Genomic DNA, 57,671 nt, shown 5'->3' with positions numbered 1-57,671 from the left:
TACCAACCAAGCTGAGTTTGATGCCGCCATTGCACCAACCAAGCGCATGCAAGAGTTAGGCTGTGAGCGCCATATTATTGATATCAATAATGCCGTCAGCCTCGAGCCCGCGCTCTACCCTATTGCCCATAAGCTCAAAGGCGCAACTTATACCAGCCGTGATGAATCAGGTAATGCCCATTTATTTACCCAACGCTTAGCTCAGCGCTGCGTCGAAGTTGGCGTGCAGTTCTTATATGATACCGAGATTTTGGCGTTAAATGCGGACACCGACTCTACTAGCCCGCATATCCATAGTATTACTATTCGACCCAAGGGTGAAAACGCACAGACTTTTAGTGCGGACAGCCATGTACTAGCGCTCGGTAGCTATAGCGTAGCGCTGATGAAGCCACTGAATATGCATCTGCCTATTTTTCCCGCTAAAGGCTACTCGGCTACTTATCAAATCAATACCCGCGCGCCGCATCTGGCACCCTTCGTCAGTCTCATTGATGATGAGTTCAAATTGGTAACATCACGCCTTGGTGACAAATTACGGGTTGCGGGAACGGCAGAATTTAACGGCTATAATTTGGATTTAAATACCATACGCTGTGAAGCAATCACTCGCCGTGTGCAGCAATTATTTCCGAAAGGTATCATTGCTAATTCTGTCCAATATTGGACAGGGCTGCGACCGATGACCCCATCAAATGTTCCTTTAATAGGACGCGCGCATAGGGGTCAAGTCTGGCATGGTAGTCACAATATAGACGCTAGCTTCGATAATTTATGGCTCAATACTGGTCATGGCACACTTGGCTGGACCCATGCTTGCGGCTCGGCAAAGGCTATCAGCTCATTAATACAGGGCGAGACACCGCCAGTCGATTTTGATTTTGTTGGATTAGGAACGTAAAAAAAGGCGCTGATATAAGCACCTTTCTTCTTTATGTTAAAGACTTTTATTCTAGAGCTGTTTTACGCAGCGCTCCCTGATTCAATATCGGAATCAACGTCAGAATCGATGGTATCCAAATTAAGCTCTTTTGGCTCAATTGCTTCCAACCGCACAGGTACGCCATTGACCGCTGCATTGCCACTTAGCTGGTCAATTAACGTATCGTCCGTCAAATCGTTAACACTGACACCGGCATGCGCCTGCGCAATTTTTTGTTTCACGCCTTTACGGCCGTGTCCCCAGCCATGAGGAATACTTACCACTCTTGGCATCAGCTCGTTCGTGACTTCTGCAACTATCATTACACTACCAACGCGCGAGGTAACTTTTACGTTTTGACCATCCTCGATACCGTATTCTTTGGCCGTTTCAGGATGCAGCATTAGCGTGCAGCGCGGCTTGCCTTTTACCAACCGATAGCTATTGTGCAGCCACGAGTTATTACTGCGTACATGACGACGACCGATTAATAAAATCTGCTTGCTGTCATAGTCCTGCATCATCGCCTGTACGCGCTCTAAATCTGCTTGATAAAAATCAACGTTAAGATGAATCTGCTTGTCTTTATGCTTTAAAGCATGTGGCAACATCTTTTTGAGAGGTCCTAAACCAATACCATGCGGATTTTTCTTAAGTTTATTCAGCGTCATACCTGCATAAGGTCCGCGTTTTAAACCTTGATCAAGCAGAAATTTTGGTCCTAATGTCCTGACCAATCGGCGCTCTATTTTGGTTGCAAGTGGCGCTTTTTTATCCAGACGTTTTGCCAACTCTAAGTAGATTTGCCAATCATGTTTTGTATTTTTTTTCTTAGCAAACAATGCTTTTGAATATTTAGCGACATTATGCACGGCAAAGTTATTAAAGGTAACATCATAATGATCGCGCTCTAATGGCGAGACAGGTGGCAAAATGATATGGGCATGACGACTGGTTTCTGTAACGAAGTAATCAATAGCGACCATAAAGTCCAGGTTGGCAAACGCCTCATCTAACTTTTCACCATTGGGCGTACTGAGCACAGGATTGCCAGCGACAGTCATAAAGCCTTTTAATTGTCCCGCGCCCTCAACCAGCATCTCATCCGCCATCGCCACGACGGGATAATCACCATTAAAATCAGGCAAATTACTCACTCGGCTATGACGCTTACCTAAATAACCTGGACCCGAGTTATTGACCACATCGACTGCAGGATTGGGGAACATCAGACCACCCACTTCATCCAAGCGTCCCGTGACAATGTTAATCAGCATAATCAGATATTGACTCAGTAACCCAAACTCTTGTACCGAGACACCCATGCGCCCGTAACAGACCGCACTTTCCGCTTCACAAAACTCTTTGACCAGTCGTTTAATCTCGCTTGCCGCAATGCCAGTAATATCAGCAACAGACTCCGCACTATACTCTTTGGCAAAGTCGGCGATGCGCTCAATCTCTGGCGCTAGTGCCAATGCTTTGTTGTTTTTAGTACGTGCTTTGTCCGCATACCCTTGGAGATGAATCTCATTGAGCATAGCAAGCAGCAGTAAGACATCGGTCGCTGGACGAATAAAATGATGCTCGCTGGCAATGTCTGCGGTTTCGGTGCGCCTTGGATCAATCACCACCACTTTACCATCGCGGGCTTGGATATCTTTTAGTTTTTGACGCATATTTGGCGCGGTCATGATACTGCCATTAGACGCTAACGGATTGCCACCAATGATGAGCATATATTGGGTACGATTGACGTCAGGCACAGGAATGCGCAGCATATGCCCGAACAGATGCATGCTAACGATGTGATGCGGCAGTTGGTCAATGGAAGTCGCAGAAAAGCGACTGCGCGTCTTGATACTGGTTAATAAATGCTTAATGGTTAACATGCCGCCTAGATTATGGACATTAGGATTGCCTAGATAAATACCGAAGGCGTTTTGACCGTACTTTTTCTGTACCGACTGAATACCCGCTGCTACCTTATCCAAAGCATCAGCCCAGCTAATCTCTTTCCAACCGTTAGCGGTTCTCTCAACGGGATGACGCAGTCGATCGCTGTCTTCATGCAAGTCTTGCAAAGCAGTCGCTTTTGGGCAAATATAACCTTTAGAAAATGGATCGTCTTTATCGCCTTTGATCGATAACACCTTTTTACCATCATGCTTGATGACAATACCGCACATCGCTTCACATAAGTTGCAGGTTCTAAAATGTGTTTGTGCATCCGTGTTAATTTGTCCACTACTCATGGTCGCGCTCCCTGTTGTTTTTTTTACTATCGCTTTTACTATATAAATTCCGTTTTATGAGGTTAATAAATTTGCTAGTCTTAAAAAACTGACAATTAGCCAAAGCTAAACATTGATAAGCTGAGCAACTAGCCATTCACTCTATGCCTGTCTTTGGTGAAAAAGCTGTTAAAAAGTCCATCAAAGTTTTTGCACAATATCTCAATGGCCTGCTGCCGTGAATAACGCTGTTGATGACAACCTAATATCAACTCATGTACTTGGGCGGCAGCGATATCGACACAGAGATGAACGTCAGATTCCTCAAAAGCACACTTGGCTGACTGCAACCCCTGCATAAATATCTTGGTCCACTCCTCTCGTATTTCTATGATCAAGCTTCCCAAACCTTGACGTTCTATTTTTGAATCAAAGCGCAGACTGTCTTCGATTAAACGTTGAAATAAAGCGATATTTTGGAAGGCAATCTCGAAAATTAACGTTAGGCATTCCTGACAACGCTGATTGAACGCCTCTTTAGACAGCGTTGGATAGTCTTTAAGCATATCTACCCACGCCATACGCATCGGCGATAAATAGTTGTCTTTAAGCTGCTCGCTCAGCACCTGCTGCAACGTATCTAAACTGCCAAAGTGATTATAAAAACTTGGCTGGGCAATATTTGCACCTTTCGCGATTTTATTCATACTCATGCCACAGCTGCCCTCTAAGCTATACAACTGCAAGGCACTTTTTAGCAATTTATGACGGGTTTTCGCTTTTTCCTGCTCACGCTTCGATTCTGTTTTCGTATCATTTACTGTATTCAATGAATTCATTGTCAATTTGCCCTAGCTTGGTCATACCTATAAAACAACCGTTAGTTCAACTATAAGGCTATAGTCATTTAAACAGTAAGTCTATATTTAAATACTCAAACGATGGATTATTTATAGTCAATCTTTACGGATCATACTGAAAAAATGCCTAATCTCTTACACAACTATACTGCTCCTAACATAGACGCAGTTTTTATCATAATTGAGTAACACTACAAACATTGCCCCTACAGACAAGTATCGCAGAACTTCCTATATTGATAGAACAAGTTAGCCACTGGCTAGTTGTAAAGTACTAAAAAGTAGCACTGAACAAGCAATAAGAATCATAAATAATAACTTGCACATTAAAGCGTCGTATAAACAGTTGATGTAGTTTCTAATCACAGGGTTATAGAGGCGCAATAACGAGAATAAGGAATATCACAATGAACGAACATACCCTAAAAGGTGAGTGGAAACAGATGAAAGGCTCAGTAAAGCAAAAATGGGCTGATCTTACTGATGATGACTTACTACATATCGAAGGTAGCCGTGACAAGCTAGTTGGTAAAGTCCAAGAGCGTTATGGTCATAGTAAAGATGACGCTGAGCGCGAAGTTGATGCATGGCGTACTGAAAATAAATACTAATTCATAAAATTTCTTATAAAATCTTGTCATAAGATAAGTACACATTTTTATCAGTTATTTAGTAAATAAAAACCGCATCGATTGTAATGCGGTTTTTTTATTTGCCTTTTTCATGCTTCACTGATAATTACCGATTTACCTTGACGATCATCGTAATCAATATGTAGAAAGGTTGGGCTGGGAGAAATACCATTGATAGCTATTACAATAAATAGATACTGGGGAATATATGCAAAGGAATATCTAATACCCAGACACAATAAAACCGCATAACAATTAATTATTATGCGGTTTTATTGTCAACTATCCTTGTTACCCATCACCACTCTAATCACTGCATCCTTGCAGGATATTGAGTATGTTGTGATAGCTAGGCATCCTGCCCATTTCTTCACACTACTATTGGCATTATCTGCCAGCAACACGGGTCATGTATCCTTATTCCAATTGCTATTATCATCCTGATGCCAGCGATTGAACTATTATCCTTAATACGGTCAACTCAATCCTTGAGTCACATTCCCTTATGCCGTGTGTGTATAGTGTCAAATTATGAGGCACCTGGTAAGTCGCGTAAGCGTCATTGCGTGTAAGCATATGCTTACATAGTCTCTTGTTAAAACAGCCATGATTAAGCAAGTCATTGATAAAGCTATTATTATTGAAAACGAATGACTTCTAAAGCACTGTAGTATTTATTTAAACGCAAAAAGAGTTAGCGATGTTTAATAAGGTTAGCAACACCTTAGTCACCTAATGTGTCGAATGCTTACGCAACTATTTGCAAAATTTACAACTTCTTAACATCAAAGACATGTATTAATGATTTTTAAGTCTTACTATGTGTATGTAAGAAAATATTTCAAAATTAAAACACAAATATCGATTATTGATAATCATTACTTCATAATCTTCGGATTAGTAACCCTTTATAAAATATTTAACTCTTTATAACCAATCACTATTAAAAATTCAAATCTCATCAACAATAGCCCCTTATCCAGCTATGCCACACCAAAGGAGATTTTATCATGAAAATTCTACTTGCTTTCTCATTGAAGACAGCAATATCCGCTGGTCTGGCGCTAACTATGTTAGGGACAGTTACCGGTTGTGCCGTTGTCGGTCCAGGTTACGAAGACTACCCAATATATGGCGGCAACAGCGATTATAGTAATGCTGACTATAAGCGTGTGAGTCAAACTTTACGCAATAACCTGAGCCGCCAAGGCTATCAAGTGATGGAAATCCGCTCTGATAACTATCGTGGCAATCGAGCACTCACCGCCATTGCCAAAAAGAATAATCAAACTTATGAGCTCAAATATACCTCTCCTGATTTAAGACTCATTAGCTCAAAAAAAACAGCCTCTTCTAACATTTGGCAAGATGACAGATACGATAAAGACCGTTACGACAAAGACGATTATAAAAAAGATAAGTACAAGAATAATGGCAAATATAAAAACGATAAACGTTATAAAAATAATACTGAAGGCAGCATCAAGAGAGAATCGCGTTATCCAGCGATTAAGCAAGGTGCGGTCAACAAGGTAAGATCAATGGGTTACCAAGTTAAAGATATTGAGCTCGAAGAAAAGAATGGTCGCGGTGTGTTTGAAATTGAAGCAAAACGCGGCTCACAAGAATATGAGATTTTACTTGGCTATCCAAACCTAAATGTGATTAGGGTTGAGAAAGATTAATCCTTAACAAAAAATCTTTGCCCATAGTCATTTACATAGCATCTGAATGGGATTTTTGCGTCACTGGTAAGTTGACGCCTTTAGTCAGATAAGCTAGTTTGGGATAATTAATCTTTAAACAGTCCAGTTTTAGGTCGATTTAACATTTTTATGCGCTAGCTTTTCTTATGCAACGTTATTGTGGTCATGCAACATTAAGATCAGTAATCAAACACCAGTAATCGCCAAATTACTAATAAGATAGTAGGAATATTTATTATGAAGATATTAAGCTTCTCAACTTTAAAAACCGCCTTTTCTGCTGGTATTATGATTGCTTTGTTCGGCATCACCGTTGGGTGTACCGTCACGCCAAGTCATGATGGTCAAAGAGTTTATTACCCAAACGGTCAGCATCAGGGTAATGGCAAGTATAACAATAATGGTCGTTATAATAATGGCGGCTATAAAACCAATAATGCTCACCATGATACTAAAAAAGGTAAGCATAAGAATAAAAACGATCATCACAAGAATAAAAAAGCTAAACATAAAAAAGATAATGGCCGTTACAACAATAATGGTCGCTACAATAATAACCATTATCGCTATAAGTAAATCGACAGCCTTTAATAACTCATAAAAAAAGAGAGCTGCAGTTCATCGACTATGCGTGTAGATAGTAGCTATGGTTGTAATTTCTACTCACAGCATAATCCATTTAGTTATCTTAGAATTAATGAAACTTGCTCGTACTTAATATTTGCTTAAATTCCCTTTTAGTATGTACAGCTAAGCTTTTTGGCATCGTTGACTACTTGGTGCCTTTGGTCAAATAAGCCAGCCCTTGGTTTATTTGACCATTTTTTATAGCACGATTTTGTATGGCATAGTTGCCGATGCTTTTAACATCATAAGAGGATATTATGAAAAAACATACTTTCTTAAAGACCACCGCTGCGACCAGCGTCATTGCAACGTTACTGACCATAACGACTGGCTGTGTCACCGCACCTGGATATAATGCATACGGCGACCTTTACGAAGACATTTATAAAGATACTAAGGTCTACAAGAAACATAAGAAAACCGTTAAACCCATTGATAAACAGCTTTATCAGCCTGCTATCGAGCAACGAGCCGCTAATAAAGTCAGTAATATGGGTTACCGGGTCAAAGACGTCAAATATAAAAAAGGCGACAGCAAAATAAAAGTAAAAGCTACGCGCGGGGGTAAAGATTATAAAATCGAGCTTGGCTATCCAAGTTATAATGTGATTAAAATCAAAGAAGACTGATAGTTGGTCTTAAAAGTCTAGTACTTCGATAACATCGTAGGCAGGCGTTTCAAAAGGATGCGCCTGCTTTAACGCCTCGACAACCTCTTTAATATAAGTAGTAGCAACTACCATCTCTACCCGCCATTCATCAACAGTTTCAAGTTTATCATGCACCCCAATATTTGGATTACTCCCTACCAGCGGCATAAACTGCCCTATCCCCTGCACTTGCCAACAGCATTGTTCATAGTTGCCAATCTTTCCAGCTCCCGCCGCAAATAAAGCAGATTTTACCTGCTCTAACGCTGCATCTGGAATAAAAACGGTCAGTTTATACATCAATTGCTCCCTTCAAGCCTATCTAAAAAAATTGCTATAAAGTATAGATTTGCTATTTTTTGGATAACGAAGGGTGGTCGGTCCAGATATAGCGTAACAACCAATCTTTGGCTTCGTCCGCATAATCAATGCCAATACGCGGCCGTAGTGATACTGGCGGCTGACAGCCATCGTCTTCAATCCAAACTTCTGAAGCCTGAGTAATGGGCTTGGCATATAACGTTCGATCTATTTGCAAGTATTTGGTCAGCTTACCAGGACCTGCCAGCTGCTTAGGGTTATGCAGTTGTTTATCGTTGCTTAGCAACTGTTTGTCAATTAAGCGCTCACTATCCTCTGTTAAAAACCCTGCCCGTATTAATACCGCTTCGGGCGACTCTAACGGTCCACTCACTAAATTGAGCATATGATGAATACCGTATGTCAGATAAACATAAAATACGCCGCCTTGGCTGTACATAATCTCGGTACGAGCGGTACGGGTGCCCGCATGTGTATGACAGGCTCTATCTTCTTCTCCAATGTAGGCTTCGGTTTCTGAAATACGCATACGTAATATTTTTTGCTGACCATCATTATCAGTTAGCTGTCGACATAAGACCTTGCCAATCAGATCAGCACCGACCACGCAAGTTGGACGGGTAAACCAAGACGGCTCCAAAACTATTGAAGTAATTTTAGACAGTAACATCAGTCGTGACCTTTTTTATCAGGGTTTATATTTACATTCCACCATCACAGCAGCATCAACTTAACATAAAAAGCTATTAAAGGAGGTCTAAAGGCGAACATCATTACTTATTGCAACTGATGCTATACAGACACTTAACTCAATCACAGAGTAATCTTAATAGCAGACCTATCACACTAAAAAAGTATAATTAAAAGGATAAAACAATGAGTAACTCTAACGCCCAAAACAATAAACAGCATAATGACAGTGACAAAGCAGAAGATAAGAAGAACGATGTCAAAGATCAGAACGCTAACAAAGACTCTGACAATAAAGACAAGAGCTTAAACAATCAGTCAGGAAGCAAAGACAGCAAAGATGATAAAACGTCAGATAAGGATAGTCATAAAGACGATAAATCATCGGATAAAGACAATAGTAAAAATAGCGATACTTCTGATAAAGAAAATAAAGACAGTAAAAATGATAGCTCTAAAGGCGATAACGACGCCTCTTTAGCAGATACCGCGACGACTAAAGCAAAAGAAGTGGTCGGCTCATTAGCTGATAAAGCAGCAGATGCGATGGAATTTGCGGCTAAAAAAATTAAAGAAGCGCGTAAAGATAAGTAATATGTCTATCGACAATAAAAAACTGAGCCATGGGCTCAGTTTTTTATTGTATTAAATATTCGATATGTCTAGCTTAATGGCACACCAATACGTTTTGCCACTTCTTCATAGCCTTCAATCACGTCACCCAATGATTGACGGAAACGGTCTTTATCCAGTTTTTTCTTGGTAGCTTTGTCCCAAATACGGCAACCATCAGGCGAGAACTCATCACCTAAGACGATACGGTCATGGAATACGCCAAACTCAAGTTTGAAATCCACCAGTATTAAATCACCCACATCAAACAGTGTTTTTAACACTTCATTCACTTGATGGCTCAGCTCTTTCATTTTCGCCAATTGTGCTTCAGTTGCCCAATCGAGAGAGATAGAGATTGACTCATTAACCATTGGATCACCCAAAGCATCGTCTTTGTAGAACAGCTCATAGGTAGGCGGCATTAATGCTTGCCCCTCTTCTAAGCCTAGACGGCGCACCAAACTGCCAGCAGCAAAATTACGTACCACACATTCAACCGGAATCATCTCTAAGCGCTTAACCAACACTTCATCATCTGACAATTGCTTTTCGAAATGGGTTTCGATACCAGCGTCAGCCAGTTTTTGCATGATAAAGGCATTAAAGCGATTATTTACAACGCCTTTACGGGCGAGCTGCTCAATACGCTTGCCATCAAGCGCTGAGGTGTCGTCACGGAAGTGTAAAATCAGCAGATCATTGTCTTCTGTTTCATAAACAGATTTGGCTTTGCCTTTATACAGCAGTTCTTGCTTTTGCATTAGGGGAGTTCCTGTTCGTTCAAGCTTATGTGGTAAAAACGCGCAGCGACCGCGAAAAAATTTATATTAGGGTGTTAAAAAATAGACTTAACCATAATAAAAAACCAGCGGTACAGATAGGGATAAAAAAGGGTTTATTCTGCTGCTTGGGTGACCGCAACCGCACGCTGAGGTTTTGGCAATTGGTATTGCTTACCCGACTCGTTTTCTAACTTTAGGGTATTCGTACCTGCATTAGGTGTTGGATATAGCGGAACAAACGGCGCTGTTTCTTGCTCAGCAGGTAGCTGTAGCGGTGCCAGTTTTTTGCTTTGCTGATACTCAAGACTACCGTTATCACGCTTACCAAAAACACCTTTTGTCGCTTGGCAGCCGCTCAATACCAACGTACTACCCAAAACTACCGTTAGCAGCGTCGGGAATATTTTTGCAGGGCTCGATGATACTTTCATCATATTATCTCTCTGAGTTAGCAGTTATTGCTTATTTGGTACCTATTAATAAAGCAGTGCTTGTATAGCTTTATAATATCTCATAGCTTGTTGCTAAACCTTTGTTATTAACAGATGGCTTAGCAGCTATAATGCCTATACTTGTAAGCAATGTTTTTATAGTAATTTTGCCCGAATCAAGGCTTCATCAATCGTCGCATGGTGCTTTTCAGCCAACCATACTAATGGCAGACGAATGCCTTTGTCTATCATACCCATTTTATGCAACGCATATTTGGCAGGGATAGGACTTGACTCGATAAATAAATCACGGTGTAAGTGCTTTACGACATCATGGACTTTATGAGCCGCGTCAAAATCACCGCGTAAACCAGCAGTAAAGGTCTCGCTCATGGCTTTTGGGGCAACGTTGGCAGTGACCGAAATATTGCCTTTACCACCCAATCTCATTAATTCAAGGGCGGTACCATCATCACCAGATAGGACAACCATTCTGTCGCCGACGGCTTTGATGAGTTGCTCACCGCGAATCGTAGAACCGGTGGCGTCTTTAATGGCGACAATGTTATCAATATCCGCTAAACGCTCAACCGTTTCTTGGGCGATATCAACAACCGTACGTCCCGGCACGTTATAAAGCATCTGCGGTATTTTTACCGCTTCAGCGATGGCTTTATAATGCTGAAACAAGCCTTCTTGTGGTGGCTTATTATAATAAGGAGCCACCAATAGCGCACAGTCTGCACCCGCATCCGCCGCATCTTGTGTCAGCTTAATGGCTTCAGTGGTGTTATTGGCACCAGTACCCGCAATCACCGGTACGCGACCTTTGACATGCTGCACAAAATAGCGGATCACATCGCTATGCTCTTGCATCGACAAAGTCGCTGATTCACCAGTGGTACCGACAGCGACAAGGCAGTGCGTGCCCTGCTCAATCTGCCAATCTATGAGGTCTGCCAGACGTTTATAATCGACCGTGCCGTCAGGATGCATGGGCGTTACCAAGGCTACCATTGAGCCTTGAAGTCGGGTTTTAATCTCGTCGTATGCTGTGCTCATAACCGTGCCTTACTGTATTATCCTAGCTTTTATTAAAGCTATCACATGATAAGTCGTTTGCAAGTGCCTTTATAAAGATAACCGTCATAGATATAAACATACATTGATTCATATTTATTAGAAATAACGTTAAGGGCAATACCTTGCTTGATGTTGATACTGATTATTATGATAACGTCTTAAACGCTATTTTTGCCTACTGCCAATCTGATGAATAGTTGACCATAAAAACGCCTGTTAGTGTAGCATATTTTGGGTCTATCGCTATCAATCAATTAACCCCTAATCCTTCTATAAAGCAAAAAAACGCCTGTCGATTGGGATACTAAGCGCTACTATATTGAGCCTTAACACCTAGCCTGAAAGCTAAACAGTTAGTGTAGCGTAATTACTGATTGCGGATAAAAGCTTTTCAGGTATTTTAACGAATCGTCAACACATCGATGGTTGGACGATACAAGCGAAAAGGCAATCCTCGCGTGCCAATACCACTACTGACAAATATCTGCGTACTGCTATGCTGGTATAAACCACGCTGCTTGCCTATACGGCTATTCTCTAGAAAAGTCAGCTGATCACTATTGCGTTGAATACCTTGTTGCTTTTGTGCTAACCACATATTTTTCTGAATCACTTTTGCAGCGCCAGTGATTAATAACGGTCTTGGCTGTAGAGATTTTGGTAAGTCAGTAATACTGTCAAACCGTGAAGCCAAAATGATAACGGGATAGCGAGTATTAGCAATTTCAGTACTGAGTGTGGCTTTGTCAGCCGCGTTTGAGCTCTCGATATTTATAAGTTGTTCGGGTACATCTTGCCAGCCGCAAAGTACTGCAACCATATGCTCATCTTCTATAGTTTGCTGCCTAAGAATGGCTTTATTTTTTTTACGACTGCCTGATTCGTGCATCACTGGCTGATCATTATTAACACTAGCACATTTTAGCGGCAGCGAAGTACACTGTTGACCGATATAACTGATATCAAGCACATCAAAGGCACTAGCCAACGTATCTTCTAATAATGGTTGTCCTTGCTTGGTGGTATTAATTGATTGATAACGCAAATCGGAGGTACTCATCACCGTATAAACAGGCTTATTAAGCGCTTTAAACAACATCAGTTGTCCAACCAAGTCTGCACTTGGATAGTATAGCCAGTCGCCAGTAATTAAGACCGCATCTACAGATAATTCGTTGATGGTGGTAACCAGCTTACGAATATGACGTGGCTTGCCGCTATAGATTCCGATACGCAAATCCGCCAGTACGGCAACTGTCAGCGGTGCTTTTAAGTCTAAATCGACTGTGTGATGCTCGAGGCGTAAACGGTTTGGCTGTATAACCACCGTATAAAAGTAAGATACCATGGTCAATAAAGCCATCAGTACCAATGGCAACGATAGCGGCGCTAACATACCTTGCCACCAACCCACTATTAATAATGCTGCCCAAACTGGCATGGTATAAGCGGCATAATACAGCGAAAGCTTTAACCAAATACCCAGAAAACGTTTCGTAGGATTAACATTGAAGGTCTGTAACACTGACCACAGTGCGATATACGCTAGCAATGCTGCTGCCGTAGAGATACTTAGCGTATAAAATGTGTGGTCAGTCATAATTACCTGGCGGTTACGGGAGAGTATGAGCCTATCAAACGACTTACCCTATATTAGAGCGTATTGAGCAATCAATAAATAAATCACTCAAGGAATAAGTTAATAACAGTAGCTAAGCGTTTTCAGTCATCTGATAAAAAATCAGCCATTATAGAGGCCGAACTCTATGATAGACAAGTATAATTATCAATGAAGCTTTATAGGACGACAGGCGCTGTTTAATATAGGCTCTTATCAATAGTAGCTAATATCAACCTATTAACCTCTACTCAATCCGCAAACCAATAATACCTGGAATACCTTGACGCATCATCTCAAGCGTCACCACCCCTTTTTTGGGTAATAATGAAACGGCGCTAGAAAAATCATTGACCGTTTTGATAGGCTTTTGATGCAGGTTGGTGATAACGTCGCCCGCCAGTATGCCTGAACGTGCTGCCAATCCTGTCGGTTCAATTGCCGTGACCAGTACCCCAGTCTTATTATCGGACGCCAGCTCTCTTTGTTCCTCTGGCGTTAAGTTGCGTAGCGCCAATCCCAAGCTTAGGCCGTTACTCTGCTGAGTAGAAGTTTGTGATTGGATATCGTTAGAAGCATCACTGAGTTTGCCTGTTATGATAGATTGCTTGCCATCGCGCTGAATTTGTACGCGAAAGCCATCATTAGGTCGTGCCCGATTAATCAGGTTTAATAAGTCGGAAGCTTCCACAATTTGAATATCATTATATTTTAAAATAATGTCACCCGACTTTAACCCCGCTTTTTGTGCGGGCGAATTTGGTGACACGCGCGTTAATAATGCCCCTTGCGGACGCGCTAAGTTATAAGCTTCGGCTAAATTACGGTCAATATCTTGTGGATAAATGCCTAAATAGGCGCGCGCGACTTCACCATTGGTTTTTAGTTGCTCATAAATATCCATTGCCGCATCAATCGGAATGGAGAATGACAGTCCCATATAGCCGCCCGTGCCGCTAAAAATACGCGAGTTAATGCCGATGACTTCACCGCGCTGATTAAATAACGGACCCCCTGAGTTCCCAGGGTTTAACGCAACGTCAGTTTGGATAAAGGGTACGCTGGTTTCACGCGAAAAATTGCGTGACTTAGCACTGACAATGCCCGCCGAAGCCGAATAATCAAAGCCAAAGGGCGACCCAATCGCCAATACTGGCTCCCCTACTCTTAAAGCATTCGAATCACCGATTGGAAGCGCTGGGAACTGACGACCGGTTACTTTTAATACAGCCACATCCGAGCGCTCATCACTGCCTACTAACGTCGCGTCAAGCTCCGACCTGTCATTGAGCGTCACACTGATCTTGTCCGCCCCTGCCACCACATGGTGATTGGTGAGCATATAACCGTCAGCGGTGACAAAAAATGCGGTGCCATAAGCATGCTCAATCGCCGGCGTCGCTGCTTCATCAGGAATGCGTAAGCGATCTCCAAAGAATTTACGCAACAGCTCAGCGGTTTGGGCTTTGGCAAGCTCGGCCTCGCTGACAGTTTTAGTCACATTGACCCTTGCTACAGCAGGGGTAACTTGCTGAACCAGACCAGAAAAATCTGCTGTGGTAACGGCAGCTTCAGCATTCGTTACGGTAGCTATACTGATACCAGCCGCCATCGTAGTGGCGACGGCAAATGCTAAAGTGCTCTGTTGTAACCAACGTGTCAAATTGCGACTATTCGGTGCTTTAGACATATTGATAGGCATATTATCCTCCATATAATGGATCTTTATAGTTATTATAAACGGTTTAAACATAACCGTTATTAAGCATGATTTTGGCGTATTTCATCAATCTATTTTACTAATCAATTTATTCTACTAACTGTTGCCCAGCTTGCTGATTTGCTAAAATCTAAAGGAGTGGTCTTGAGTCTTTTAGGTTAAAGATTTACAGCATACTTTTATCACAGTCTTTTATCAGTAAGTACATGCTTGCAAAGAAGACTATTTGTTAGTTTACCGTCCATTTTAGACTTATGGTATAAAACTTTATCTTTTCTATCATAGGGACAGTTAATGTCATTATCTGACTGCCTTTATTGACGCCAAGAGGCTATTGTTTCAACTGGAGCTTAAATTTCTGCCATTAGAAAATAACGCTTATATGATGAATAAGTCAGCGCGCTTAACGTGCTAGTCAGCCTATGCTAGCAATGCTAAAAAATAACGCAAGCCCGCCTTATTTATAGCATACCTTTAGTAGCTGCTTTAACAAGCTTTATGATCAGATAGTAAAACGGAGCAATGAGACCGTCGAAATACATAAAATAAAACCATGTTATGATAACAAGCCAAATAATTTATATGACCAACCAAAGTTAATTTTTGTCGGTCATTATGTTATCAGATTGGCTATCACCACCTTATTTTTCGTCTTTTGCTTTTTTAAATTATGCTTATTAATCTAGGAAAGCCTTGTCTGTACTGCAATATAGTCGATTCATTTTAAATCCGCTACTGTGCTGTTGGGATATGTTTTTTGCCACCTCTGTCACGCTTGCGAACCGCACGCTAGAAAAATTCATACCAGTAGCACGTAGCTACTAACGTATCGATTTTATTTCAAACTGACCATATCGTATCTCGCTCATATTTTGATTGATGCTGTGATTGGTGTGATTGATTAATTACAGCGATGAATTTTATCGCATAGCGGTGATAGATATTTGCGACAGCTTATTAAGGCGAATGTTGCGACAGTTCATGACAGCAGCGCCTATCGCGCATCTTAATAGATATAAAATATGACAAGATTATAAAAGGATCAATTTATGGATACCGCCCTATTGTTATCCGGCGTGGTTGGGCTTGGCATTGCCGCCCAATGGTTGGCTTGGTATTTAAAGCAACCGTCCATTTTGTTTTTATTACTGATTGGTATTATTGTTGGACCAATATTAGGCGCTTTTGACCCCGACTTGGTATTGGGTGAGCTGATGTTTCCTTTTATCTCATTGGGCGTGGCGATTATTTTATTTGAAGGCTCACTGACCTTAGAGTTTGATGAGATTAAACAACATGGCTCTGTAGTACAGATGCTGGTATCGGTCGGTGTGCTTATCACGATTGCTATTGTGGCACTGTCGACGTATTTATTGTTCGATGTTGACCCATTGATTGCCTTGCTGTTTGGCGCCTTAGTCTGTGTAACTGGTCCAACGGTCATTATGCCGTTACTACGCAGTGTGCGCCCCAATAAAACCATCTCTAACATTTTAAAATGGGAAGGTATCATCATTGATCCTATCGGCGCGATTGCGGTGGTATTGGTCTATGAATATATAATTTCAGGCGGTGAAGCCAGCAGTATTTTGCTGTTTGCCAAAATTGTGATATTGGCAGTAGCGATGGGATTAGCTGGGGCGTGGACATTAGCGTTTTTAATGCGCCGTCATATGATTCCTGAATTTTTACGCAATGTTTTCACCCTTGCTTTCGTGCTACTGCTGTTTTCTATCTCCAACCACTTAGAACACGAGTCTGGCTTATTAACCGTTACCGTACTTGGAGTGGCGCTGGCTAACTGGCCAAAATTCCCGCGTGAGACAATTTTAGAGTTTAATGAATCACTGACCATTTTATTGGTATCGGTATTATTTATCATTCTTGCTGCCCGTGTTGAGCTTGAGAGCCTGCTGAGCGTTGGCTTTGCTGGACTGGTGCTATTGGCGATTGTGATGTTTGTCGCCCGTCCTTTGTCAGTGTGGGCATCATCTATTGGCTCAAACCTAAAAACCAATGAAAAGCTAATGATTAGCTGGATTGGACCGCGCGGTATCGTCGCCGCTGCTATCTCCTCACTATTTGCTATTCGCTTGCAAGAGTATGATATTCAAGGGGTCGAGCTGCTGGTACCTTTGGTATTCTTGGTCATTATTGGCACGGTAATGATTCAAGGCTTAGGCGCAAAAATGGTTGGTAATTTCTTGGGCGTCCGTGAGCCTGAAACCAACGGTATCTTAGTCGTTGGCTCCAATCCTATCGCTTTATTGGTCGCGACTTCTTTAAAAGACCAAGGTTTCGATGTCATCGTCGCCCACAATAACTACACCAATATTGCCCGCGCGCGCATGAGCGGTCTGCGCACCTACTTTGGTAATCCCATCTCTGACCATGCCGATCATCACTTAGACCTTATCGGTATCGGGCGACTGTTTGCCATGAGTATGGACAAAGAGATGAATACCTTGTCCGAGATTCATTATCGTCATGAGTTCGGCGAGCGCAAACTGTATCGCCTTAAATTCAGTGATGAGAAAGTCAGAAGCGAGCGCGATGATAAGCAAGGTAACTTCCATTCGCAGTGGTTATTTGGCAAAGACGTCACTTATACCAAGCTTGCCAGTATGCTGTCGAAAAAAGCGCGTATTAAAATCACCAATATCACTGACAGCTACAGCTTTGAGCAATATAAAGCCGATAATAAGCAATTTGTACCTCTTTATACGGTCGATAAAGAAGGTAAGTTGCATGTGATTACTGACAAATTCGATGGTACGGTGCCACGTGATCGCAAACTTGTCTCCTTAGTCGTCGATGATGACGTGCAACCAAAACCGGTCGATGTGACGCCGCAACAAGAACAAGCACGCGCAGCGGCAGATGCCAGCTTTGAGTCTAGCTCGAAAGCACCTGAAAAACGTCAAGTGATAGAGGGAACAGACGATAGTAATAAAATCAGTGGGACAAAACCTATAGTAGAGGCAGAGTCTACAAAAGGCACTGACATACCAGTTGAGCAAGACAATCTATCTATTACTGCGACTAAAACGTTAGATATTCATTCCGAAAAAGTAAACGCTCAAGCGATAGAGTCTAAAGAGAAATCTACTAGCGCTATTAATGTCCATAACGTTATTAATAAAGGGGTGATATCGGATAATTCGACAGCGACTTCGAAAACTAAGACCTCTAGCAATCATAACGGTAATGGCAGTGGTGGCGCGCCTAAAACCAAAGACGGCTCCCTTGATCCTAATCGCCTACCTGACTCAAGTGGCGACAATATAGCCAATGCTAACGATAGCGATAGCGATAGCGATAGCGATAAAGAATAACGGCTGCTTTTAAGCAACGAATCCGTAAAATATAAAAGCCCCAACTGCTGAGTTGGGGCTTTTTGCTTAGTGGCTTTAAGACGGAAATAACAGAGCTACACAAAACCAAACTTAATCTAGGTGAAATCTATCCTGAACTGTTTGCCAGATACGCGCGCCGACTTCATCGGCACTGCCTGAAGCATCAATACGCTGGATACGCTCAGGCTGCTCGCTGGCAAGGACACTAAACCCTTGATGAACTTTGGTAAAAAACTCGGTCGCTTGCTGCTCGAAACGGTCAGCGGCGCTGCGTTTATTGGCGCGTGCCATCCCCTCTAATACCGGTAAATCCAACCATAAGGTCAGCTCTGGTAATTGCACTACAAACTGCTCGATAAGCATGTCGATTTTACGACGTACAGTAGCGTCGCCATTCGCCCGTCCAAAGCCTTGATAAGCAACAGTCGAATCAGTAAAGCGGTCACATATTACCCAAGTACCGCGTTGTAACGCTGGTAAAATCACGTGCTGCATATGATCACAGCGCGCCGCAAACATTAATAACAGCTCCGTATCATCATTAATCGAGGTATTCGGGTCTAATAACATGGCGCGCAAACGCTCAGCAAATGGACTACCGCCCGGCTCACGAGTGCGTAAATAGTCAATACCACTTGCCTGCAAACGTGCACATAATTGCTCAATCGCCGTGGTTTTGCCGACGCCTTCAGTGCCTTCAAAACTAATAAAACGCCCTTGCTTGGGCGTCATAGTGGTTTGAGAAAACGGCGCTTGTATGGATGCTGACATGATATGACCTTGTGGCATTGAGAGGCGTTTACATTGAGGAGCATTATCATCAGGCATTGCCATTAACGACAACGTTCCTCAATGGCAATGCTCTTTAATGATATGTTGGTAGAAAAGTTTAAAGTGCAGCTTATGAAGGCGGTGTTTGGGATTTTTTCTCGCGCATAACGCTTAAATACTCTTTTACCGCTTGGTTATGGTCATTCAAACTACTGGTAAATTTGTGTCCGCCATTACCTGTCGCGACAAAATATAATGCTTCGCTATCGGCAGGATGCAAGGTCGCTTCGATAGAGGCTGCTGACGGCAAGGCTATAGGCGTCGGTGGTAAACCATCGATTTGATAAGTATTATAAGACGTCTTTTCATCGATGTCTTTACGGCGAATATTGCCTTCATAACGGCTGCCCATACCATAGATGATGGTCGGATCAGTTTGCAAACGCATACCCTTATTCAAGCGATTATTAAATACCGCAGATACCAAAGGACGCTCTTCTGCCACGCTGGTTTCTTTTTCGATAATTGACGCCATTACCAGCGCCTCATAAGGGGTCTTATAAGGCAAATTCGGGGCGCGATTCTCCCATGCTTTGGTTAACGCTTGCTGCTGGCGTTTATACAAGTCGGTTAGTACCTGTTTATCCGTGCTTCCTTCGCCATAATAATAGGTATCAGGCGCAAACCAGCCTTCAAGATTGTGATTGACGATAGCATCATTACTATTCACCACCGCATCCGGCAATATGCCAACCAAATCTAACGCTTGAGCGATACTGGCATTAGTACTGTCCGCGGTCAGCACTTCTTTCTTAATACCTTTATTATCACGTAATGCTTGATACAAATCTTTTGAGGTTTTACCTTCGATAATTTGTACCTTTACCATCGACGCTTTTACCCCTTGCCCGAGTATATGCAGCGTTTCAGCAAAGGTGGGGTTTTCTGGTAATTGGTAAATACCGGCGTGCAATGGACCCTCGACTTGCGTTTTCATATAAAGCTTGGCAATCGTGGCAGAAAACAGCGGTATTTGCTGTTGCCACTGCGGTAGCAAACCATAATAGGTCTGACCCGACTCTATCGTGACCATTTGCTTTGGCTGCTCAATCCGACCAAACAAGGTCTGATACACCATAACTAAGAAAAATGCAGCGATTAACCCAAGCACCAACAACACTTGATAACCGCGCTGCATAAAGAACGAGGGGTTATCGGCTTTATAGTGGCGCGGTTTATTGTTACCGTTAATGAGCGAGATATCAGTCGCCGGTACTTCCTCTGTAGGAACATCGTCAATAACGGGTTTTGTGTCCAACGGTGGCGTATCGACAGGCTGACCATCAGTACCATCATGGTTGTTTGATGGCGACTCATTAGGGCGTTCAGGTGGTATTTCAGGTGTTGGTGTGCTCATGTTCACTCGCGAGGGAGAAGTTTGCTAGAATTTAGCATTGAACTGGGCGATTTTCAATGGTATTTGCTTAGCTTATCGATTAACTTGATGGTTAGCTTAAGAGTTACGGCTTAATATCCATACTCTTTTAATGTTATTTTCGCACTTCATCATTGGTTACGAAAACTTGTTATGAATCTACATTTCAATCAAAGTCTTGCCAAAAACTATAAGTCACCAAGCCAAATCATTAGAGTACTAAGTGAGAATTGGGTTGCCAATCAAAGCTATTGCCCTAATTGTAATAATGCGCCATTGGCTGAATTCACTAACGGAAAACCTGTTGCTGATTTTTATTGCGCACATTGTAGCGAAGAATATGAGCTAAAAAGTAAGAAAGCGAAACTAAGCAACATTATCAATGATGGCGCTTATGACATTATGATTGAGCGCATCAACAGTGATAACAATCCAAACTTTTTCTTTTTAACCTACTCCCAAGCATTGAGCGTTAATAATTTTTTAATCATTCCCAAACAGTTCTTTAAACCGGACATGATCATAAAACGTAAGCCTTTATCAGTCACTGCTAAACGCGCCGGCTGGGTCGGCTGTAATATTGATTTGCGTAAAGTGCCCGAATCAGGAAAAGTATTTTTGGTCAAAAACCAGCAAGTAATACCACGCGAAAATGTCACCGAGCAATTTCAAAAAACCTTGTTTTTACGCACGCAATCTATCACTTCACGTGGTTGGACTCTAGATGTACTGCAATGTATCGATAGACTGGATACTAATTTCTCTCTCAATCAGGTTTATGCGTTTGCCGACTTATTAAAAATTACACATCCTGAAAACAACCACATTAAAGATAAAATTCGTCAGCAATTACAAGTGTTACGCGATAGAGGCATTATTGAATTTATCGGTCGTGGGCAATATCGCAAATTATATTAAGTGTTTTTATTATCCCAAAGAGGTAAATCTGCACTTGATACCAAAATCTCATAAAATCTATGAGGAACGTAGGTTTTACCTAACTCACCATGTAGTAAAAACATAGGATTTAAGTCATCTTCAAATGAGTTACTGACTTTATTCTGCACATATTTATTCCAGTCTGTCAGTAATCCTAATGGTGTACGAGCAGGTTTAGTAAAGGGCTGTCCTTTGACAGTAATGGCACACATTGGATAATCACTATGTATAGGTATAGGAATATCAAAATCATATTTAATACCTTCATCTAATATATACGAATATTCAAAAACTCCGCCGTAAGCTACATATTTTTTACTATCCTTAAAGTACATAACGCTAAATGCTAGTTGGGATTTAGTATTTAAATAGACATTTTCATGAGGGCATTTTTTTGCCTTAAGACAAATTTCACTAAATATTATTAATCGACCTACTTGTAGTGGAATTCGTTTATTTTCATAGATTGGGCGCATGAGATTTTATCCTTTTTCAAAAACAGGATCATTGATCGATTTTACTTAGCGCACAAGTCCACTTAACAAAAGACGATCACTTCTTTTAATCGCCTTTGCTAACCTAGCGGATATAAATCCTAAAGAAACTTTGATAGGTGTATATTGAGAATAGTGATGATAAAAATAGATAAGAAATTAGAGGGAGTCTTTCAGATAGAGATTGTCGAGACGCTAAGTAACATCGTGGAAGTGTTGGCAGAGAACGAGCAAGAAGCACTACTAAAAGCGCGAGATATTTATCGGTATGAAGACGTTATTTCATACCCAGCTGATTTTATTGACACCAAATTCAATGTTTTCAACTACGGTTAAACTGGTTAGAAATTCACCACCTCACCTGACAATAAAGTCAAACTGGTCATTGGCATAATACCGCGCAGTGCATTGCAAAAGAACAGCCGGCTTAAATGAGGTAAATCATCATCTTTTAATGACCGGATAATGACGGGGTTTTTGCTAGTCGATAACTCGTCGATAAGGACTTGTCGCATCACTCCATTGACGCCTGATTGTGCCATCGAAGGCGTGTACCATTGCCCTTGTGTCAAATAATTTGCCTTATCTTTATCAACGTTGCCTTTATCAGCCTTAAAGCTATCGTTTATGTCTGAGGACGATGCTCCCAATCGTGAATCCGATAGCTGATAGAACACATTACTCATCGTTCCCTCAATCCAGCGCCCGCTCATATCTCGTAACAGACCTTCGCTAAGGCTTAACGCTGCCTTAGATTCTGATGAATGAGATTCTAATAGGGCTGAATCTAACAACGTCGATGGTAATAATTTTGCTTTGATAGCGTGCAGCTCGCCACTTGCCAGCACATTATCCAGACGATTTAAGCTTTTCAGTCCAGCAAGCGGCGGCGGCAAGCAAGCGATTTGCGCGGATAAGCAAATGGCGCTAGCAGTAGCTTGTAGCGGGATTGATTGCCCATTAGCGAGAGGCAGCGATTGTGCGGCTGCAATGTTCATTCGCAAGGATTTTAGCCAAACCTCGCAAGCACTGCCAGACTCGCTTGGCATATAGCCATAGCCACGGATATCTTGGGCGGCGCGCATCACGATAAGTTTTAGCATACCTTGCTGTAGCTGCTTAGCATGCGTTTGTAATATCGCTAATAGTGAATCGCTGTCAAGCTTCAGTTGTAAGGCTTTTGCGTGGAAGATGAGGCGCTGATGATGATAATCCAACCACAATATCTGCCCGTTAATCACGCCCATGGTGGTAAAAAAACCATCGCCGTAAGCCAGTCCGCGATTGTCGAGTGAGACAGCTATCTGTGAATCATCAATCGTAGCATTTGGCGGGTTTAAGCATATCCAACTATTAGGCGACATCAAGGCTAGTCCCGCTTATTTGTCAGCGGTTTGAGAAGCAGATTTATTAATCACTAACATACAGCTATAAAACTCGCATTTTGCCAGCTCTACTTTTTGACCACCGATGGTTTTATTTTTAACGATTTGACCATTGAGCATATCAGCAACCAGCCGACCGCCTTCATCGCCCATCAATTGGCGCGCCAGCTGATAAGATTTTTTGGCATGGCTTTGACTCAGCTCTTTTTCTTTATCGGAGTCGGTCGGGTTGGCAAAATACCAACCAAGCTCAAGATATTTTTCAGAATCAATCAGGTCTAAATACGGCGCGTCGTTCTGCATAAAGCGATATTTGGATGCAGGATTACTGGCATAGTCTAAGCTGTTTTCATCGGTGCTGACCACTTTACCGAATGCTGACTTTATCGCGCTAAGCTCATCAATATTAAGGGCTTTAACTTTAGCAGTGCCCCACGAGGCGACATCATATTTTACTGGCGTACCTTGCTCGGCAGTTGCGCCATCGAGGTCAGCATTTGCCTTGGTATTGTCTGGTTTGGAGGCTTCAGCGATGGTCTGCTCGCTACTCTCAGCGCTGACGTCTTCAGCTGCTGTATCGCTTTCTTTATTGCTATTACAGGCGCTCAAAGACACGCCAACTGCCATTATCGTACCGACCATCAGGGTCTGTAGGCTATTCTTCAACATAGGCAATTTACTCACACTTTTATAAAGGTCTGAAAATAGTATCAACGAGCGGACAGCGATGCCGCTGATAATAAACAATGTTTGTTAATTTTTTATATTTATATACTGTGTTATCGACTGGTTTTTTTTATACTGTAGTAGTCAGTAAAACACAAAGCCAATAGAAATTTTGATGCTCCCTAGTTTACCCAACTGCTTAACACTTGACTAGCCTTTACGTTACGGATAACACTCCCACAGAGTACAGATTTGTTAAAGACCTCACGAGGTAGGAAATACCCTTTATTTCACGATTTATTGGCTCAGTACAAGTTTGTCAAATATAGGGTTATCCCTTATGATGAGTGGGATGAGTGAATTGACACTTTTTTATTCACGAATTTTTGCCTTTTAATTTTGCCACTTATAGGCAGCGGACTCTTTATGACCCAGCATTTTATCGTTATTGGCAATCCGATTGCCCACAGTAAATCCCCTGAAATTCATACACTATTTGCAGCGCAGTCGGGCATTGATATTAGCTATCAGCGCCAGTATTGTCCTGATGATGCAGCCAGTCTTAACGCTGTGATTGAGGCATTTTTTCAAGGTGGCGGCGTCGGTGCCAATGTGACCGTACCCTTTAAACAAGTTGCTTATGATTGCTGCGTGGCGCGTGGCGGTTTGTCTGAGCATGCCAAAGTCGCTGGCGCAGTTAATACATTGCTGCTCAATCAAGCGCTGTTAAAAAATGGCACGCCAATAGCTCAGGCCATATATGGTGATAATACGGATGGGCAAGGCTTGGTCAATCACATCACAAGCTTAGGCTGGCCACTTATGGGTGCACGCGTGGCGCTTATTGGCGCAGGTGGCGCGGCACGTGGGGTGATACTGCCATTAATTGAAGCCGGTATCGCAGAGCTAACCCTTGCCAATCGCACGTTAAATAAAGCAACTGCCCTTGTCACTGAACTTAGTGCTGCTAGTGCTACGATCAATAAACAGCAGATTAAAACTTGTACCACTGACGACTTAAAGGGTGATTTTGATACCATCATCAACGCCACCTCGATTGGTTTATCAGGCGATACGCTACCGCTTAGCGACGAGCTAAAGTGTCATTATGCTTACGATATGATGTATGGACGTGAGCTGCCATTTTTGCAGCATTTTGCCGTGTGCGGCGCCCAAACATCAGACGGTTACGGCATGCTTATCGGACAAGCGGCGCTAAGTTTTGAGCGCTGGACGGGGCATACGATTGATGTGGTACAAATCACTAAAGCTTTACAAGCGCATTGATTAAAAACTTTAACAGTATTGAACAGACTCAAAGTGGCAATTAAAAAAACCGTATGAATGTTGCTCATACGGTTTTTTATTTGCTGATGATTTATGTTTAATGAATTGTTAAAGGACATATTATCCAAATTCTTCCTTTATGCAAAACGCGCTAATAACCAACTTTCCAACCGGCGTAACGGCACACGTAAATTGGTGGAATGCATTACTACTCCGCCGCTTAAACCCACTAAGCAACCAATAATGGTATCAAACAAGCGCGCAAGAATGATTTCTTGATAGCCTTGCTCAGAGAACGGTAAACCACTGCCATATTCGGCAATAAATATCGTCAGCGGTGTGATAAATATCACCGCCAACCCATAATGCCGGTCGACCAAAGTTTCGATACACAGCATCATACCTAATATCGCCAGCGCCACCCCCCATATCGGCAAGCCCCACGATAGCATCCAGCCCGCCAGCCCTACCCCTAATAGAGTTCCAAGCAAACGATGTATTTGCTTAATCCACATGGTACGCAAATGAATACCTTGGATAATTAAAAAGCAGCTGACCGCCGCCCAATATGGATTTGATAGCTGCAAAGTCACCGCGATAAGCAAAGCCAAACTGACAAAGCCGGCGACAATCACACTTTCAGTGATGGTATCTGGCTCATAGCGATAGGTGGGCGTAGGAGTCGACGGGCGTGTCGCTAATAGAAATAGCGAATACAGCAGCGCCATGATCAAGGCAAAGCCGCTACCCAGCATCACCAGACCCGTAGCGGGCATGATATCTTCTAAAGGCACTGGTATAAATAGTGCAATCGCTCCCGCCATCATCACAAACAATCCTGCGGGCGGCGGTTGGCGATAATAGCGTCCAAAAATCACAATCCCAAAAGCCATCAGGGTGAATATCGGCAATTTTAATAACGGGATTTGCTGCCCTATCAAACCAAGTGCAAAGCATAGCGACATAGCAAAGCCCCAGGCCATTACCGTCACCAGCCGGTATGGCAACTTACCCACTAAGGGGACGTTTAAAATAACCATCGCCCCTAACGATGCCTTGATACCCGATGATAAAGCGTCAAAATAAGCGCCCACAAATACGGGGAAGCTAATTGCAATCGCGGCGATAATGGGCATATGCCAAGGTCGCTTGCTGCGGTTAACGGTCAGCAAATGATTGAGCTCACCGTCGATTAGATTTTTTAGGCGAGCAAATAATGCTGTTAGCCAAAATGCTCGCGTTGCCTGACGCTCTGATGCGCTCATAATTGGCTTTCCTTATCTTATAAATACAATCAATCAATGTGCATAACGGACGTTATTTTACTATAGTCGTATCTATGATAAAGCGACATTCTAGAATAGACATTCATAAAAACCCAGCATATATATAACTTAAATTTTTAATTACACCTATAGGTCATGAATATTAGTTATTATTAGTATATTTGTCGTTATAGAAGATTTATACTGGCATCAATGCACGGCAGCTATTATTTATCAAGAGCTTCTTAACAGTATTGAAAATGCATAAGCTATCCTTAATAAAGCAAATATTGATCCATGATGTTGTCTATCTTTTCCCAAATAATCGCACACTCGTTTTCATAAACCACGGTTTAATTAGTAACTTAAGCAATAACCAAACGTCTATGCCAGCGAATAACTAAAGAGAACGACTATGTTAACTTACAAAGCACCTTTACGTGATATCAAGTTCTTAATTAATGACGTGTTTGACTACCAAACGCATTATAAAGATTTGGACAACGGCGCGAACGCAGATCCTGAAACGGTCGATATGATTTTACAAGGCTTTGCTGACTTCGCTGAAAATGTCTTAGCCCCTTTGTACCAGCCAGCTGATGCAGAAGGTTGTCATTTTGAAAATGGTGTTGTCACTACCCCTAAAGGCTTTAAAGAAGCGTACGATCAGTTTGTAGACGGCGGCTGGCAAGGTATCTCATACCCTGAGAAATTCGGTGGTATGAACCTACCTATGTCAATCAATCTCATTAAGTCTGAAATGATGGGTACGGCGAACTGGCCTTGGGCAATGTATCCTGGGCTATCGACCGGCTGTATCAACACCATCATGCAATATGGTACTGATGAGCAAAAAGAAACCTACTTGCATAAGTTGGTTGAAGGTTCTTGGGCGGGCACCATGTGCTTGACGGAGCCACAGTGTGGTACGGATTTGGGTCAAGTGAAGTCGAAAGCCATTCCACAAGCAGATGGCAGCTATAAGCTTAGCGGTACTAAGATTTTCATTTCAAGCGGTGAGCATGATTTAACGGAAAACATCGTGCATATCGTTCTAGCACGCCTACCAGATGCACCAGAAGGCACGCGTGGTATCTCATTATTTATCGTACCCAAATTCTTGCCAAATGCTGAAGGCGAAATTGGTGAGCGTAATGGCGTCTCTTGTGGTTCGATTGAACATAAAATGGGCATCAACTCATCAGCCACTTGTGTCTTGAACTTTGATGATGCGGTTGGTTACTTAATTGGTGAGCCGAATAAAGGTCTAAAAGCCATGTTCACCTTTATGAACACGGCTCGTATCGGTACTGGTATCCAAGGTTTGGCCCACACTGAACTGTCTTTCCAAAACGCCCTACCATACGCCAAAGACCGTCGCTCAATGCGTACGTTGTCAGGTACGAAAGAGCCTGAAAAAGTGGCTGATGCCATCATTAATCATGCTGACGTACGTCGTATGCTATTGACCCAAAAAGCCTTTGCAGAAGGCGGTCGCTCAATGATTTATCATTCAGCTCGCTATGCCGATAAAATGTCTCAAGGCATCGCCAATGGTGATGATGCAGAATTTGAGAAATGGGATGATAAACTAGGCTTCTACACGCCAATCTTAAAAGGCTTCTTAACTGAGCTTGGCATTGAAGCGGCCAAACACGGTCAGCAAGTGTATGGCGGTCACGGGTATATCAAAGAATGGGGCATGGAGCTGATCGCTCGTGATGCTCGTATCGCAACCATGTACGAAGGTACGACCGGTATCCAAGCACTAGATTTATTGGGTCGTAAGGTTATCTTGCAGTCTAAAGGTAAAATCATCCGCGACTATACCTCAAGCATCATGAAATGGTGTGGCGAGTATGCGCTTGATAAAGAGATGCGTAAGTTTGTTTGGGCATTGACCAAGCTATGTGCTGAGTGGAATACTCTTACTGTACGCTTAATGCTGATGGCACGTAAAGACCGTGAAATCATCTCAGCGGCATCAGATGACTTCTTGATGTATTCAGGTTATGTGATGATGGGCTACCACTGGGCGCGTATGGCAGCGGTTGCTTATGAAAAGCTTGAAAACGGCGGTACAGAATCACCAGAATTCTACAAAGCCAAAATCCAAACGGCAGAATTCTATTTCGATAAGTTGTTACCACGTACTTCAGGTCATGCCGAAGGCATGGTTGCACCAAGCAGCAGCATGACAGCAATGGACATCGATAACTTTGCTTTCCTAGATTAGAATTGCAAAAGTATTAATTAATGATTGATAAGAAAAGCGCCTATTATTTAGGCGCTTTTTTATGCTTAACTGAAAGCTAGAAAGTACTAAAACTGGAAATAATAGATAATAAACTCAGTGAGGAGATAATGATGTTTTCCATTCATAACAAGCGCAATTTATTAACTGCACGGGTGATAAACACGCTGTTGCTTAGTGCCAGCTTAATCAGTGTGGGCGCAAATAGTGCAATCGCTAAAAGTAGCGATACCCCCATTCAATTTACTAAGGGTGCTATCAGTAGCACGGTGACTGGTAAATTGAAACCCAATGAAAATGAACGTTGGTATCGCTTTGATGCGAGCAGCTGGCAATATGCCATTATTAACATTGCACCCCTAGCTGGTACGCCTGAGACTGCTAATGTCGGCGTGCTATATATGCCAAACGACACCCAAGATGGCACCAAAGGCGGTATCATTTATCAAGGTTGCCTACCTGCAACCGGAGAATATCGCTTACGTATCGCGCGCAATTTGATGGCCACTCAAGGTAAAACGGCCGGTTATAAAGTTGAAGTGATGATATTACCTAAATATGCCAGTGAATCATTATGCGAGTATTTATAACGGTTCATAGCATTTTATAACCAATAGCTTTCAGCGATAGCAAACCTTTTAACTTCTCAGTGTTTTTGACTACTCAGCCTGTCGCTCTTCAGTAGGCTAACCACTGAGCATTCTAACTGCCGAGCATCTTCTTATGATAAATTGTGCTGATTTCTTCCACTTCAACACATATCTGTATGTCTACTCGCCCTGATTGCCCTGCATCTAATATCTCTTCTATGGCGGTCACTAACAACTCGGCAAGCTGATGACGCACAACCTCGTCACGACCGCTCATTATTTTTAGATGCGCATAAATAAAGCCACTGCGTTGCTCATCATCTGCAACACCCACCAAGAATGTCTCAGTCGGTATCATGCGCGTTTTGATATCAGTTGGCTTACCAAAATGCCCGCTGCCCCATAATGCTTGATTTAATGCTTTAAGAAATGATTCTTCATGAGTAATGATGACATTGGGCGTCACTTGAATGGTTAAATGCGGCATAGATAGAATCCTTAAAAAAAGAGTAGCAAAGCCTAATAGTGAACCCTCATAGCAAATAACTGCGATGAGCTACAAATGGTAAGCAAGCATAAATGTCCGCTTAAAACTTAATCATCAACAATATCTGCAAAGCGAGAAGCAAGGGTGCTCGCCAATTGCTCAGGTGGTAATTCAATCTCCAAACCGCGGCGACCGCCACTCACATAAATACTCGCTTGCGCTTGTGCGGAGGCATTGACAACCGTTGGCAAGCGCTTTTTTTGTCCCAATGGGCTGACACCGCCCAGCACATAGCCAGTAGTCCTTTCAACTTGCTTGGGATCTGCCATTTGCACTTTTTTGCAGGGCAGCATTTTATTAGCAGATAGCGCCTTAGCCATTTTTTTAAAATTTAAGGTTTTATCCACGGGTAAAATAGCCACCGCTAGAGCGCCAGCGTCGGTCGTGACCACCAAGGTTTTAAACACACGCTCGGCAGCAATGGCCAGTTTTTCAGCCGCTTCTAACCCAAAGGACGCAGCGTTACTGTCGTGAGTATATTCATGCAACTTATAATCAAGGTTGCGTTGTTTGGCAATTTTGATAGCAGGAGTCATAATATTTTAGCTTAGATAAAAAAGGTTAGAGAATAAACTTTAAAAGGAGTTGCCTATCAATATCTCATTTAATCTTAATACAGTATTACGCGAAATCGCTGATATTTCTACCCTTCGTTTAATAATGACAGCTATCCACTGCAATTTTAGCCAATAGCTTATAATGCTATACCGTTAATATTGGCAGTATATACAGACACTATATATCGCTTTGATGGCTTTTATGGCATCATAAGCACAACACATTTGACTAATTTTGATACTCATTATGATACCGAAGTTCTTAAAAAAACGGATTTTTAAAGCGCCTGTAGCGACCGACGATACGGCAGTGACTAAAGACTTAGACACAGCTACCAACCCAGTCGCGCCAAAGCCTTACACTAATGCACCGATTAACCAGCTGTATCGTAAGCTCTCGGGACAGATGCTTGATGTTGCCGTTAAGCCAAAGCTGTTGGGCGAATTGCCTGAGTTTGATGATGACGACAACATCCTCAGATTTTATGTACTGCAAGACTATTCGCGCTCCAACAGTATTTTGATTGACCTGCAAACGCAGGAGCACAATTTGCCACCAGCGCTGGTCGGTGTACAGGATATTGCCCATAATATTAAAGAAAACGCGGCGATTATATTCTTACATCATCCCCATGCCAAAGACAGCGAGCTATCACCGCGCCTATCACGCTTGGTCTCTGCCGTTTTGCAGCATCCAGAACTAAAGGTACGGTTGGTACCCGTCTCGATCCTGTGGGGACGCGCGCCAGAAAAAGAAGATTCATTATTTAAACTCCTGACCGCCGATAACTGGCAAGACCCAAGTATCACCAAGCAGCTCTTTAATATCGGTGTCATGGGACGTGATACCTTTGTCCAATTCCATCCACCGCAAGATTTGCGGACACTTATTAATGATAGTCTTAAAGGCGATGGCGAAGGATTTTCTGTTTTTGATTCAGTAGCGAGCGATTTAAAAGATAACTTCTCACAAGACCATGTTTTAGAAGATAGCAACTTACAAAATAGTGAGGAAGCGCCAAGCTATACCATGGTTGCAGCCGCTGACGGCAATCGTGAACTGGTGCGGTCGTTGCAACAACAACTCAATATTTATTTAGACAAACAGCGCGCCAGTATGCTTGGGCCTGATTTGTCGGACAGGCGCAACTTGGTCGATAAACTGGTTTATTCGCCCGCCATTAAAAATGCCATAGAAGCCGAAGCTGAAGCCTCTGGTATCAGTGTACGTGAAGCCCGTGTCTTAGCAAAAGGCTATGCCAATGAGATGGTCAACGACTATTCGCACTCTATTGTCCGCGGTTTTTATAAGTTCCTCACTTGGCTATGGACGCAGCTTTATGATGGCGTCGAAGTCCATCACTTTGAGCGCGTGCGCGAGCTGGCGGCGGATTACGAGTTGGTTTATGTGCCTTGTCACCGTAGCCATGTCGATTATCTATTACTGTCTTATGTCATCTACAAGCGCGGCCTAAGCATTCCTTATGTTGCCGCCGGTGACAATTTAGACGTGCCAGTATTAGGGCCATTACTACGCGGCGCTGTTGCTTTTTACATTCGTCGTAGCTTCCGTGGTAATGCACTTTATACCGCGGTATTACGTGAATATATGCACACCCTTATTACCCGTAATACGCCGATTGAGTACTTTATTGAGGGCGGACGCTCGCGTTCAGGACGCCTATTACCACCGAAGATGGGTATGCTGGCGATGACCGTCCACAGTCAACTGCGTCACTCTGAGAAGCCCGTGGTATTCATACCGACCTATATTGGTTATGAGCGTATCATGGAAGGCGGCACCTATGTCGGTGAGCTAAAAGGTAAGCCTAAAGAGTCTGAATCTTTAATAGGCTTACTCAAGGTTGGGCGTAAGATTGAACGTATCTTTGGTAATGTGCATTTAAGCTTTGGCACACCGCTCCATCTTAGCGACTTTATGACAAAATTCGATGTGCCAGCCAATAGCTTACCTGCTGATCGCACCGATACGCCGCTCGATGATAAAGCCAGTGCGATGGTCGATAATATCGGCGTAAAAGTCATGCAGCATATCAATAAAGCGGCGGTTATCACCCCTGTGTCGCTTTTGTCATTGGTATTATTATCAGCACCAAAATCTGCGCTTGATGAAGATATTTGCCGCGAGCAAATTGCCCTATATCAAGGTTTGGCTCAGCAGCTGCCCTACTCAGATGATACGATCATCACCGATATGTCGCCGCAACAAATCATTGATTATGGTATTAAGTTGAAGCTTATCGAGCGGATACCGCATATCTTAGGTGATATTATTCAGATTGCGGGCAAGCAAGCCGCTTTACTCAGCTATTTCCGTAACAATATCCTGCATGTCTTTATTTTATTATCATTCCTAGCGGCCTTAGTGGCTCGCAATGGTCGCATCGAACGCAGTCGTCTAAATAGTATTGCCGAGCAATTATATCCATTCCTCCAAAGTGAGCTGTTCTTATACTATCCGGCACATGGTTTGGCGGAAACACTCGACAAAAAAGTCGATAGCCTCATCGCCAATGGACTGATTGTAGAATTAAGCGATGGTATGCTGAGCGTCCCTGAAACAAATAGCAAATGCTATCAGCAGCTACAAGTGCTCGCCACACCGGTTGAACAAAGCCTTGAGCGTTACTTTATGACCCTTGCTCTACTTGCGCAGCAAGGCTCAGGAAATCTGACCGAAAATGAGGTGGTTGATCTCTGTCATCTGCTTGGACAGCGTTTATCAGTACTATATGCCGATGACATTCCTGACTTCTTTGATCGGGCTTTATTTACTAGCTTTATCAGTGCCTTAACTCGCCTTAATTATCTACAAAAAGACGAAGAGACGGGCATCTTAACCTTTGATAAGCGCATCGACCATATCGCTCATCACGCTAAATATGTATTGAGTCCTGATATGATGCAAATTTTGCAGCAAGTCGCTAGTCTCAATGAAGAAGAGATTGCTCATGCGATTACTGAGATTGGTAATAAAAAGCAGCGCAAATTTGGCCGTAAGCGTTAAATTATAGTTCGCGACACTCAATTATGTAGCACAAAAAAAGACCTCTAATATATTAGAGGTCTTTTTTATTATATAAAAACTTTAAACAGCTACTTTAAGTAGAAATCTTTTTATACTTCATACGCTTAGGACTGGCGTCATCACCCATGGTCTTTTTACGATAAGTTTCAAACTCAGAATAGTTACCATCGAACCAAACTGGGCCTTCCTCTTCAAACGCCAAGATATGAGTGGCAATACGGTCAAGGAACCAGCGATCATGCGAGACCACCATTACCGTACCTGGGAATACTTGAATCGCATCCTCTAGCGCACGTAAGGTTTCGATGTCCAAATCGTTTGAGGGTTCATCAAGCAGCAAAACGTTCGCGCCTTGCTTTAGCGTTTTCGCCAGTTGCAAGCGGTTACGCTCACCACCTGATAATTGACCGACGTGCTTTTGCTGGTCTGAACCTTTAAAGTTAAAGCGACCGATATAAGCGCGACTTGGCGTTGTGTAGTCGCCAACCGTGATGATGTCTAAGCCATCAGACACTTCTTCCCAAACGGTTTTGCTGTCATCTAAGTTGTCACGCACCTGACCGACATAAGCGACTTTCACACTTTCGCCCAACTCGACTGAACCTGTATCTGGCGTATCACGTTCGGTAATCATGTTGAATAGCGTGGTTTTACCCGCACCATTTGGACCAATAATACCGACGATAGCACCCGCTGGCACGTTAAAGCTTAGGTTTTCGTACAATAAACGATCGCCAAAGGATTTGGAGATATCGTTGACTTCGATGACTTTGTTGCCTAGACGTGGACCCGGTGGAATATAAATCTCAGAGGTCTCGTTACGTTTCTGGAATTCTTGTGAGTTCAACTCTTCAAAACGCTGTACACGAGATTTAGACTTAGCCTGTTGACCTTTTTGGTTTTTGCGAATCCAATCTAGCTCTTTTTTCAGTGCTTTAGCAAACGATTCTTCTTGTTTGTTCTGCTGCTCTAAACGGGTATTCTTTTGCTCTAACCACTCAGTATAGTTGCCTTCGTACGGATAGCCATGACCGCGGTCAAGCTCCAAAATCCACTGGGCAACGTTATCCAAGAAATAACGGTCATGGGTAATAGCAACGATAGTACCGCTATAATTCTGTAGGAACTGCTCTAACCATGCCACGGACTCAGCGTCCAAATGGTTGGTTGGTTCGTCTAGTAACAGCATATCAGGGCGCGACAATAGCAAACGGCATAGTGCCACACGGCGTTTTTCACCACCTGATAGTTTGCTGACATCCGCATCCCATGGTGGCAGACGCAGGGCATCGGCCGCTTTTTCAAGCTGGGTATTTAAGTTATGCGCATCCCATGCTTGGATGATGTCTTCCATCTTACCTTGCTCTTCAGCAAGCTTGTCAAAGTCCGCATCAGGCTCAGCATATTCGGCATAAATAGCATCTAAACGTGCAAGCGCATCTAACGCTTCACGCATACCGTCTTCAACGTTACCACGGACGTCTTTGCTATCATCAAGCTGTGGTTCCTGCGGCAGATAACCAATTTTGGTACCCGTTTGCGCGCGTGCTTCACCACTAAATTCAGTATCCACGCCCGCCATAATACGTAGCAAGGTTGATTTACCTGAACCGTTGATACCCAAAACACCAATTTTGGCGCCAGGGAAAAACGATAGGTTAATATTTTTTAAAATTTCACGCTTAGGTGGAACAAGTTTTGACACGTTGTTCATCGTGTAAATATATTGAGCCATTAACACTCCGATAGACTGCATAAAAGAGGTAAGCGAGCAGACTTAGCAATACTGCTAAGTAGGCTGCACCTCAAAATCAGGGGTATTCATTGACTGTCATTATCGCATTGTGATGAAGCCCCTGCAAGCTAACTGGCTGTTTTACCGCTTGTTTCATGCCTTTTATCACAAACCTGCGAGCATTTTACATAAAAGCTTCTATTAAAATTATCATTCAGCTTACTGGCCTATCTTTCTGATTCATTGCTGTTTTATAAAAGCCACAAAAATGCGCATCAAATATTTCGCAAAGTTAATCAATAGGGTCTATTATATTAGTTAATCTTAATAAAAATAGTTTTATAAAAAACAACTTTATAAAAAAGGTACTCCATGACGACTGGCTATCGCCCTGAACTTATCCAACGTGCGTTTGTTGATTTTATCAGTACGCGCCTGCACCCATTTTGGTCATTAACCGTGCCCAAATTGCGCCTTATAGCACGCCGGACACTCAGTGATGACTTGATAGCGCTACAATTTGAGCCTAATCGCGCTTTTAAACAGCAAGTTTTTAGTTCAAGCGATATCTCACACGATGGCTGGCATGGCGGACAGCATATTAATATAAGCATACTTATTGATGGTATTTATCATCAACGCTACTATTCATTGGTTGGTTTGCCGCAGCAGCCCTTATGGTGGCATGAGGGCGGCGATAAAAAATCTAACGGCAATAAAGATAGCTTTGATAAAGACAGCATTCATAGAGATAGCATTGATGAAAAGTCGCAACCACAAACTATTACCTCGACGATAACTATTGCTGTTAAGCCTCAAGGTTTAGTTTCAGATTACTTAAGCAAACATGCAGCACTGGGTACTATATTTAATAGTAGTTTACCCAGTGGTGAATTTACTTTAGCTCATAGATTATTAGAGCAGCAAGCAAGTCAAATAAACGAACCGTTATCTCTTACCTCTTTATTAATACCGCTATTATTTATCGCTGGCGGCAGTGGTATTACGCCAATGCCAGGTCTCATTACGCAGGCACTGCAAAATGGGCATCAAGTCACGTTGCTACATTATAGTCGTACAACTTTTGGTAAATCGCCTTTGCAGAATCAATGGCAGCAGTTATCTGCTAAATATCCAACATTCATTTATCATCTTATTCATACTGAAGACCCTAGTACTTACATTGCAGGCTCGCGACATTTAAGTGCAAAAACGTTAATAGCATTAAAGTTACCACTTATAGATACACAGATATTTGCCTGCGGATCGGCAACGTTATTGTCAGGTTTATACCGCGCTTGCGATAAAATTGATTTGCCACATGGCAAGCAGCTGCGTGACAATATTACGATAGAGAGTTTTAGTACGATAGAAAACTTCGATCATATCTTGTCTACTATAGATAATGCAGACAAAGGAGCCGTTACGGCCGAAGTAAAAACCATTTATTTACATGGACGGCAACGACAATTTAACAGCAGTACCACATTATTATTGGGTGCTGAGAGCGCTGGTATTCGCCTCAACTACGGCTGCAGACAAGGCATATGCCAGCTGTGTCGCTGTAATAAAATTAGCGGTAGAGTGAAAAACATTCAAACCGGTAAGATAAGTAATGATGGCTATGAGTCTATCCAAACCTGTATCAACGTGGCAGTGACCGATGTGGTATTGGATATTTAGCAGATTTATCAAGGATAAAACAGCCTTTCATAACTATTTATAACTTAGTTATTACCTAGAGAACATTCATTCGTATTGTCTCTTAAAACTGACACCAATGATTAAACCGAATATTGTGATCATCATTTATTGAGGCACTTTCGGATAAGGATTATCTATGCGCTTGTTACCCCCTATATCTAAAGCTAAATCTGCGGTGCCTATTCTAACTTCGTTAACCGATGCACCATTCAAGACCAAGCGATATCCAACGTTAACGGCGGCGCCACTACCAAAAGCGCAGACCGAAGCCCTCGCTGATGAATTGAATACATTGTATCAAAGCGTGATGGACTCACTAGGTAGCGATGATGCGCGCTATATTCAGCGTGTTTATGGGACGGTGGTATATAGCGAGGTAGTTTCACGTGCACTATTGGCAGTTGCTGGACGATTATCATCAAAACGCAGCAAACTTGGCGTTTGGTTACTGGGCACATCCTTGCTAAGCTTTAGTAAAATATTAAACAATATGGAGCTTGGCCATAACGTGATGCATGGTCAGTATGACTGGATGCAGCATCCCTATCTTAATAGCCAAAAATTCGATTGGGATATCGTTTGCCCTGCGCCGCTATGGCAACATTCGCATAACTATCTGCATCATACTTTCACCAATATCGTCGGTCGCGACCATGACGTCGGCTATCATTTGATACGCGTGACTGATGAGCAGCCTTGGACACCAAGCGATCGCTATAATTTATTTAAAACAATGATATTGGCATTGGGCTTTGAATGGGCAGTCGCCTTCCATGATATTCAAATCAGTGTTGACGAATACGCAGACGCGCCGCAGCTGACAGACATCATGCAGCCAAAAGCTCGCGCGCTATTTGGCAAAATCGTCCGCCAAGTGGGTAAAGATTACATTGCTTTTCCTGTGCTAGCAGATGTGTCATTAGGTTCTGGCAGCGCCCTGACGACCCTAAGCGGTAATATCACCGCCAATATCGCTCGTAACCTATGGACATGGGCGGTGATATTTTGTGGTCATTTTACCGAACAGGCGCATATGTATACCCATCTTGATGCCAATGAGAGCAAAGGTGATTGGTACGTGCGCCAAATTCTTGGCTCCAGCAACATTCAAGGTAATAAATGGTTTCATCTTTTGACCGGTAATTTATCGCATCAGATTGAGCATCATATCTTTCCCGATATGCCTGCTAGACACTATGCGAAGATTGCACCGACCGTACAAGCCATCTGTCATAAGTACAATTTAGCCTATAATACTGGGCAATTTAGTCAGCAATTTATGCAAGTACTCGGACGCATTCGCTATTTTAGTAAACCAAGCGCTGAAGAATGGCACACTTATACACAATCGACATCAAATAACCATAGCAGCATTAACAAGCCTACTTCTAATAGTACTTCTGTCTCAGACAACAATGCTCAAGCAGCAATAAATGATGCACAAGCTAAACGTGGTTTTAGAAGGTTTCTTCCTCAGGTTGTGCGCCAAGCTATGTTTTATGCCTGATGATTAGTACTTTACACGTGATGCGCTCTTATATACGACGTCAGTAGAGTCTTTAAACTTAAATAGAATCTATAAAGTAGAACATCTAAAATAGAGGCATGTTAAAGATGTTAACATTTGCTCTATCTACTCTTACGGTAAGGGACTAGAAACTTAGAATCAAAAGCCTCACAATGGAAACAGTAAAACACCTAAGTGAAAACAGGTATTGAGCCAGACGACCATTAAAGAAAGCAGTATTGAACTAAATATCAGGCTAGATAAATACGAATAATTATAAAATCTAATAACGAGGAGCTTTTATGAGTAATGAAAATAAGAAACCAGAAATCAAAATCGTTCACAATGAAACAGCAAAACGTTTTGAGACGTCTATTGACGGTCATATAGGCTACATCAGTTATCAAGAGCGTGACGATAAGTTGGTGTACGATCATACCATCGTGCCACAAGAGCTAGGCGGTCACGGCGTGGGTTCAGCTTTGGTCAAACATGCTTTAAACTATGCTCGTGAAAATAACAAGAAAGTCGTACCTCAATGCTCATTTGTCGCTGCATATATTGACAAACATCCTGATTATCAGGACCTGCTATAGTCCAAGTAAGTTATAAGCGTTTTTCGCGCTATATAGCAATGATAGTTTTTACTACCAACCGCCATACTAGAGCTATATACTCTGGATATTGACGCCTCACTGCCCTCCTATTTCTCTGATGTTCTTTATTGTCTATTTGCAGCCAAATAAATAATAAGATATCCGTAATAGGTGGGTTTTTTGTCCCAAAGTTTTTGTAGTCTACGCGCTTATCACATGAGTAAAAGCGTCTGAAACTCATCGTAATCGCCACACTATTTTATCGTTAATAGTGATTTTCTCATCCACCATAATAATAAAGGATATCACCATGAGTAGTTTATCTAATCAACAAGTTGATTTGCAGTTGGAAGAGTTGCCAGGCTGGCAGCGCGATGGTAATGCTATCGTAAAAACCTACCACTTTGGCGATTTTGTTGAAGCCATGAGCTTTATGAATCAAGCGGCTTTTCATGCTGAAGCATTAGAGCATCATCCTGAATGGAGTAATAACTATAATGTGGTCGAAGTTCGCCTGACTACTGGTGATACTGGCGGTATTACTAGCCATGATGTCCGTTTGGCAAAACGAATGGAGCATATCATCCAGCCTAAAACTTTCTAATATTTAACAAAATTGTTCATGTTAATTATAACCATTAAGATATCTAAATCTCAGCCGTAAAAAAAGTCCTCAATAGAGGACTTTTTTTATTATCAGCATGAATACTTAAAATCTAAGCAATCACTGTTCTCTATTACATACGGCGACTAACAAATGCGACAATGAATAAGATTACAGCAATGGCTAGTAGAATGTAGGCAAAGTTTGCAGATAGGCCAGCAACACCGCCAAATCCTAGGAAACTTGCAATCAATGCGATTACAGCAAAAATAATAGCCCAACGAAACATAATATTCTCCTCAAATAATGATTAAAAAACTGGGTGTCGAGACTCCTAAAGTACGTTTCAATAACCCAGTTATCAGCCAAGTTGTTTTACCTTAATGGTCTTAATCACCCAATATCTTACTTTTTGTTTTAATAGTGCTTATCACTGCTTACGAATATAGATTAGCAATAATTGTCTTTAGAAAACGTTCATTTTGGTAATAATGTCGATAGGTTATGTAAACTTTGTAGCAAATCTTACCGTTTTGAAGTTTTTACTTGGCTTTTCAGGACTTATGTGCAGACACAGTAAACGATTGCGTAAACTCGCCTATTTTTATGAGAAAATTTGCGATAGCTTTTAATGATCTATCAATGACCTATTTTTAATTGTTTACAGGCTTTGCCCTATAACTTTTAGTTAATAAAAGTTTATTAGTAAAAGTTACTTAGCAAAAATAATATACCGATACCTTTTAGAACAAACATTTAATACCGTGCATTCAACACTCTGTGGTCAACAAGCAAAATCTAACCAAAGCTAATTAATAAGGAAAATAAATATGAATACGGATACTTCAAACAACACCCAAAAATCAAGTCATGAGCAATCAACTTCTAGCGAAAAGCGCTCTTATGCGGTGGTTCTATACGGAGCGACAAGCTTTGTTGGCCAGATTACGGCGCATTATTTGACAGAGTTCTTATCTAATGCTAAAGACAAAAACGGCTCAAACGTCACTTGGGCGATTGCCGGTCGTGATGAGGAAAAACTCAATGAACTGAAGTCCAAGCTTGCTAGTAAAGTCGATATTATTATTGCTAATAGTGACGATGTGGCTAGCCTTGATAATATGACCAAGCAAACCCAAGTTATTATTTCAACCGTTGGCCCTTACCTAAAATATGGTGAGCCCTTGATTAAATCTTGCGCGGAGAATGGCACCGATTATGTCGATTTGACGGGTGAAGCCATCTTTATCAAGGACATGATGGATAAGTATCAGGATACGGCAAAACAAAGCGGCGCTCGTATCGTCAACTCATGCGGTTTTGATTCTATCCCATCAGATTTGGGCGTTTACTTTACCCAGCAGCAAGCAGAAGCGAAATTCGGTAGCGCCTGCGATGTCATCCATATGCGCGTCAAAGCAGCAAAAGGTGGCCTATCAGGCGGCACGATCGCGTCCATGGTGACTATCTTTGAAGAGGTCGGAAAAGACAAGTCTCGCCGCAAGCAAGTAGCAAACCCTTATTTGCTGAACGATGATAAGGATGCACCGAACGTGCGTCAAGATAACGTCAGCAAACCAGAATATGACAGCGAGCACAAACGCTGGCTTGCGCCCTTTGTCATGGCGAGCATTAATACCCGTATCGTACATCGTAGTAACCAACTGCTCGGATATGAATATGGGCGTGACTTTAAGTATGACGAAGCGATGTGGATGAAAGATGGCATTAAAGGTAAGCTATCAAGCTATGCAATGAGCGCAGGCTTATTAGGATTTGCCACCGCCATGATGATTACGCCAAGCCGCGAGCTTTTGTCTAAACACGTATTACCGAAATCAGGATCAGGCCCTTCTAAAGAAGAGCAAGAAAATGGCTACTTTGACATTCGCCTCTTTGGGCAAACGGCTAACAAAGACAGCATTGCTACCAAAGTAACGGGAGATAAAGATCCCGGTTATGGCAGCACCTCACGTATGTTGTCGCAAGCGGCATTATGTCTCGGGCAAGACATCAGCAAAGAAGAAGTGGGCGGCGGCTTTTGGACACCCGCCTCAGCGATGGGCGATAGCTTAATAGAGCGTTTAGAAAAGTATTCTGGTATTAGTTTTGAAGTCGTTGAGTCCTAAAATCACCGATATATAAAATCAAAGCAATATGATTTTCACTCATCTAATAAAGACCGTATCTTAGCAAAAAGGTACGGTCTTTTTTTGGCTGTATTTTCTCATAATATTTTGCCACATTGTTTAGACTGAGCATTTCTAGGTAAATGTTAATGAATACTAATAACGTAATTTCTGCGTAAACGATATTGCCTAATCCCTCTTTTTTAATACATTAAGCTACATATTCCTAGCCTAATGTCACAGCCATGTTGCTATAACTGACGTAGGATAAAACAGGTTATGGCGTCGCTTTCATTATGCTAATAAGAAAAGCCATCAGCTTTTGATAAGACATTACTTTAACATCACGACATTGCTCGAATACGAGCCAGCTAAATAAATGCTAAAGCTTTTATTTAAAAAAATTAGAGAAACTAACTTGAAGCCATTAATAACAATAAAAGAGGAAATAGTGATGAAATTGAATGTATTAACAGCCGCTGTTTTAACCTCAGGTGTGGCCATGGTTGCGAGCACTGCCAATGCAGACATGACGACTGATAATCATGGTAACGTCGGTTATGATAGCTATGATGAGTGTGTGATGGCCGTCAAAGATGGCTCAGCTCAATTTTATACTCCTTACACTTATCAAAAACCAAAAATGCAAATTGGCGAATCTTCTGTCAAAAAAATGCGCTTATCTGAGGTCATGATTCCTAAAGCTGTGGTGAATAGCAATAACTCAAAGGCTAGTAATTATTCAGCGGGTGCCTGTGACTTAGGCGTTGGGCAGTCAAACGGTCGCTATGGGGTGTCGGGCGCTTTAGTTGGTAAGTATGTGCCTATTGCGGCTGATATGCCAGTTAACGTTTATATGGACAAAGCGGGTAATCCCGTACGTTTAAGCATGCAGCAGTGTGATAACCATTTTGGTGCTAAGTTCCCAACACCTATTATGAATGAAGCAAAAGAAAAGGAAGCACCAGCACCAGATGCTGAAGTTGCTATCACTGAAGAACGCAGTTTAGAGCCGGTCGTTGTAGAAACCACACGCGTTATACGTCCTGCTAAATACCGTGTGAAAGAAGTTATCATTGCCCCAGAAGACCAAATCAAACGCCTCAATACCGCTAATGGTACTGTGATTGCAGTTGAAGATAGTGCTAATCGTACCGTTATCGTTGGTCAAGAAGCGGATGCTGAAGTACTTGAGGAGACAGAAATCAGTCAAACCTTCCCTGTTATCCGTGTGCCTGATAATAACGGCCAACAACCTATTGTTGACCCCAGCATCAGTAAGTAGGTGATTATTAAATAAGCGTTTTTGATGCGTAGGTGCTTGAACCTTTTTAATGCGGTTTATTGCAGTATTTATATACAGTACGATATAAGAGAGTAGAGATTCGACTTTATCTTTCTATCTGACAATAACCATACAATGGTTGCATAAAGTCACCTATAAACATCGCTCTGTTAGACTTTTAATTTATGTACTACTGAACCTACGCTTATTTAGTTGGTATTCTCCCACTTAGGTTTTTATCACTGATTTAGATCAGCTTATAAACCTCTTTATCCAAATCGATCATGATAATCGCTTAATGGTTATCATGATTTTATTTTCTCTATAGATTCAATGTTAGCTATTCTAAATATATAGATTCAAAATACTAAATGAATTTTGATTTTAAGCAGTTACATACCCCAGCACGCAAAATAAACGTCAAGTTTGAAATGCTTTAGACTGACTTGATAAGATTATAAATTAAGGAATTGATTCATGAAAAAAAGTACTCTATCTTTATCGCTACTCATTGGCGCTGCGCTCACTATCCCAAGCTTGGCCATGGCTGCACCTACTGATACGGCAGCAATGGAGAAGCAAGCGGCGGCTACGGCAATCACACTAGAAGCTGAAGGTGACAATGTAAATAATGAGTCAGCAGCAAACCAATCTAGTCCGTTTCAGATTAGCGAAACCCAAGTTATCTCAAGAGCAAAGGTAAATAATAGCCCTAACCAACAACAGATGACAACTGAGCTACAAGCCGATCAAGAAGCTATGCAATTGCAACAAGCGGCTATTCAAAATCCAGAAGATGCGATGCAACAGCAAGATTTACAAGATGAAATGCTAGAAGAAGAAGCGTCATTAGAGACAGAATAAGACGTAGAAACAACAGAAATTTTATAGATTATAAATAAAACGCTTATGTTGTTAGTGGATAAAACCTTAAAGCCTGCTTTTGATACTACCCTTCTTTAATAGTATCAATAAAGCGCAAGCTGAGTTATTAGCCATAAAGATAAACGATTTTTAAAGAAATTCCTCCAATATATTTCTAATAAAAAGGCAGCCATCGATGGCTGCCTTTTTAGTTGTTCGTCATTAGCTGAAATCTATATGGCCATAAACAATCATTACTTTTTAGCTTTGGTCACGCCTGCTTCTTGCAATAGTGCGCCAAGCGTACCCATTTTACTAGGGGCTTCTGCCTTCTCTGCTCTTGGCGCTTTAACGCGATTATTGGCGTTATCTTTATCTTGACGATTGCCACGCGGTTTTTCTGAACGCTTATCAGCAGCTGGACGGCTATTATTTGAACGGTTGCTATTTGTATGGTTGCTGCCTGGACGACTAGCTTTATCATCCTTAGCTGTACTTTCTGCAGTCGACTTCGCAGCTGGGCGTACTGGTTTTTCAGACTCAGGCTTCATACTAAAGCCAATACGGCCACGTTTTTCATCGATAGAAATGACACGTACTGAGACGATATCGCCAGGCTTGACGCGGTTCATCGGGTCAGCGACAAAGTCATTTGCCATCTGTGAGATATGCACCAAGCCATCTTGATGGACACCGACATCAACGAAGCAACCAAAGGCTGTGACGTTGGTCACTACCCCTTCAAGCTGCATGCCCTCGCTCAAGTCTTTAATGCTATTGACGTCTTCACGGAAGTTAGCGGTTTTAAACTCAGGACGTGGGTCACGTGCAGGCTTTGCAAGCTCTTCAATGATGGCTTTGACACTGATATTATCATCGTTCGCAGCGAGTGCAGTGGTATCGATACTGTTTAGCACCCCATCGTTACCGATGACTTCTGGCAACGTCTTACCGGTTTGCTCAAGTAAGCTGTCAACCAGCGCATAGCTTTCTGGATGCACGCCTGTCGCATCAAGTGGGTTGCTACCACCATGGACACGTAAGAAACCTGCGGCTTGCTCAAAGGTTTTCACCCCTAAGCGTGGGACATTTTTTAGTGCTTCACGGCTATCAAACGCACCATGCTCTTTACGATAAGTGACGATTTGCTGTGCGACGTTTTTATTCAAACCAGCAATATGCGCTAAGATAGCAGGGCTTGCTGTATTCACATCAACACCAACCGCATTTACGCTGTCTTGCGTGACTTTATCGAGACTATCCGCTAATTGAGTTTGGTTGACGTCATGCTGATATTGACCAACGCCGATCGCTTTTGGGTCAACCTTAACCAACTCTGATAGCGGATCTTGCAAGCGACGCGCGATAGAAACCGCACCGCGTACAGAAACATCTAAATTAGCCAACTCATCACTCGCAAGCTCACTGGCAGAATAAACTGACGCGCCTGACTCATTAACGATAACCGCCTTTGCTTTTAATTCAGAATTGGCAGCCAAAATCTCTTTAATCATCGCATCTGTTTCGCGACTGGCCGTACCATTACCGATAGCCACTAAGTCGACATTATAAGTGCTTAATAGCTTGTCGATAACTGCTTTGGCTTCATCCATCTTATTATCAGGGGCGAATGGATAAACGGTTGCGACGACAGGTTTGTCTTCACTGTCTAGCATGACATGACCTTGGGCATCGATAATCGCCATTTTAACGCCATGACGGATACCGGGATCGACACCTAAAATCACTTTACGGCCAGCAGGCGCTGACATGAGTAAATGCTGTAAGTTATTGGCAAAGACATCAATTGCATCGGCTTCAGCGGTCAGACGCTTTTCAGTCAATAAACGATGTTCGATATGCGGACGCCATTTTTCTTTCCATAAGCTAGTGGCTGCTTCTGTCAAAAATTCTTGACGTTCTGCTGGTGCTTTGGCATCAAGCTCAAAATGCTTAATGATTTTTTCAATAAAGGGCGCATCTTCGCCTTCAATTTTTAGACCCAAAACGTTTTCTTGGCGACCGCGCAGCATCGCTAATAAACGATGATTCGGCAGACGCGCCAGGCTTTCACTATGCTCAAAGTAATCTTTAAACTTCTCGCCGACTTCACGTTTTTCTTCACTGGCAACAGCCGAGACGATACTGGCCGTTTTGGCAAAGCCACTGCGCAGATTATCAAGTAAACCCAATGCCTGCGTCCACTCATCAACGATGATGGCCTGTACGCCCGCCAATTGCTTGTCGATATCGCTAAAGTCGACTTCAATCTCATTACCACTTTCATCGGTAATGCTCGATTGAACTTGATAGTCTGCTAATGCGTCAGTTGGCGTGATTTCTTGCGTCAACACTGCTTGAGCAGCAACGTCAAGACCGGCAGCGCGTGCTTTAGCAGCAGGAGAGCGGCGGCGTGGACGATATGGCAAATAGATGTCTTCAAGCTCAAGTTTCGACGTCGCATTATCAATACGCGCCTGTAGCTCGTCGGTCAAATTGCCCTGCGTGCTGAGCAGCTCAGTAATTTTGAGGCGACGGGTTGCCATATCGCGCTCATAATTAAGCGACTTCTCTAAAGCTCGCAATTGCGCATCGTCAAGATTCTGTGTCTTTTCTTTACGGTAACGGGCAATAAAGGGAACGGTCGCGCCTTCATCGTAAAGCTTCACAAACGCATTGACTTGAGCAGTCTTAATGCCAAGCGCGCGAGCAAGCTTGTCGTGAATATTCGCGTGTGTGGTTGCATCCAAAACCTGTGCATTTGTCGAGGTTTGAGATGGCGTTAAGGTATCAGTGCTACTCATAGACGTATCAATCGTTGAGAAATGTAGTTTTGCATTATAGCAAAAGCTGCATGAATAAAAATCCTTTTTATCTTTTCGTTATTTATCGCCTGTTTTATGGCAAAAATCGTCTCATATCATCCATTCTCACGCCTTGTTAAACAAACGCATACAGCATTTATCCGTATCAGTGATGCAATTAGGCCTGCAATCTTATACACTAAAGTATCAAAGGCACAAATATGGCTAAGTGCTGCTATATTGAACAAAAGTCTTCATTTTTATAGGTTTTTTCGACGACTATATTTTTTATGACAACTAATGGTTTGCTAATCATGATTTACTTATCAAGGGAATGATCATTAAATAATAACAATATTTTTACCCGCGTTTTAAAAATAGCTTTTACTAATGGTTTCTACTAATAATAATTTTTATAAGAGGATGACTGTATGACAGACAACAACAGCCCTGACACTCTAAACCAGCGCATTTTAGTCGTTGATGACGATGCACGTTTGCGCTCTTTATTACAACGCTTTCTAGAAGACGATGGTTTTGTCGTTCGTACGGCTCATGATGGCAATCAGATGGACAAATTGCTACAGCGTGAGCTGTTCTCATTGGTGGTTTTAGATTTGATGTTGCCAGGCGAAGACGGTATCAGTATCTGTAAGCGCTTGCGTGAAGATAACGGTGATATTCCGATTATTATGTTGACTGCTAAAGGTGGCGACGCCGATCGTATCGCTGGACTTGAAGCAGGCGCTGATGATTATCTGCCAAAGCCCTTTAATCCAAAAGAGCTATTGGCCCGTATCAAAGCTGTGCTGCGCCGTCAAAATCGTGAGCTACCGGGTGCGCCAAGTCATCAACTTGAAGTAGTTGAGTTTGGACCATGGACGCTGGATTTATCGACTCGTACGCTTAAACGTGACGGTAATGTCGTGACTTTAACGACCGGTGAGTTTTCGGTGCTAAAAGCATTGGTTCAACATCCACGCGAGCCATTGACTCGTGATAAGCTGATGAATCTTGCGCGTGGTCGTGAATGGGGTGCGATGGAGCGTTCTATCGATGTGCAAGTATCACGCTTGCGTCGCTTAATTGAAGACAATCCTTCACAAGCGCGTTATATCCAAACCGTGTGGGGTGTAGGCTACGTATTCGTCCCTGACGAAGCAGAAGTAGAAGCCGCTAGAAACGAGTAAATTATTCTTTCAAATTATTTGACGATATAAAAACCCTGTCACTCATGTGCAGGGTTTTTTATTGGTCTAACTGATATTGTAAGACATAAAATCAACGTAATTGACTGTCTTTACTACCACGGCGATTAAATAGCTCAGTCGCCTTTGCTTCTTGCTCAAGCTCCGTTTGACAACTGACACAATGCTGCACGCCCGGTAGCGCAATACGTCGTGCTTCTGGAATAGCGTTACCGCATTCATCACAAAACTCTGCGCTCTTACCCGTTGGTAACGCACGCCTTGCGCGCTCTAACGCATCGTTAACGGTGGCATCCATTTGCTCATGCTCTGCCCCATCTCTTGACCAGCCACCTGCCATAATCACATCCTATTTTTTATTAATAATACTTAGTTTGATAAATTAAGCTTGGTTTAACCATCAAACCAACTATGGTAAAAGTCTTTAATAACAAATAGATGGGGCTATATATCAGCAAATTCAATATCGATGAATTTATTATATTTTATCAATACTATAAATAGCTAAAGAGCTATTACTCAATAAGACTACAGGTGAGAATCAATCCTTTGGTTGTAACTCAACCACTTGACCACGTACCCCAATACTTTCATCACTCATCAAAAACACATAGCCGCCCATAATATCCTCAGGAGTTTTCAGGCTCATCGGATTTTCACCGGGAAAAGCATGGGCGCGCATATTGGTACGAGTTCCGCCGGGATTGATACAGTTAAAGCGCAAGTTAGTGGTATTTTGCGTTTCTTGGGTAAAGATATCGCTCATACCTTCTACCGCTTGTTTAGAAAGTGCATACGCGCCCCAAAATGCACGAGGATGGGTGCCAACGCTACTAGAAGTAAAGACGATAGAACCATGTGCTGCGTCTTTAAGCAAAGGCAGTAGCGCTTGCGTGAGCATAAAGGTAGAAGTAAAATTGACCTTCATCACTTGGGCAAACATATCGACATCGTACATCTCAAGTGGCGTCAAGGTACCCAGCATGCCAGCATTATGCAAGATACCATCAAGCTGACCGACTTCTTTAGCGATCAAATTCTCTAACTTTTGCATCTCAGCATAGGTCGCACCTTCTAGATTCATCGGTAACATGGCGGGCTGCTTACCACCAAAGCTCTCAATTTCATCATAAACGTATTCAAGCTTGCTACTGGTACGTCCTAACAATAATACGGTCGCACCATAACGTGCATAGGTTAAGGCGGCGATACGCCCGATGCCATCACCTGCTCCCGTTACCAAGATAGTCTTGCCATCTAAACAGTTATCAGGCGGCACAAAATTACGAATATCGTCGTGCGTTAAAGCTTGCACAGAAGCTTGCACCGCTGATGGCATCTCTTGCTGAGTAGTAGGATTATTAGTATTGTCACTCATGGCATTACTCACTGCTGATTATTTAATAGGTAGGGTGCTTAATAGCTATTTCGATAAAGGGTTTATTTTCTTTATAAGTCTTATTTGTTTTATAAATAGTCGAACTTGCCAGAAGAAAGTAATAATTTATTCAAGTCTGCAGGAGTTTCGGTAATATAATCTGCGCCCCATTTTTTCAAGTTGCCTTGATCTTCAGGTGGGATATAGCCATAAGCAGCTAAAATAGTCGGCATACCAGCCGCGTTGCCCGCTTCTATATCGCGTATATGATCGCCGACATAAAGCACGCTTTCAGCGGCACCGCGCGGGATAGCGAGCTTTTCTAACGCTACATACATCGGTTCTGGATCGGGTTTCGAGCGCGATACGTCATCCGGACACACTAGCACCGCACAGCGCTCGTCTAATTGCATTTTTTCTAACAGAAGCTCAGCAAGATAACGCGGCTTATTGGTGACGATGCCCCATGGCACGCCTTTTTCTTCTAATTCGCGCAGCACCTCTTCAAGCTCATTAAAAACACAACTATCAACACATATATCCGCTTCATAATCGTCTAAGAACTGCTGACGAAAGGCCATTAACTCAGCTTCACTGACCTCAAGCTGGTCATTATGACGCAGCATCAGCTGTACCATCGCCGTGGCACCGGCAGAGACTTGCTCACGAATTTCGGCTTCAGGTGGCGCTTGCCAATCATTTTCACTGCTCATTTTACCAATAATGCGCACGAAGTCGGCGGCAGTATCGATTAATGTGCCATCAAGGTCAAACAAGACAGCTTTTACAAATTGGCTCATAACAGGCGCTCTTAATAATAATTTAAAAAGTGGTCAGATAGGAATGCTTATAAAAGACGATTTACGCCAGTGGCTTTTGTACCGCCATCATATAATTAACATCAACATTTTGTGCCAACCAATAGCGCTTGGTCAATGGATTATAATGCAGACCGATGATGTCTTGACGGGTAAAACCTGCATTGACCGCCATGTTATCTAACTCAGCTGGAGTGATAAATTTGGCGTAATCATGAGTACCGCGATCAAGCAAGCGCAATACATACTCTGCCCCAACGATGGCAAACAGGTACGATTTAGGATTGCGGTTAATCGTTGATAGCATACAAACGCCGCCTGGCGCTAATAGCGCAAAGCACGCCTCAACGATAGCAGTGGGGTCTGGCACATGCTCAAGCATCTCCATACAGGTCACAACATCGAACTGACCGGCATGGGTGGCAGCTAATTGCTCAATAGGAATATGCTGATAACGCAAAATGTCATTTAAGTTGCTTTGCTCAGCATGTAAGGTCGCTGCTTTGAGGTTTTCGGTACCGAGGTCGATACCGGTGACATCAGCGCCGCGACGTGCCATTGATTCTGACAAAATACCGCCACCGCAACCGACATCAAGGACTTTTTTACCCGCTAAGCCCATCTCTGCCGTTTTATCGCTATCAGCACTCATAAAGCCGCGCTTGACGTTTTCTTCTATCCAGTTAAGACGTAGCGGATTGATTTCGTGTAAGGTGGCAAATGCGCCAGTCTTATTCCACCACTCGCTCGCCAGGTTATTGAATTTTTCTACTTCACTGGCATCGACGTTGATAACCGTGTTTTGGTTAAACTCGCTAGCAGCGTTGTTCATAGAATTGTTTTCTTGATGATTAACAGGCTGCGTAGAAGATGAAACTTGGCTCATAGGATTTTTCCTTTATGGGTATTATAATTATTATCGTGCAGAGTTATGATGATAGGCTCAATATTAGCATGAGAGCGGCAACTTTGTCGTCAGTACATCGTCACCGACTGTGAATCGTTTAAACATAAGCAAGGTTTTATCAACTACTTAAGTAGCACTATTATTAAGCGTCAGAATGTTATAAAAGCAAGAAAAAATAGCTTTGCTGGTTTTAAACTTTATATAATGTCATTAATTAATGGCTTTAATTAATAACTCTATCCTTGATAAAACTTAATAAGTTTCCACTTAAAAGTGATAAGTAAGCTACCTTAAATAATAGCTCACAGCTTTACAACCGTTAGTTAAGAATCGGGTTCACAACTATGGGCATTTTACGCTATTATAGGCAGTATTCTGTTGTAGGTAGATTTAACGAGATCGATTTAAGCGACGTATTGCCGCCGATTTACGTTGAAACCTATATCAATACGCTAAAAACTGCTGAATCAAAGCGTCTAAACTAAACATTCCAAATTTTGACACCTCAAGGAACAAGTATGAAACGTATCATCGCATTGACTGGTCTGGCTTGTGCTATTGGGCTGGCCAATATGGGCGCACAAGCTGCCAACTATGTCGCAGGAAAAGATTACCGTGTACTAGACAACCCAGAAAAAATCAGCGGTGATGCTATCATTGTGCGTGAATTTTTCTGGTATGGCTGCCCGCATTGTAACGTCTTAAATCCGCATATGGAAAAATGGGCAAAAACCAAAGGTAAAGATGTGGCATTCTTTAAAACCCCAGCGGCGCTTAACCCTGTTTGGGAAGCCAGTGCCCGTGGTTTCTATGCTGCTCAGTTACTAGGTTATGAAAACAAAACCCATGATGCGCTATTTGATGCGGTACATAAAGACGGCAAGCAATTATTTGACCAAGCGTCACTCAGCAAATGGTATGCGTCTAAAGGCGTGAACGAAAAGAAATTTAACAGCCTATATAACTCTTTTGCTGTCGGTACCAAAATTGGTCGCTCACAAGCAGGCGCTAAGCGTTATCAGTTATCAGGCGTGCCAGCGGTGGTTGTGCAAGGCAAATACGTCGTAACGGGTGAAAGTGCTACTGTCCCTAAAGTAGTAGATTATTTGGTTGATAAAGTTCGTGCTGAGAAAAAGTAGCATTAATATTTTCAGAAAAACCTAGATTAACACACCAAGTACAACGCTATTTCTGATCAACTAAAAAAGCCAATCTTTACTGATTGGCTTTTTTATATTTTAGTGTTCTATCTTTAGTATTTTATAGGTAACCACTAGCCAAATTTACTAGCCTATATCTCTTATCACTATTTTTTTAGATTCGTTAAAATAGCGACTTCACGTATATAACTGGCCAAATCTGCTTTTGATTCTGCCATTAGCTCCTCATCGTTGGTATGCTTAGCGTACTCAATCCAGAGCAATAGCTGATACATACTATGCTGCTCAGAGGCTTTATATTGTTTGACGAACTGCTTGAGCGTACCTTCATCATTGATATTTAAGCGCTCATACCAGCTCTCAATTTTAGAGACTTGCTCTTTAGGAAAGTACGCATCAAATAATGCTTTTATCAGCTCATGGCGATTTTCTTCAATCATAAGCTTGCCAACACGTTTGGTCTGACGATTGCGGGCATTGGCGCTGGTGATATCAGCAAGCGCCATCAACTCTGCCATAAAATAATCGCTAGCTGGTAAGGCTTTAAGCTGTTTTTTCGATAAGCTGGCAAGCGGTATCGAAAGCTGCTGCAAGCGCTCATGGGCTTTTTTGAGTTCGGTGCGCGAGACACGCATATCCTGTTCTGACCAGTCAATCATAAAAGCTTTCCATTTTTCGAGATAATAAATAATAGATAGTAAATCATAAATTTAATAGCATTTTTGCCATTTATACGTTGTAGCTTATACCTTACGACTAACCTCTACCAACGATGCTTTTCGCGGTGTTTGGCTGCCACGGTCAACCCTTTGGGCAAGCTTACCGTCAGTTTATCTTGTAGATGCTTGGTGATAAATACCGAGCGATGTTTACCACCGGTACAGCCAATAGCGACCGTTACCGTATGGCGATTGTTATGTAAAAAATCAGGCAACCAACGATTGAGAAATTTTGCGATATCCTCAGTCATCTCAGACACCTCTGGATAGTCGGCAAAAAACTCAGCGACCTCAGCGTCAAGACCGGTAGCGGCTCGTAGGCTCGGATTCCAATGCGGATTGGGCAAGATGCGCACATCAAACACGAAGTCCGCATCGATTGGGCTGCCGTATTTAAAGCCAAACGATAACAGATTGATCACTATTTGATTGTCGACCCCCACATAATCACGTAGGCGCTCTTTTAACTGATGAATATTCAGCATAGTGGTATCGATTTTGACATCCGCCTGCTTAAATATTGGCTGTAAAAGCTGAATCTCTCTTTCGATCGCCGCTGGCAGATTATAAGCGGTATTCTCTACACCTTTGGTATCTTGCACCATAAGAGGATGAATGCGGCGGGTCGCATTAAAGCGTGCCACCAAGGTTTCTTCTTGCGCTGTCACATAGATCACAGTGACCGCTTCTTCACCATACCTCTGCTTTAACGCATCATGAGTTTCAGCGAAATTAGACAAATCTGCACGTGGCGTGCGAATATCGACACCCAAGGCGATGCGTTTAATCCCACTATCACAGACCAGCTTTTGCGCCGCGTCAGGAAGCAATGACAAGGGCAAATTATCGATAGAATAATAACCCAAATCTTCTAGGATATTGAGTACTGAGGTCTTACCCGAGCCTGAGCGCCCTGACACCACCAGAATACTTAACCTATCTTTATTTGCTACGTTAGCGATTATTGGCTTTGTTAAATTATCATTTTTCTGTACTTGTTTATTATTTGCCTTGGCTTGCTTATTGTCCCTATTTGCACTCATGATCCGTCATCCTAATAATTGCGTCTGGCGAATTACTCTGTTATTACGGCTGCTGAACCGTCACCAACTGATTGTCTAACAAACGTGCACGGCCCAACCAAGCAGCAACCAAAACCACCAAATCCTGATGGTCTCCATTGAAACTTGCAGATGCACCATCTACCTTTAAAGAATCTAGCTGAGCCGTTTTGACCTCTAAATAATCAATCTTAAACCCCGCCTCAGTTATGCGTGTCCGCGTCTCTATTAACAGAGACTCAAGTCCTTGCTCGAGATGCTGACCATGCATCAGTTGCGCAGCTAAGCGTTGTAATTCTTTATGTAGCACAGGAGCAGCGCTGCGCTCAGCTTCAGTTAGATACTGATTGCGCGAAGATAATGCTAGGCCATCAGCAGCACGCACGATAGGCGCACCTATAATTTCGATAGGATAACTTAAATCACGCACGATTTGCTGGATAATCGCCAATTGCTGATAATCTTTTTGACCAAAGACTGCCACCTCAGGCTGCACAATATTAAAGAGCTTAGAGACGACAATACCGACGCCATCAAAGTGATTGGGGCGTGATTGACCACATAGCTGCGCGGTAATTTCCCCAGCTCGGACTGACGTTGGTGGCGGTAATACCGGATACATCTCATCAATACTTGGAGCAAATACGTAGTCCGCTCCAACGGTGGCAAGCTTGGCAACATCTGCATCTAATGTACGTGGATAACTGTCAAAATCTTCACCCGCCCCAAATTGAGTAGGATTGACAAAGATGCTCACCACCACAATATCAGCATGCTGTTTAGCAAGCTTTACCAGCTCAAGATGACCGTCATGCAGGTTGCCCATCGTTGGCACTAGAGCAATACGTTGTTGCCCACGGTAAGGGTTTAATGCGGCGCGCAGTGTTGCGATATGATGATGAATGCTTGGCATGGTGAATACTTCTTCTACTGATAATCGTCAAAACACTAAATTCAATAAAATTAAATACGACTAGCTAAATTGGTGCTGCCCAGTTGGAAAACTGCCGTCGCGTACCGATTGCTGATACAGGACAAAAGCGCCTTCAATACTATGCTCACTATTACGCTTATCGGTCAAAAAGTCATGGACAAAGCGCGGTACGCGACCGTGTACCATACCCAGCATGTCGTGCATCACTAAGACTTGACCATCAGTATCAGCACCAGCGCCAATACCAATAACTGGCACGGCAACTGCTTCGGTCACAGCTTTAGCAAGCTCAGCAGGAACGCATTCCAATACCAAAAGTGCCGCGCCAGCAGCAACGACCGCTTTGGCATCAGCAAGCAGCTTATGGGCCGCCTCGTCACCACGTCCTTGGATTTTATAACCGCCAAACACATTGACTGATTGCGGTGTCAGCCCCAAATGTACACAAGTGGGCGTGCCTGCTTGCGCCAAAGTCGTAACTACCTCGCAAAGCTCACTACCGCCTTCAATTTTAATCACATGCGCGCCAGCCTGCATAAGTTTACGGCTATTAGCTACGGCTTCTGGCAGCGTCACATAACTCATAAACGGCAAATCAGCTAAAATAAGCGCGTGCTTATTACTACGGGCAATATTGGCAGTATGGTAAGCCATGTCATCGACAGTGACAGGTAAGGTTGAATCATGACCTTGCACCACCATGCCCAGACTGTCGCCAATTAAAATTGTATCAATTTGAGCTTTGTCCATCATGCGCGCAAACATGGCGTCATAACAGGTCAGACAGGTAAATTTGGTGCCGTCTTTTTTAAACTTATTTAAAGTCGATAAAGTCGTCATATAACCCTCAATAATTTTAGCCATCAATGACTGGTACTACTGCTAAATGCCAATTTGCCACTACTTTGTAACGAATAATACATCAATCATTTGATAGTAACTTTAACCCTTTCCAATCGTGACTCAGCGGATAATCCGTGATTGGTTTACCTTTAATAATCAACTCTGGCGCTAACTCTCGCAGCGGTATCAAGACAAAATTGCGTTCATGCAACCCAGCATGCGGTACTGTTAATTGCGTCTCTGATATTTGCGCGTCACCATATAATAAGATATCGACATCAAGGCTACGTTCACCCCAATGGCGCAGACGAGCGCGTTTTGCTTGTTGTTCTAGCGCTTGGCAAAAATCAAGCAGCTTAAACGCGGTGAAGGTAGTTTCAAAACCTGCGACCGCATTGATAAAATCAGGTTGGTCTTGGGGTCCCATCGGCGCTGAGGCATAGTAGGAAGACACACGTACCGCACGTATATACTCCTGTTCCTGCATAGCCGCAACGGCTTGCTGTAAATGCTCCACAGGAGAACCCAACTCATTTGTCAGATTGCTACCTAAGCCTACATAGCAAGTAACCCAAGCCGCGTAATCATAGCTGTCATTGTTATCACTAGCATCAAAGTGCGTGTTCATAGTTATCACTTTACTCTATTGTCCGCTGACGAGCCTAAACGTTATTAACGCTTGGCTGACGACGGCGACGCTTTGATGGCACAGGTCCTTTATGCTCATTCATGTTACTAGCAGCCGTCTGACTTTTATTAGACTGACTTTGAGTAGTCTTGCTCTCAGTATCCTGATTGGCTTTAGCAGGTTTTGCTGCTGAAGCTTTGGTTGATTTTTTAGCTTGAGCATCAATTTTACTAGTAGCTTCAGCCGCTGGTTTCGGGGCTTTTTTTACGTATTTTTCCGCTTTCTGCTCTTGGCTGCCGACTGCTTTTGCCTCTACGCTATTGCTATTGGCTGAGCTATTTATACGGTCATTACTACTGTTATTGTCTATCACTGAAGGCTGACGACGGCGGCGTTTATGCGGTATCGGCTCGTTATTCATGCTGACGAGTGCAGGTGTTCTTGCTACCGTGCGCGTAGCATGCTCTGTCGTATGCGCTTTAGTAGCAACTGAGTCAGCATTAGTATTAACATCAACTTGCTTTGGTTTCTTAGCATGACGATGCTGTTGTGATTGATTGTCAGACTGCTCTTTAGGCACGGCTGTCTTATTCGCTACTTCCTGCGTCGACGTGCTTTCACTGACGGCATTTTTCGCAGGTCCTTGGCTAGACAATTTAGACTTAGACAGCGACTTTGCGTCACTTGGTAAGTGCTTGCGTAATGGCGGCACAACCTTTTCATGTTCTATCACAAACAACGGTGCAGGTTTAACATCGTGGCGTCCATTTGCCGCTTGATGACCAGTGTTCGCAAGGGATAACTGTTGCAACTGCGCAAGCTCATTATTATCTTGTGTTGCTTGCTGCTTATCATAGCCCTTATTATGACCATGACTATTGACACTGTTATTAGCATGCTGAGCGCCAGACTGACTAGCAGCGCGACGGCGACGTGATGGCACGTTTGAAGCATCGTTGACAACTTGCTTGGTATGACCATTGCTGTTTACTTTATCTTGCTGAGCGTTTTCTATGTGATTCACCTTGCTATTATCGTTCGAGGTTTGCTGTTTTTGACGATTACGTCCACGACCACGCTGCCCTTGCTTATAAGCGCCGCGACGAATTTTTTCATCAAAATCGTCAATCGCTTGTTGTTGTTGCTGTTCAGTCAAGGTCTGATAGTTGTGCCACCACTCGCCCATATCATTGGTGGATTCTGATAGCGGATGTTCGGCATCGCCGCACTGCTCGCGCAGCAACAAGAAATCGAAACCGGCACGGAAGCGTGGGTGTTCAGACAACTGAACAATTTGTTTA

General features: G+C 42.6%; 52 protein-coding genes (2 of these 52 cut by a window edge). 22 read left to right on the top strand and 30 right to left on the bottom strand.

Annotated features, from left to right (window positions below; translation table 11 throughout):
* A protein-coding gene (locus FQ084_RS09715) for a D-amino acid dehydrogenase (protein WP_149490435.1) crosses the window boundary here: on the top strand, nucleotides 1-901 show its 3' portion. The gene continues 425 nt to the left of window position 1, outside the view; only the last 901 of its 1,326 coding nucleotides appear in the window; its start codon lies off the left edge, out of view; it ends in the stop codon at nucleotides 899-901.
* A 62-nt stretch (nucleotides 902-963) separates the two neighbouring features.
* Here FQ084_RS09715 and FQ084_RS09710 read toward each other — a convergent pair whose 3' ends face one another.
* Together FQ084_RS09710 and FQ084_RS09705 are read right to left on the bottom strand one after the other, a co-directional pair.
* Nucleotides 964-3,177, bottom strand: coding sequence for a molybdopterin oxidoreductase family protein (locus tag FQ084_RS09710; RefSeq protein ID WP_149490434.1), 2,214 nt, complete (start codon nucleotides 3,175-3,177; stop codon nucleotides 964-966).
* 128 nt (nucleotides 3,178-3,305) lie between these two features.
* Entirely contained in the window at nucleotides 3,306-3,995 is a 690-nt protein-coding gene (locus FQ084_RS09705) for a TetR/AcrR family transcriptional regulator (RefSeq protein WP_149490433.1), read from the bottom strand.
* Nucleotides 3,996-4,423: 428 nt separating this feature from the next.
* Between FQ084_RS09705 and FQ084_RS09700 the strand changes: the two genes are divergently transcribed.
* The 4 genes from FQ084_RS09700 (at nucleotide 4,424) to FQ084_RS09685 (ending at nucleotide 7,610) form a co-directional block, all read left to right on the top strand.
* Entirely contained in the window at nucleotides 4,424-4,627 is a 204-nt protein-coding gene (locus FQ084_RS09700; RefSeq protein ID WP_149490432.1) for a CsbD family protein, read from the top strand.
* A gap of 1,031 nt (nucleotides 4,628-5,658) precedes the next feature.
* A complete protein-coding gene (locus FQ084_RS09695; RefSeq protein WP_149490431.1) occupies nucleotides 5,659-6,333 on the top strand; it encodes a hypothetical protein in 675 nt (224 codons plus the stop codon).
* Nucleotides 6,334-6,591: 258 nt separating this feature from the next.
* Nucleotides 6,592-6,930: a hypothetical protein gene (locus tag FQ084_RS09690; protein ID WP_149490430.1), complete on the top strand. Its 339-nt coding sequence runs from the start codon at nucleotides 6,592-6,594 to the stop codon at nucleotides 6,928-6,930.
* 308 nt (nucleotides 6,931-7,238) lie between these two features.
* Nucleotides 7,239-7,610: a hypothetical protein gene (locus tag FQ084_RS09685; RefSeq protein ID WP_149490429.1), complete on the top strand. Its 372-nt coding sequence runs from the start codon at nucleotides 7,239-7,241 to the stop codon at nucleotides 7,608-7,610.
* Nucleotides 7,611-7,619: 9 nt separating this feature from the next.
* Here the strand turns inward: FQ084_RS09685 and FQ084_RS09680 are convergent, their stop codons facing one another.
* Nucleotides 7,620-7,931 carry an NGG1p interacting factor NIF3 gene (locus tag FQ084_RS09680; protein ID WP_149490428.1) on the bottom strand — a complete coding sequence of 104 codons (312 nt, stop codon included), beginning with the start codon at nucleotides 7,929-7,931 and terminating at the stop codon, nucleotides 7,620-7,622.
* A 52-nt stretch (nucleotides 7,932-7,983) separates the two neighbouring features.
* Entirely contained in the window at nucleotides 7,984-8,622 is a 639-nt protein-coding gene (locus tag FQ084_RS09675; protein ID WP_149490427.1) for a DNA-3-methyladenine glycosylase, read from the bottom strand.
* Between the two features lie 206 nt (nucleotides 8,623-8,828).
* Here FQ084_RS09675 and FQ084_RS09670 point away from each other — a divergent pair, with 206 nt between their 5' ends.
* Complete coding sequence (locus tag FQ084_RS09670) at nucleotides 8,829-9,236, top strand: hypothetical protein (RefSeq protein ID WP_149490426.1); 408 nt, start codon at nucleotides 8,829-8,831, stop codon at nucleotides 9,234-9,236.
* A gap of 68 nt (nucleotides 9,237-9,304) precedes the next feature.
* Here the strand turns inward: FQ084_RS09670 and purC are convergent, their stop codons facing one another.
* From purC to FQ084_RS09645, 5 genes are all read right to left on the bottom strand, one after another.
* Complete coding sequence (gene purC / locus FQ084_RS09665) at nucleotides 9,305-10,018, bottom strand: phosphoribosylaminoimidazolesuccinocarboxamide synthase (protein WP_149490425.1); 714 nt, start codon at nucleotides 10,016-10,018, stop codon at nucleotides 9,305-9,307.
* A gap of 134 nt (nucleotides 10,019-10,152) precedes the next feature.
* On the bottom strand, nucleotides 10,153-10,473 hold the full coding sequence (locus FQ084_RS09660; protein WP_262880724.1) for a hypothetical protein: 321 nt from the start codon (nucleotides 10,471-10,473) through the stop codon (nucleotides 10,153-10,155).
* 153 nt (nucleotides 10,474-10,626) lie between these two features.
* Nucleotides 10,627-11,532, bottom strand: a complete 906-nt coding sequence (gene dapA, locus FQ084_RS09655; protein WP_149490423.1) for a 4-hydroxy-tetrahydrodipicolinate synthase — start codon at nucleotides 11,530-11,532, stop codon at nucleotides 10,627-10,629.
* Between the two features lie 421 nt (nucleotides 11,533-11,953).
* Nucleotides 11,954-13,153, bottom strand: coding sequence for a hypothetical protein (locus FQ084_RS09650; protein ID WP_149490422.1), 1,200 nt, complete (start codon nucleotides 13,151-13,153; stop codon nucleotides 11,954-11,956).
* Nucleotides 13,154-13,418: 265 nt separating this feature from the next.
* Nucleotides 13,419-14,873, bottom strand: coding sequence for a Do family serine endopeptidase (locus FQ084_RS09645; RefSeq protein ID WP_149490421.1), 1,455 nt, complete (start codon nucleotides 14,871-14,873; stop codon nucleotides 13,419-13,421).
* A 1,067-nt stretch (nucleotides 14,874-15,940) separates the two neighbouring features.
* Between FQ084_RS09645 and FQ084_RS09640 the strand changes: the two genes are divergently transcribed.
* Entirely contained in the window at nucleotides 15,941-18,226 is a 2,286-nt protein-coding gene (locus tag FQ084_RS09640) for a cation:proton antiporter (protein ID WP_149490420.1), read from the top strand.
* 111 nt (nucleotides 18,227-18,337) lie between these two features.
* Here the strand turns inward: FQ084_RS09640 and tmk are convergent, their stop codons facing one another.
* Both tmk and mltG read right to left on the bottom strand, forming a co-directional pair.
* Nucleotides 18,338-19,018 carry a dTMP kinase gene (gene tmk / locus FQ084_RS09635; RefSeq protein ID WP_149490419.1) on the bottom strand — a complete coding sequence of 227 codons (681 nt, stop codon included), beginning with the start codon at nucleotides 19,016-19,018 and terminating at the stop codon, nucleotides 18,338-18,340.
* 130 nt (nucleotides 19,019-19,148) lie between these two features.
* Nucleotides 19,149-20,435 (bottom strand): endolytic transglycosylase MltG, encoded by a 1,287-nt coding sequence (mltG, locus tag FQ084_RS09630; protein WP_149490418.1) that lies wholly within the window; start codon nucleotides 20,433-20,435, stop codon nucleotides 19,149-19,151.
* 171 nt (nucleotides 20,436-20,606) lie between these two features.
* Between mltG and FQ084_RS09625 the strand changes: the two genes are divergently transcribed.
* Nucleotides 20,607-21,371 (top strand): DpnI domain-containing protein, encoded by a 765-nt coding sequence (locus tag FQ084_RS09625; RefSeq protein WP_149490417.1) that lies wholly within the window; start codon nucleotides 20,607-20,609, stop codon nucleotides 21,369-21,371.
* Here the strand turns inward: FQ084_RS09625 and FQ084_RS09620 are convergent.
* The gene (locus FQ084_RS09620; RefSeq protein ID WP_149490416.1) at nucleotides 21,368-21,868 is read right to left on the bottom strand and encodes a hypothetical protein; all 501 of its coding nucleotides are present in this window, start codon (nucleotides 21,866-21,868) and stop codon (nucleotides 21,368-21,370) included. The two genes, FQ084_RS09625 and FQ084_RS09620, sit on opposite strands and share 4 nt — an antisense overlap.
* 156 nt (nucleotides 21,869-22,024) lie before the next feature.
* Between FQ084_RS09620 and FQ084_RS09615 the strand changes: the two genes are divergently transcribed.
* On the top strand, nucleotides 22,025-22,222 hold the full coding sequence (locus FQ084_RS09615) for a DpnD/PcfM family protein (protein ID WP_262880723.1): 198 nt from the start codon (nucleotides 22,025-22,027) through the stop codon (nucleotides 22,220-22,222).
* Between the two features lie 5 nt (nucleotides 22,223-22,227).
* Here the strand turns inward: FQ084_RS09615 and FQ084_RS09610 are convergent, their stop codons facing one another.
* Nucleotides 22,228-23,250: an aminotransferase class IV gene (locus FQ084_RS09610; protein ID WP_149490415.1), complete on the bottom strand. Its 1,023-nt coding sequence runs from the start codon at nucleotides 23,248-23,250 to the stop codon at nucleotides 22,228-22,230.
* 15 nt (nucleotides 23,251-23,265) lie between these two features.
* Nucleotides 23,266-23,940: a hypothetical protein gene (locus FQ084_RS09605; protein WP_149490414.1), complete on the bottom strand. Its 675-nt coding sequence runs from the start codon at nucleotides 23,938-23,940 to the stop codon at nucleotides 23,266-23,268.
* 423 nt (nucleotides 23,941-24,363) lie between these two features.
* On the opposite strand from FQ084_RS09605, the gene aroE reads away from it, so the two are divergent.
* Nucleotides 24,364-25,224: a shikimate dehydrogenase gene (gene aroE / locus FQ084_RS09600; protein ID WP_149490413.1), complete on the top strand. Its 861-nt coding sequence runs from the start codon at nucleotides 24,364-24,366 to the stop codon at nucleotides 25,222-25,224.
* A gap of 137 nt (nucleotides 25,225-25,361) precedes the next feature.
* On the opposite strand, the gene FQ084_RS09595 is transcribed toward aroE, so the two are convergent.
* Entirely contained in the window at nucleotides 25,362-26,489 is a 1,128-nt protein-coding gene (locus FQ084_RS09595; protein WP_149490412.1) for an FUSC family protein, read from the bottom strand.
* Nucleotides 26,490-26,904: 415 nt separating this feature from the next.
* On the opposite strand from FQ084_RS09595, the gene FQ084_RS09590 reads away from it, so the two are divergent.
* Complete coding sequence (locus FQ084_RS09590; protein ID WP_149490411.1) at nucleotides 26,905-28,725, top strand: acyl-CoA dehydrogenase C-terminal domain-containing protein; 1,821 nt, start codon at nucleotides 26,905-26,907, stop codon at nucleotides 28,723-28,725.
* 131 nt (nucleotides 28,726-28,856) lie between these two features.
* Complete coding sequence (locus tag FQ084_RS09585; protein WP_149490410.1) at nucleotides 28,857-29,333, top strand: hypothetical protein; 477 nt, start codon at nucleotides 28,857-28,859, stop codon at nucleotides 29,331-29,333.
* A gap of 112 nt (nucleotides 29,334-29,445) precedes the next feature.
* Here the strand turns inward: FQ084_RS09585 and FQ084_RS09580 are convergent, their stop codons facing one another.
* Both FQ084_RS09580 and ybaK read right to left on the bottom strand, forming a co-directional pair.
* A complete protein-coding gene (locus FQ084_RS09580; RefSeq protein WP_149490409.1) occupies nucleotides 29,446-29,820 on the bottom strand; it encodes a 5-carboxymethyl-2-hydroxymuconate Delta-isomerase in 375 nt (124 codons plus the stop codon).
* 107 nt (nucleotides 29,821-29,927) lie between these two features.
* Complete coding sequence (gene ybaK, locus FQ084_RS09575; protein WP_149490408.1) at nucleotides 29,928-30,416, bottom strand: Cys-tRNA(Pro) deacylase; 489 nt, start codon at nucleotides 30,414-30,416, stop codon at nucleotides 29,928-29,930.
* Nucleotides 30,417-30,684: 268 nt separating this feature from the next.
* On the opposite strand from ybaK, the gene plsB reads away from it, so the two are divergent.
* The gene (plsB, locus tag FQ084_RS09570) at nucleotides 30,685-33,465 is read left to right on the top strand and encodes a glycerol-3-phosphate 1-O-acyltransferase PlsB (protein ID WP_149490407.1); all 2,781 of its coding nucleotides are present in this window, start codon (nucleotides 30,685-30,687) and stop codon (nucleotides 33,463-33,465) included.
* A gap of 94 nt (nucleotides 33,466-33,559) precedes the next feature.
* Here plsB and ettA read toward each other — a convergent pair whose 3' ends face one another.
* Nucleotides 33,560-35,221: an energy-dependent translational throttle protein EttA gene (gene ettA, locus FQ084_RS09565; RefSeq protein ID WP_149490406.1), complete on the bottom strand. Its 1,662-nt coding sequence runs from the start codon at nucleotides 35,219-35,221 to the stop codon at nucleotides 33,560-33,562.
* Nucleotides 35,222-35,593: 372 nt separating this feature from the next.
* Here ettA and FQ084_RS09560 point away from each other — a divergent pair, with 372 nt between their 5' ends.
* From FQ084_RS09560 to FQ084_RS09545, 4 genes are all read left to right on the top strand, one after another.
* Nucleotides 35,594-36,904: a flavin reductase family protein gene (locus tag FQ084_RS09560; RefSeq protein WP_149490405.1), complete on the top strand. Its 1,311-nt coding sequence runs from the start codon at nucleotides 35,594-35,596 to the stop codon at nucleotides 36,902-36,904.
* A gap of 157 nt (nucleotides 36,905-37,061) precedes the next feature.
* Nucleotides 37,062-38,432, top strand: a complete 1,371-nt coding sequence (locus FQ084_RS09555; RefSeq protein ID WP_149490404.1) for a fatty acid desaturase family protein — start codon at nucleotides 37,062-37,064, stop codon at nucleotides 38,430-38,432.
* Between the two features lie 302 nt (nucleotides 38,433-38,734).
* Entirely contained in the window at nucleotides 38,735-39,028 is a 294-nt protein-coding gene (locus FQ084_RS09550; RefSeq protein WP_149490403.1) for a GNAT family N-acetyltransferase, read from the top strand.
* A gap of 310 nt (nucleotides 39,029-39,338) precedes the next feature.
* On the top strand, nucleotides 39,339-39,632 hold the full coding sequence (locus FQ084_RS09545) for a 4a-hydroxytetrahydrobiopterin dehydratase (protein ID WP_149490402.1): 294 nt from the start codon (nucleotides 39,339-39,341) through the stop codon (nucleotides 39,630-39,632).
* A 133-nt stretch (nucleotides 39,633-39,765) separates the two neighbouring features.
* Here FQ084_RS09545 and FQ084_RS09540 read toward each other — a convergent pair whose 3' ends face one another.
* Nucleotides 39,766-39,921 (bottom strand): DUF1328 domain-containing protein, encoded by a 156-nt coding sequence (locus FQ084_RS09540; protein ID WP_068407724.1) that lies wholly within the window; start codon nucleotides 39,919-39,921, stop codon nucleotides 39,766-39,768.
* A gap of 541 nt (nucleotides 39,922-40,462) precedes the next feature.
* Between FQ084_RS09540 and FQ084_RS09535 the strand changes: the two genes are divergently transcribed.
* The 3 genes from FQ084_RS09535 (at nucleotide 40,463) to FQ084_RS09525 (ending at nucleotide 43,910) form a co-directional block, all read left to right on the top strand.
* Nucleotides 40,463-41,761 carry a saccharopine dehydrogenase family protein gene (locus tag FQ084_RS09535; RefSeq protein ID WP_149490401.1) on the top strand — a complete coding sequence of 433 codons (1,299 nt, stop codon included), beginning with the start codon at nucleotides 40,463-40,465 and terminating at the stop codon, nucleotides 41,759-41,761.
* 454 nt (nucleotides 41,762-42,215) lie between these two features.
* Nucleotides 42,216-43,046: a hypothetical protein gene (locus tag FQ084_RS09530; protein WP_149490400.1), complete on the top strand. Its 831-nt coding sequence runs from the start codon at nucleotides 42,216-42,218 to the stop codon at nucleotides 43,044-43,046.
* A 477-nt stretch (nucleotides 43,047-43,523) separates the two neighbouring features.
* Nucleotides 43,524-43,910 (top strand): hypothetical protein, encoded by a 387-nt coding sequence (locus FQ084_RS09525; protein WP_149490399.1) that lies wholly within the window; start codon nucleotides 43,524-43,526, stop codon nucleotides 43,908-43,910.
* A gap of 254 nt (nucleotides 43,911-44,164) precedes the next feature.
* Here FQ084_RS09525 and FQ084_RS09520 read toward each other — a convergent pair whose 3' ends face one another.
* The gene (locus FQ084_RS09520) at nucleotides 44,165-46,714 is read right to left on the bottom strand and encodes a Tex family protein (RefSeq protein ID WP_149490398.1); all 2,550 of its coding nucleotides are present in this window, start codon (nucleotides 46,712-46,714) and stop codon (nucleotides 44,165-44,167) included.
* Between the two features lie 431 nt (nucleotides 46,715-47,145).
* Between FQ084_RS09520 and ompR the strand changes: the two genes are divergently transcribed.
* Complete coding sequence (gene ompR, locus FQ084_RS09515) at nucleotides 47,146-47,904, top strand: two-component system response regulator OmpR (RefSeq protein ID WP_149490397.1); 759 nt, start codon at nucleotides 47,146-47,148, stop codon at nucleotides 47,902-47,904.
* A 91-nt stretch (nucleotides 47,905-47,995) separates the two neighbouring features.
* Here the strand turns inward: ompR and FQ084_RS09510 are convergent, their stop codons facing one another.
* The 4 genes from FQ084_RS09510 to ubiG form a co-directional block, all read right to left on the bottom strand.
* Nucleotides 47,996-48,262 carry a DksA/TraR family C4-type zinc finger protein gene (locus tag FQ084_RS09510; protein ID WP_149490396.1) on the bottom strand — a complete coding sequence of 89 codons (267 nt, stop codon included), beginning with the start codon at nucleotides 48,260-48,262 and terminating at the stop codon, nucleotides 47,996-47,998.
* A gap of 201 nt (nucleotides 48,263-48,463) precedes the next feature.
* Nucleotides 48,464-49,261 (bottom strand): YciK family oxidoreductase, encoded by a 798-nt coding sequence (locus tag FQ084_RS09505; protein WP_149490702.1) that lies wholly within the window; start codon nucleotides 49,259-49,261, stop codon nucleotides 48,464-48,466.
* Between the two features lie 128 nt (nucleotides 49,262-49,389).
* Nucleotides 49,390-50,100: an HAD family hydrolase gene (locus FQ084_RS09500; protein WP_149490395.1), complete on the bottom strand. Its 711-nt coding sequence runs from the start codon at nucleotides 50,098-50,100 to the stop codon at nucleotides 49,390-49,392.
* A 61-nt stretch (nucleotides 50,101-50,161) separates the two neighbouring features.
* Nucleotides 50,162-51,004, bottom strand: a complete 843-nt coding sequence (gene ubiG / locus FQ084_RS09495; protein WP_149490394.1) for a bifunctional 2-polyprenyl-6-hydroxyphenol methylase/3-demethylubiquinol 3-O-methyltransferase UbiG — start codon at nucleotides 51,002-51,004, stop codon at nucleotides 50,162-50,164.
* Nucleotides 51,005-51,543: 539 nt separating this feature from the next.
* Here ubiG and FQ084_RS09490 point away from each other — a divergent pair.
* Nucleotides 51,544-52,164: a thiol:disulfide interchange protein DsbA/DsbL gene (locus FQ084_RS09490; RefSeq protein ID WP_149490393.1), complete on the top strand. Its 621-nt coding sequence runs from the start codon at nucleotides 51,544-51,546 to the stop codon at nucleotides 52,162-52,164.
* Nucleotides 52,165-52,331: 167 nt separating this feature from the next.
* Here FQ084_RS09490 and yjgA read toward each other — a convergent pair whose 3' ends face one another.
* The 6 genes from yjgA to pcnB all read right to left on the bottom strand — a co-directional run.
* On the bottom strand, nucleotides 52,332-52,844 hold the full coding sequence (gene yjgA, locus FQ084_RS09485; RefSeq protein WP_011512503.1) for a ribosome biogenesis factor YjgA: 513 nt from the start codon (nucleotides 52,842-52,844) through the stop codon (nucleotides 52,332-52,334).
* Between the two features lie 104 nt (nucleotides 52,845-52,948).
* Nucleotides 52,949-53,947: an RNase adapter RapZ gene (rapZ, locus tag FQ084_RS09480; RefSeq protein ID WP_262880722.1), complete on the bottom strand. Its 999-nt coding sequence runs from the start codon at nucleotides 53,945-53,947 to the stop codon at nucleotides 52,949-52,951.
* A gap of 43 nt (nucleotides 53,948-53,990) precedes the next feature.
* A complete protein-coding gene (panC, locus tag FQ084_RS09475) occupies nucleotides 53,991-54,878 on the bottom strand; it encodes a pantoate--beta-alanine ligase (protein ID WP_149490392.1) in 888 nt (295 codons plus the stop codon).
* A 60-nt stretch (nucleotides 54,879-54,938) separates the two neighbouring features.
* Entirely contained in the window at nucleotides 54,939-55,739 is an 801-nt protein-coding gene (gene panB, locus FQ084_RS09470) for a 3-methyl-2-oxobutanoate hydroxymethyltransferase (protein WP_149490391.1), read from the bottom strand.
* 82 nt (nucleotides 55,740-55,821) lie between these two features.
* Nucleotides 55,822-56,370 carry a 2-amino-4-hydroxy-6-hydroxymethyldihydropteridine diphosphokinase gene (folK, locus tag FQ084_RS09465; RefSeq protein ID WP_149490390.1) on the bottom strand — a complete coding sequence of 183 codons (549 nt, stop codon included), beginning with the start codon at nucleotides 56,368-56,370 and terminating at the stop codon, nucleotides 55,822-55,824.
* Nucleotides 56,371-56,404: 34 nt separating this feature from the next.
* Nucleotides 56,405-57,671, bottom strand: partial view of a polynucleotide adenylyltransferase PcnB gene (gene pcnB / locus FQ084_RS09460; protein ID WP_149490389.1) — the 3' portion only. 1,031 nt of this gene lie beyond the right edge of the window; 1,267 of the gene's 2,298 nt are visible here — the last part of the coding sequence; its start codon lies beyond the right edge, outside the window; the stop codon is at nucleotides 56,405-56,407.

Source organism: Psychrobacter sp. ANT_WB68 (assembly GCF_008369115.1).
In the GTDB taxonomy this organism is placed as follows: domain Bacteria; phylum Pseudomonadota; class Gammaproteobacteria; order Pseudomonadales; family Moraxellaceae; genus Psychrobacter.
Note: the sequence above shows the minus strand (reverse complement) of the source record. Positions and strands in the feature narration are given on the sequence as shown.

What these genes read in the sequence shown, in the direction of transcription:
- FQ084_RS09710 (WP_149490434.1), bottom strand. Translation starts at nt 3,177, where the DNA reads ATGAGTAGTGGACAAATTAACACGGATGCACAAACACATTTTAGAACC.
- FQ084_RS09705 (WP_149490433.1), bottom strand. Translation starts at nt 3,995, where the DNA reads ATGAATTCATTGAATACAGTAAATGATACGAAAACAGAATCGAAGCGT.
- FQ084_RS09700 (WP_149490432.1), top strand. Translation starts at nt 4,424, where the DNA reads ATGAACGAACATACCCTAAAAGGTGAGTGGAAACAGATGAAAGGCTCA.
- FQ084_RS09695 (WP_149490431.1), top strand. Translation starts at nt 5,659, where the DNA reads ATGAAAATTCTACTTGCTTTCTCATTGAAGACAGCAATATCCGCTGGT.
- FQ084_RS09690 (WP_149490430.1), top strand. Translation starts at nt 6,592, where the DNA reads ATGAAGATATTAAGCTTCTCAACTTTAAAAACCGCCTTTTCTGCTGGT.
- FQ084_RS09685 (WP_149490429.1), top strand. Translation starts at nt 7,239, where the DNA reads ATGAAAAAACATACTTTCTTAAAGACCACCGCTGCGACCAGCGTCATT.
- FQ084_RS09680 (WP_149490428.1), bottom strand. Translation starts at nt 7,931, where the DNA reads ATGTATAAACTGACCGTTTTTATTCCAGATGCAGCGTTAGAGCAGGTA.
- FQ084_RS09675 (WP_149490427.1), bottom strand. Translation starts at nt 8,622, where the DNA reads ATGTTACTGTCTAAAATTACTTCAATAGTTTTGGAGCCGTCTTGGTTT.
- FQ084_RS09670 (WP_149490426.1), top strand. Translation starts at nt 8,829, where the DNA reads ATGAGTAACTCTAACGCCCAAAACAATAAACAGCATAATGACAGTGAC.
- purC (WP_149490425.1), bottom strand. Translation starts at nt 10,018, where the DNA reads ATGCAAAAGCAAGAACTGCTGTATAAAGGCAAAGCCAAATCTGTTTAT.
- FQ084_RS09660 (WP_262880724.1), bottom strand. Translation starts at nt 10,473, where the DNA reads ATGATGAAAGTATCATCGAGCCCTGCAAAAATATTCCCGACGCTGCTA.
- dapA (WP_149490423.1), bottom strand. Translation starts at nt 11,532, where the DNA reads ATGAGCACAGCATACGACGAGATTAAAACCCGACTTCAAGGCTCAATG.
- FQ084_RS09650 (WP_149490422.1), bottom strand. Translation starts at nt 13,153, where the DNA reads ATGACTGACCACACATTTTATACGCTAAGTATCTCTACGGCAGCAGCA.
- FQ084_RS09645 (WP_149490421.1), bottom strand. Translation starts at nt 14,873, where the DNA reads ATGCCTATCAATATGTCTAAAGCACCGAATAGTCGCAATTTGACACGT.
- FQ084_RS09640 (WP_149490420.1), top strand. Translation starts at nt 15,941, where the DNA reads ATGGATACCGCCCTATTGTTATCCGGCGTGGTTGGGCTTGGCATTGCC.
- tmk (WP_149490419.1), bottom strand. Translation starts at nt 19,018, where the DNA reads ATGTCAGCATCCATACAAGCGCCGTTTTCTCAAACCACTATGACGCCC.
- mltG (WP_149490418.1), bottom strand. Translation starts at nt 20,435, where the DNA reads ATGAGCACACCAACACCTGAAATACCACCTGAACGCCCTAATGAGTCG.
- FQ084_RS09625 (WP_149490417.1), top strand. Translation starts at nt 20,607, where the DNA reads ATGAATCTACATTTCAATCAAAGTCTTGCCAAAAACTATAAGTCACCA.
- FQ084_RS09620 (WP_149490416.1), bottom strand. Translation starts at nt 21,868, where the DNA reads ATGCGCCCAATCTATGAAAATAAACGAATTCCACTACAAGTAGGTCGA.
- FQ084_RS09615 (WP_262880723.1), top strand. Translation starts at nt 22,025, where the DNA reads ATGATAAAAATAGATAAGAAATTAGAGGGAGTCTTTCAGATAGAGATT.
- FQ084_RS09610 (WP_149490415.1), bottom strand. Translation starts at nt 23,250, where the DNA reads ATGTCGCCTAATAGTTGGATATGCTTAAACCCGCCAAATGCTACGATT.
- FQ084_RS09605 (WP_149490414.1), bottom strand. Translation starts at nt 23,940, where the DNA reads ATGTTGAAGAATAGCCTACAGACCCTGATGGTCGGTACGATAATGGCA.
- aroE (WP_149490413.1), top strand. Translation starts at nt 24,364, where the DNA reads ATGACCCAGCATTTTATCGTTATTGGCAATCCGATTGCCCACAGTAAA.
- FQ084_RS09595 (WP_149490412.1), bottom strand. Translation starts at nt 26,489, where the DNA reads ATGAGCGCATCAGAGCGTCAGGCAACGCGAGCATTTTGGCTAACAGCA.
- FQ084_RS09590 (WP_149490411.1), top strand. Translation starts at nt 26,905, where the DNA reads ATGTTAACTTACAAAGCACCTTTACGTGATATCAAGTTCTTAATTAAT.
- FQ084_RS09585 (WP_149490410.1), top strand. Translation starts at nt 28,857, where the DNA reads ATGTTTTCCATTCATAACAAGCGCAATTTATTAACTGCACGGGTGATA.
- FQ084_RS09580 (WP_149490409.1), bottom strand. Translation starts at nt 29,820, where the DNA reads ATGCCGCATTTAACCATTCAAGTGACGCCCAATGTCATCATTACTCAT.
- ybaK (WP_149490408.1), bottom strand. Translation starts at nt 30,416, where the DNA reads ATGACTCCTGCTATCAAAATTGCCAAACAACGCAACCTTGATTATAAG.
- plsB (WP_149490407.1), top strand. Translation starts at nt 30,685, where the DNA reads ATGATACCGAAGTTCTTAAAAAAACGGATTTTTAAAGCGCCTGTAGCG.
- ettA (WP_149490406.1), bottom strand. Translation starts at nt 35,221, where the DNA reads ATGGCTCAATATATTTACACGATGAACAACGTGTCAAAACTTGTTCCA.
- FQ084_RS09560 (WP_149490405.1), top strand. Translation starts at nt 35,594, where the DNA reads ATGACGACTGGCTATCGCCCTGAACTTATCCAACGTGCGTTTGTTGAT.
- FQ084_RS09555 (WP_149490404.1), top strand. Translation starts at nt 37,062, where the DNA reads ATGCGCTTGTTACCCCCTATATCTAAAGCTAAATCTGCGGTGCCTATT.
- FQ084_RS09550 (WP_149490403.1), top strand. Translation starts at nt 38,735, where the DNA reads ATGAGTAATGAAAATAAGAAACCAGAAATCAAAATCGTTCACAATGAA.
- FQ084_RS09545 (WP_149490402.1), top strand. Translation starts at nt 39,339, where the DNA reads ATGAGTAGTTTATCTAATCAACAAGTTGATTTGCAGTTGGAAGAGTTG.
- FQ084_RS09540 (WP_068407724.1), bottom strand. Translation starts at nt 39,921, where the DNA reads ATGTTTCGTTGGGCTATTATTTTTGCTGTAATCGCATTGATTGCAAGT.
- FQ084_RS09535 (WP_149490401.1), top strand. Translation starts at nt 40,463, where the DNA reads ATGAATACGGATACTTCAAACAACACCCAAAAATCAAGTCATGAGCAA.
- FQ084_RS09530 (WP_149490400.1), top strand. Translation starts at nt 42,216, where the DNA reads ATGAAATTGAATGTATTAACAGCCGCTGTTTTAACCTCAGGTGTGGCC.
- FQ084_RS09525 (WP_149490399.1), top strand. Translation starts at nt 43,524, where the DNA reads ATGAAAAAAAGTACTCTATCTTTATCGCTACTCATTGGCGCTGCGCTC.
- FQ084_RS09520 (WP_149490398.1), bottom strand. Translation starts at nt 46,714, where the DNA reads ATGAGTAGCACTGATACCTTAACGCCATCTCAAACCTCGACAAATGCA.
- ompR (WP_149490397.1), top strand. Translation starts at nt 47,146, where the DNA reads ATGACAGACAACAACAGCCCTGACACTCTAAACCAGCGCATTTTAGTC.
- FQ084_RS09510 (WP_149490396.1), bottom strand. Translation starts at nt 48,262, where the DNA reads ATGGCAGGTGGCTGGTCAAGAGATGGGGCAGAGCATGAGCAAATGGAT.
- FQ084_RS09505 (WP_149490702.1), bottom strand. Translation starts at nt 49,261, where the DNA reads ATGCCATCAGCGGTGCAAGCTTCTGTGCAAGCTTTAACGCACGACGAT.
- FQ084_RS09500 (WP_149490395.1), bottom strand. Translation starts at nt 50,100, where the DNA reads ATGAGCCAATTTGTAAAAGCTGTCTTGTTTGACCTTGATGGCACATTA.
- ubiG (WP_149490394.1), bottom strand. Translation starts at nt 51,004, where the DNA reads ATGAGCCAAGTTTCATCTTCTACGCAGCCTGTTAATCATCAAGAAAAC.
- FQ084_RS09490 (WP_149490393.1), top strand. Translation starts at nt 51,544, where the DNA reads ATGAAACGTATCATCGCATTGACTGGTCTGGCTTGTGCTATTGGGCTG.
- yjgA (WP_011512503.1), bottom strand. Translation starts at nt 52,844, where the DNA reads ATGATTGACTGGTCAGAACAGGATATGCGTGTCTCGCGCACCGAACTC.
- rapZ (WP_262880722.1), bottom strand. Translation starts at nt 53,947, where the DNA reads ATGAGTGCAAATAGGGACAATAAGCAAGCCAAGGCAAATAATAAACAA.
- panC (WP_149490392.1), bottom strand. Translation starts at nt 54,878, where the DNA reads ATGCCAAGCATTCATCATCATATCGCAACACTGCGCGCCGCATTAAAC.
- panB (WP_149490391.1), bottom strand. Translation starts at nt 55,739, where the DNA reads ATGACGACTTTATCGACTTTAAATAAGTTTAAAAAAGACGGCACCAAA.
- folK (WP_149490390.1), bottom strand. Translation starts at nt 56,370, where the DNA reads ATGAACACGCACTTTGATGCTAGTGATAACAATGACAGCTATGATTAC.